The organism is Vibrio sp. HM8-C (assembly GCF_058630515.1).
In genome coordinates this window covers 1-57,134 of the sequence record NZ_JBMMKS010000008.1, presented here as the reverse complement: position 1 = coordinate 57,134, position 57,134 = coordinate 1, and the positions used below count along the sequence as shown (strand labels likewise).

General features: G+C 40.5%; 61 protein-coding genes (1 of these 61 running past the window's edge). 39 read left to right on the top strand and 22 right to left on the bottom strand.

What is annotated here, in order from left to right; all coding sequences use genetic code 11:
* On the top strand, window positions 1-458 hold the end of the coding sequence (locus ACOSVQ_RS11000) for an autoinducer 2-binding periplasmic protein LuxP (RefSeq protein WP_491982610.1). It extends 631 nt beyond the left edge of the window; only the last 458 of its 1,089 coding nucleotides appear in the window; the start codon falls outside the window, past its left edge; the stop codon is at window positions 456-458.
* A 12-nt stretch (window positions 459-470) separates the two neighbouring features.
* The gene (luxQ, locus tag ACOSVQ_RS10995) at window positions 471-3,023 is read left to right on the top strand and encodes a quorum-sensing autoinducer 2 sensor kinase/phosphatase LuxQ (protein ID WP_491982609.1); all 2,553 of its coding nucleotides are present in this window, start codon (window positions 471-473) and stop codon (window positions 3,021-3,023) included.
* A 2-nt stretch (window positions 3,024-3,025) separates the two neighbouring features.
* Here luxQ and ACOSVQ_RS10990 read toward each other — a convergent pair whose 3' ends face one another.
* Both ACOSVQ_RS10990 and ACOSVQ_RS10985 read right to left on the bottom strand, forming a co-directional pair.
* Entirely contained in the window at window positions 3,026-3,694 is a 669-nt protein-coding gene (locus ACOSVQ_RS10990) for a PilZ domain-containing protein (protein ID WP_491982608.1), read from the bottom strand.
* A gap of 136 nt (window positions 3,695-3,830) precedes the next feature.
* Complete coding sequence (locus ACOSVQ_RS10985; protein ID WP_491982607.1) at window positions 3,831-4,355, bottom strand: hypothetical protein; 525 nt, start codon at window positions 4,353-4,355, stop codon at window positions 3,831-3,833.
* A 220-nt stretch (window positions 4,356-4,575) separates the two neighbouring features.
* Here ACOSVQ_RS10985 and ACOSVQ_RS10980 point away from each other — a divergent pair, with 220 nt between their 5' ends.
* From ACOSVQ_RS10980 to modC, 4 genes are read left to right on the top strand one after another with little or no spacing between them, the layout of a single operon-like run.
* A complete protein-coding gene (locus ACOSVQ_RS10980) occupies window positions 4,576-6,057 on the top strand; it encodes a cobyric acid synthase (protein ID WP_491982606.1) in 1,482 nt (493 codons plus the stop codon).
* Between the two features lies 1 nt (window position 6,058).
* On the top strand, window positions 6,059-6,832 hold the full coding sequence (gene modA / locus ACOSVQ_RS10975; protein ID WP_491982605.1) for a molybdate ABC transporter substrate-binding protein: 774 nt from the start codon (window positions 6,059-6,061) through the stop codon (window positions 6,830-6,832).
* 22 nt (window positions 6,833-6,854) lie between these two features.
* On the top strand, window positions 6,855-7,544 hold the full coding sequence (gene modB, locus ACOSVQ_RS10970) for a molybdate ABC transporter permease subunit (protein ID WP_491982714.1): 690 nt from the start codon (window positions 6,855-6,857) through the stop codon (window positions 7,542-7,544).
* A complete protein-coding gene (gene modC, locus ACOSVQ_RS10965) occupies window positions 7,541-8,653 on the top strand; it encodes a molybdenum ABC transporter ATP-binding protein ModC (protein WP_491982604.1) in 1,113 nt (370 codons plus the stop codon). The genes modB and modC overlap by 4 nt, the downstream gene beginning before the upstream one ends.
* Before the next feature lie 37 nt (window positions 8,654-8,690).
* Here the strand turns inward: modC and ACOSVQ_RS10960 are convergent, their stop codons facing one another.
* From ACOSVQ_RS10960 to yccS, 3 genes are all read right to left on the bottom strand, one after another.
* Window positions 8,691-8,978 carry a hypothetical protein gene (locus ACOSVQ_RS10960; RefSeq protein ID WP_491982603.1) on the bottom strand — a complete coding sequence of 96 codons (288 nt, stop codon included), beginning with the start codon at window positions 8,976-8,978 and terminating at the stop codon, window positions 8,691-8,693.
* A 75-nt stretch (window positions 8,979-9,053) separates the two neighbouring features.
* Window positions 9,054-9,215, bottom strand: a complete 162-nt coding sequence (locus tag ACOSVQ_RS10955; protein ID WP_491982602.1) for a hypothetical protein — start codon at window positions 9,213-9,215, stop codon at window positions 9,054-9,056.
* A 210-nt stretch (window positions 9,216-9,425) separates the two neighbouring features.
* Window positions 9,426-11,597, bottom strand: coding sequence for a YccS family putative transporter (yccS, locus tag ACOSVQ_RS10950; RefSeq protein ID WP_491982601.1), 2,172 nt, complete (start codon window positions 11,595-11,597; stop codon window positions 9,426-9,428).
* Between the two features lie 186 nt (window positions 11,598-11,783).
* On the opposite strand from yccS, the gene helD reads away from it, so the two are divergent.
* The gene (gene helD, locus ACOSVQ_RS10945; RefSeq protein WP_491982713.1) at window positions 11,784-13,847 is read left to right on the top strand and encodes a DNA helicase IV; all 2,064 of its coding nucleotides are present in this window, start codon (window positions 11,784-11,786) and stop codon (window positions 13,845-13,847) included.
* Between the two features lie 11 nt (window positions 13,848-13,858).
* A complete protein-coding gene (gene pncA / locus ACOSVQ_RS10940) occupies window positions 13,859-14,476 on the top strand; it encodes a bifunctional nicotinamidase/pyrazinamidase (RefSeq protein ID WP_491982600.1) in 618 nt (205 codons plus the stop codon).
* Window positions 14,477-14,576: 100 nt separating this feature from the next.
* On the opposite strand, the gene ACOSVQ_RS10935 is transcribed toward pncA, so the two are convergent.
* From ACOSVQ_RS10935 to ACOSVQ_RS10925, 3 genes are all read right to left on the bottom strand, one after another.
* Complete coding sequence (locus tag ACOSVQ_RS10935; protein WP_491982599.1) at window positions 14,577-15,032, bottom strand: methylglyoxal synthase; 456 nt, start codon at window positions 15,030-15,032, stop codon at window positions 14,577-14,579.
* A gap of 277 nt (window positions 15,033-15,309) precedes the next feature.
* Entirely contained in the window at window positions 15,310-16,560 is a 1,251-nt protein-coding gene (gene glgC / locus ACOSVQ_RS10930; RefSeq protein WP_491982598.1) for a glucose-1-phosphate adenylyltransferase, read from the bottom strand.
* A gap of 233 nt (window positions 16,561-16,793) precedes the next feature.
* Window positions 16,794-17,318 (bottom strand): hypothetical protein, encoded by a 525-nt coding sequence (locus ACOSVQ_RS10925; protein WP_491982597.1) that lies wholly within the window; start codon window positions 17,316-17,318, stop codon window positions 16,794-16,796.
* Between the two features lie 181 nt (window positions 17,319-17,499).
* Between ACOSVQ_RS10925 and ACOSVQ_RS10920 the strand changes: the two genes are divergently transcribed.
* The 5 genes from ACOSVQ_RS10920 (at window position 17,500) to ACOSVQ_RS10900 (ending at window position 20,401) form a co-directional block, all read left to right on the top strand.
* Window positions 17,500-18,162: an SH3 domain-containing protein gene (locus ACOSVQ_RS10920; protein WP_491982596.1), complete on the top strand. Its 663-nt coding sequence runs from the start codon at window positions 17,500-17,502 to the stop codon at window positions 18,160-18,162.
* A 221-nt stretch (window positions 18,163-18,383) separates the two neighbouring features.
* Window positions 18,384-18,764, top strand: a complete 381-nt coding sequence (locus ACOSVQ_RS10915) for a SpoIIAA family protein (RefSeq protein WP_491982595.1) — start codon at window positions 18,384-18,386, stop codon at window positions 18,762-18,764.
* Window positions 18,765-18,833: 69 nt separating this feature from the next.
* Window positions 18,834-19,265, top strand: a complete 432-nt coding sequence (locus ACOSVQ_RS10910) for a MazG nucleotide pyrophosphohydrolase domain-containing protein (RefSeq protein WP_491982594.1) — start codon at window positions 18,834-18,836, stop codon at window positions 19,263-19,265.
* Window positions 19,266-19,345: 80 nt separating this feature from the next.
* On the top strand, window positions 19,346-19,813 hold the full coding sequence (locus tag ACOSVQ_RS10905; protein WP_491982593.1) for an OsmC family protein: 468 nt from the start codon (window positions 19,346-19,348) through the stop codon (window positions 19,811-19,813).
* 9 nt (window positions 19,814-19,822) lie between these two features.
* On the top strand, window positions 19,823-20,401 hold the full coding sequence (locus tag ACOSVQ_RS10900; protein WP_491982592.1) for a DJ-1/PfpI family protein: 579 nt from the start codon (window positions 19,823-19,825) through the stop codon (window positions 20,399-20,401).
* A 39-nt stretch (window positions 20,402-20,440) separates the two neighbouring features.
* Here the strand turns inward: ACOSVQ_RS10900 and ACOSVQ_RS10895 are convergent, their stop codons facing one another.
* The 3 genes from ACOSVQ_RS10895 to ACOSVQ_RS10885 all read right to left on the bottom strand — a co-directional run bounded on the left by ACOSVQ_RS10895 (window position 20,441) and on the right by ACOSVQ_RS10885 (window position 23,110).
* Entirely contained in the window at window positions 20,441-21,235 is a 795-nt protein-coding gene (locus ACOSVQ_RS10895; RefSeq protein ID WP_491982591.1) for an EAL domain-containing protein, read from the bottom strand.
* Between the two features lie 347 nt (window positions 21,236-21,582).
* Window positions 21,583-22,371, bottom strand: a complete 789-nt coding sequence (locus ACOSVQ_RS10890; RefSeq protein ID WP_491982590.1) for a lipase family protein — start codon at window positions 22,369-22,371, stop codon at window positions 21,583-21,585.
* A gap of 103 nt (window positions 22,372-22,474) precedes the next feature.
* Window positions 22,475-23,110 (bottom strand): hypothetical protein, encoded by a 636-nt coding sequence (locus ACOSVQ_RS10885; protein WP_491982589.1) that lies wholly within the window; start codon window positions 23,108-23,110, stop codon window positions 22,475-22,477.
* 197 nt (window positions 23,111-23,307) lie between these two features.
* Between ACOSVQ_RS10885 and ACOSVQ_RS10880 the strand changes: the two genes are divergently transcribed.
* The 3 genes from ACOSVQ_RS10880 to ACOSVQ_RS10870 all read left to right on the top strand — a co-directional run bounded on the left by ACOSVQ_RS10880 (window position 23,308) and on the right by ACOSVQ_RS10870 (window position 24,833).
* Window positions 23,308-23,556 carry a DUF2164 domain-containing protein gene (locus tag ACOSVQ_RS10880; RefSeq protein WP_491982588.1) on the top strand — a complete coding sequence of 83 codons (249 nt, stop codon included), beginning with the start codon at window positions 23,308-23,310 and terminating at the stop codon, window positions 23,554-23,556.
* A gap of 171 nt (window positions 23,557-23,727) precedes the next feature.
* On the top strand, window positions 23,728-24,264 hold the full coding sequence (locus ACOSVQ_RS10875) for a cytochrome b (protein WP_491982587.1): 537 nt from the start codon (window positions 23,728-23,730) through the stop codon (window positions 24,262-24,264).
* Window positions 24,264-24,833 (top strand): YceI family protein, encoded by a 570-nt coding sequence (locus ACOSVQ_RS10870; protein WP_491982586.1) that lies wholly within the window; start codon window positions 24,264-24,266, stop codon window positions 24,831-24,833. The genes ACOSVQ_RS10875 and ACOSVQ_RS10870 overlap by 1 nt, the downstream gene beginning before the upstream one ends.
* A 76-nt stretch (window positions 24,834-24,909) precedes the next feature.
* Here ACOSVQ_RS10870 and focA read toward each other — a convergent pair whose 3' ends face one another.
* Entirely contained in the window at window positions 24,910-26,361 is a 1,452-nt protein-coding gene (gene focA, locus ACOSVQ_RS10865) for a formate transporter FocA (protein ID WP_491982585.1), read from the bottom strand.
* Between the two features lie 217 nt (window positions 26,362-26,578).
* Between focA and ACOSVQ_RS10860 the strand changes: the two genes are divergently transcribed.
* Entirely contained in the window at window positions 26,579-27,484 is a 906-nt protein-coding gene (locus ACOSVQ_RS10860; protein ID WP_491982584.1) for a LysR substrate-binding domain-containing protein, read from the top strand.
* A gap of 222 nt (window positions 27,485-27,706) precedes the next feature.
* Window positions 27,707-28,201: a DUF1097 domain-containing protein gene (locus ACOSVQ_RS10855; RefSeq protein ID WP_491982583.1), complete on the top strand. Its 495-nt coding sequence runs from the start codon at window positions 27,707-27,709 to the stop codon at window positions 28,199-28,201.
* Between the two features lie 124 nt (window positions 28,202-28,325).
* On the opposite strand, the gene ACOSVQ_RS10850 is transcribed toward ACOSVQ_RS10855, so the two are convergent.
* Window positions 28,326-29,957: an ATP-dependent endonuclease gene (locus ACOSVQ_RS10850; protein ID WP_491982582.1), complete on the bottom strand. Its 1,632-nt coding sequence runs from the start codon at window positions 29,955-29,957 to the stop codon at window positions 28,326-28,328.
* Between the two features lie 249 nt (window positions 29,958-30,206).
* Here ACOSVQ_RS10850 and ACOSVQ_RS10845 point away from each other — a divergent pair, with 249 nt between their 5' ends.
* Entirely contained in the window at window positions 30,207-31,952 is a 1,746-nt protein-coding gene (locus ACOSVQ_RS10845) for a bifunctional metallophosphatase/5'-nucleotidase (protein ID WP_491982581.1), read from the top strand.
* A gap of 855 nt (window positions 31,953-32,807) precedes the next feature.
* Entirely contained in the window at window positions 32,808-32,999 is a 192-nt protein-coding gene (locus ACOSVQ_RS10840) for a hypothetical protein (RefSeq protein ID WP_491982580.1), read from the top strand.
* Between the two features lie 128 nt (window positions 33,000-33,127).
* On the opposite strand, the gene ACOSVQ_RS10835 is transcribed toward ACOSVQ_RS10840, so the two are convergent.
* A complete protein-coding gene (locus ACOSVQ_RS10835) occupies window positions 33,128-33,694 on the bottom strand; it encodes a PhnA domain-containing protein (protein ID WP_491982579.1) in 567 nt (188 codons plus the stop codon).
* Between the two features lie 170 nt (window positions 33,695-33,864).
* On the opposite strand from ACOSVQ_RS10835, the gene ACOSVQ_RS10830 reads away from it, so the two are divergent.
* A complete protein-coding gene (locus ACOSVQ_RS10830) occupies window positions 33,865-34,947 on the top strand; it encodes a metalloprotease (RefSeq protein ID WP_491982578.1) in 1,083 nt (360 codons plus the stop codon).
* A gap of 46 nt (window positions 34,948-34,993) precedes the next feature.
* Here the strand turns inward: ACOSVQ_RS10830 and ACOSVQ_RS10825 are convergent, their stop codons facing one another.
* The gene (locus ACOSVQ_RS10825) at window positions 34,994-35,785 is read right to left on the bottom strand and encodes a M48 family metallopeptidase (protein ID WP_491982577.1); all 792 of its coding nucleotides are present in this window, start codon (window positions 35,783-35,785) and stop codon (window positions 34,994-34,996) included.
* A 93-nt stretch (window positions 35,786-35,878) separates the two neighbouring features.
* Here ACOSVQ_RS10825 and ACOSVQ_RS10820 point away from each other — a divergent pair, with 93 nt between their 5' ends.
* The 5 genes from ACOSVQ_RS10820 (at window position 35,879) to ACOSVQ_RS10800 (ending at window position 40,010) form a co-directional block, all read left to right on the top strand.
* Window positions 35,879-36,331, top strand: a complete 453-nt coding sequence (locus tag ACOSVQ_RS10820; protein WP_491982576.1) for a hotdog fold thioesterase — start codon at window positions 35,879-35,881, stop codon at window positions 36,329-36,331.
* A complete protein-coding gene (locus ACOSVQ_RS10815) occupies window positions 36,332-36,565 on the top strand; it encodes a DUF3389 domain-containing protein (RefSeq protein ID WP_491982575.1) in 234 nt (77 codons plus the stop codon). It begins immediately after the preceding gene.
* An 81-nt stretch (window positions 36,566-36,646) separates the two neighbouring features.
* Window positions 36,647-38,353, top strand: coding sequence for an SgrR family transcriptional regulator (locus ACOSVQ_RS10810; RefSeq protein ID WP_491982574.1), 1,707 nt, complete (start codon window positions 36,647-36,649; stop codon window positions 38,351-38,353).
* A 7-nt stretch (window positions 38,354-38,360) separates the two neighbouring features.
* On the top strand, window positions 38,361-38,612 hold the full coding sequence (locus tag ACOSVQ_RS10805) for a hypothetical protein (RefSeq protein ID WP_491982573.1): 252 nt from the start codon (window positions 38,361-38,363) through the stop codon (window positions 38,610-38,612).
* 510 nt (window positions 38,613-39,122) lie between these two features.
* Entirely contained in the window at window positions 39,123-40,010 is an 888-nt protein-coding gene (locus ACOSVQ_RS10800; protein ID WP_491982572.1) for a LysR family transcriptional regulator, read from the top strand.
* 59 nt (window positions 40,011-40,069) lie between these two features.
* On the opposite strand, the gene ACOSVQ_RS10795 is transcribed toward ACOSVQ_RS10800, so the two are convergent.
* Entirely contained in the window at window positions 40,070-42,754 is a 2,685-nt protein-coding gene (locus ACOSVQ_RS10795) for a bifunctional acetate--CoA ligase family protein/GNAT family N-acetyltransferase (RefSeq protein ID WP_491982571.1), read from the bottom strand.
* 216 nt (window positions 42,755-42,970) lie between these two features.
* Between ACOSVQ_RS10795 and ACOSVQ_RS10790 the strand changes: the two genes are divergently transcribed.
* Entirely contained in the window at window positions 42,971-43,546 is a 576-nt protein-coding gene (locus ACOSVQ_RS10790) for an SPOR domain-containing protein (RefSeq protein WP_491982570.1), read from the top strand.
* A 149-nt stretch (window positions 43,547-43,695) separates the two neighbouring features.
* Window positions 43,696-44,700: a D-alanine--D-alanine ligase gene (locus ACOSVQ_RS10785; RefSeq protein ID WP_491982569.1), complete on the top strand. Its 1,005-nt coding sequence runs from the start codon at window positions 43,696-43,698 to the stop codon at window positions 44,698-44,700.
* Here the strand turns inward: ACOSVQ_RS10785 and ACOSVQ_RS10780 are convergent.
* The gene (locus ACOSVQ_RS10780; protein WP_491982568.1) at window positions 44,684-45,643 is read right to left on the bottom strand and encodes a tyrosine-type recombinase/integrase; all 960 of its coding nucleotides are present in this window, start codon (window positions 45,641-45,643) and stop codon (window positions 44,684-44,686) included. The two genes, ACOSVQ_RS10785 and ACOSVQ_RS10780, sit on opposite strands and share 17 nt — an antisense overlap.
* A gap of 101 nt (window positions 45,644-45,744) precedes the next feature.
* Here ACOSVQ_RS10780 and ACOSVQ_RS10775 point away from each other — a divergent pair, with 101 nt between their 5' ends.
* Window positions 45,745-46,119 (top strand): DUF3319 domain-containing protein, encoded by a 375-nt coding sequence (locus ACOSVQ_RS10775; protein ID WP_491982567.1) that lies wholly within the window; start codon window positions 45,745-45,747, stop codon window positions 46,117-46,119.
* A 1-nt stretch (window position 46,120) separates the two neighbouring features.
* The gene (yciH, locus tag ACOSVQ_RS10770; RefSeq protein WP_491982566.1) at window positions 46,121-46,432 is read left to right on the top strand and encodes a stress response translation initiation inhibitor YciH; all 312 of its coding nucleotides are present in this window, start codon (window positions 46,121-46,123) and stop codon (window positions 46,430-46,432) included.
* Between the two features lie 207 nt (window positions 46,433-46,639).
* Here yciH and ACOSVQ_RS10765 read toward each other — a convergent pair whose 3' ends face one another.
* Window positions 46,640-46,996, bottom strand: coding sequence for a DUF3693 domain-containing protein (locus tag ACOSVQ_RS10765; RefSeq protein ID WP_491982565.1), 357 nt, complete (start codon window positions 46,994-46,996; stop codon window positions 46,640-46,642).
* A gap of 179 nt (window positions 46,997-47,175) precedes the next feature.
* On the opposite strand from ACOSVQ_RS10765, the gene ACOSVQ_RS10760 reads away from it, so the two are divergent.
* The 8 genes from ACOSVQ_RS10760 (at window position 47,176) to ACOSVQ_RS10725 (ending at window position 52,827) form a co-directional block, all read left to right on the top strand.
* Window positions 47,176-47,373 carry a hypothetical protein gene (locus ACOSVQ_RS10760; protein ID WP_112404878.1) on the top strand — a complete coding sequence of 66 codons (198 nt, stop codon included), beginning with the start codon at window positions 47,176-47,178 and terminating at the stop codon, window positions 47,371-47,373.
* The gene (locus ACOSVQ_RS10755; RefSeq protein ID WP_491982564.1) at window positions 47,370-48,653 is read left to right on the top strand and encodes a replication initiation factor domain-containing protein; all 1,284 of its coding nucleotides are present in this window, start codon (window positions 47,370-47,372) and stop codon (window positions 48,651-48,653) included. Before ACOSVQ_RS10760 ends, ACOSVQ_RS10755 begins: the two co-directional genes overlap by 4 nt.
* 6 nt (window positions 48,654-48,659) lie before the next feature.
* A complete protein-coding gene (locus ACOSVQ_RS10750; RefSeq protein ID WP_102943179.1) occupies window positions 48,660-49,034 on the top strand; it encodes a DUF1293 family protein in 375 nt (124 codons plus the stop codon).
* Window positions 49,035-49,038: 4 nt separating this feature from the next.
* Entirely contained in the window at window positions 49,039-49,263 is a 225-nt protein-coding gene (locus tag ACOSVQ_RS10745) for a hypothetical protein (RefSeq protein WP_102943178.1), read from the top strand.
* A gap of 27 nt (window positions 49,264-49,290) precedes the next feature.
* The gene (locus ACOSVQ_RS10740) at window positions 49,291-49,509 is read left to right on the top strand and encodes a hypothetical protein (protein ID WP_491982563.1); all 219 of its coding nucleotides are present in this window, start codon (window positions 49,291-49,293) and stop codon (window positions 49,507-49,509) included.
* Between the two features lie 133 nt (window positions 49,510-49,642).
* Window positions 49,643-51,091 (top strand): hypothetical protein, encoded by a 1,449-nt coding sequence (locus tag ACOSVQ_RS10735; protein ID WP_491982562.1) that lies wholly within the window; start codon window positions 49,643-49,645, stop codon window positions 51,089-51,091.
* A gap of 13 nt (window positions 51,092-51,104) precedes the next feature.
* Window positions 51,105-51,446, top strand: coding sequence for a DUF2523 family protein (locus tag ACOSVQ_RS10730; protein WP_491982561.1), 342 nt, complete (start codon window positions 51,105-51,107; stop codon window positions 51,444-51,446).
* Between the two features lie 4 nt (window positions 51,447-51,450).
* Window positions 51,451-52,827 carry a zonular occludens toxin domain-containing protein gene (locus ACOSVQ_RS10725; protein ID WP_491982560.1) on the top strand — a complete coding sequence of 459 codons (1,377 nt, stop codon included), beginning with the start codon at window positions 51,451-51,453 and terminating at the stop codon, window positions 52,825-52,827.
* 457 nt (window positions 52,828-53,284) lie between these two features.
* Here the strand turns inward: ACOSVQ_RS10725 and ACOSVQ_RS10720 are convergent, their stop codons facing one another.
* Window positions 53,285-53,887 carry a hypothetical protein gene (locus tag ACOSVQ_RS10720; protein WP_491982559.1) on the bottom strand — a complete coding sequence of 201 codons (603 nt, stop codon included), beginning with the start codon at window positions 53,885-53,887 and terminating at the stop codon, window positions 53,285-53,287.
* A gap of 114 nt (window positions 53,888-54,001) precedes the next feature.
* The gene (locus ACOSVQ_RS10715) at window positions 54,002-54,445 is read right to left on the bottom strand and encodes a hypothetical protein (RefSeq protein ID WP_491982558.1); all 444 of its coding nucleotides are present in this window, start codon (window positions 54,443-54,445) and stop codon (window positions 54,002-54,004) included.
* Between the two features lie 359 nt (window positions 54,446-54,804).
* Between ACOSVQ_RS10715 and ACOSVQ_RS10710 the strand changes: the two genes are divergently transcribed.
* Window positions 54,805-56,010, top strand: coding sequence for an EAL and HDOD domain-containing protein (locus tag ACOSVQ_RS10710; protein ID WP_491982557.1), 1,206 nt, complete (start codon window positions 54,805-54,807; stop codon window positions 56,008-56,010).
* 75 nt (window positions 56,011-56,085) lie between these two features.
* Here ACOSVQ_RS10710 and ACOSVQ_RS10705 read toward each other — a convergent pair whose 3' ends face one another.
* Window positions 56,086-56,481 (bottom strand): DUF3653 domain-containing protein, encoded by a 396-nt coding sequence (locus ACOSVQ_RS10705; protein WP_491982556.1) that lies wholly within the window; start codon window positions 56,479-56,481, stop codon window positions 56,086-56,088.
* Window positions 56,482-56,554: 73 nt separating this feature from the next.
* Window positions 56,555-56,938, bottom strand: a complete 384-nt coding sequence (locus ACOSVQ_RS10700) for a DUF3693 domain-containing protein (protein ID WP_491982555.1) — start codon at window positions 56,936-56,938, stop codon at window positions 56,555-56,557.
* Between the last annotated feature and the right edge of the window lie 196 nt (window positions 56,939-57,134).

The window sequence follows — 57,134 nt, the reverse complement described above, 5'->3', positions numbered from 1 at the left end:
CTCGCGGAAATAGCTTTATTCAAGTGATGGAAGAAAGTAACAGTTACAAGCTTTCGTCGTCGTTTTATACCAAAACAACCGAACAAAGTGGTTATGAAGCAACGCTGAACATCATCGAAAAAGACCCTGATATTAAGTTTATCTATGCTTGTTCGACGGATGTCGCTTTAGGTGCAGCCAAAGCCCTTAAAGAGCTAAACCGACAAGATATCGAGATTAACGGTTGGGGAGGAGGCTCTGCGGAACTTGAGGCTATTGCTAAAGGTGATTTAAATCTTACTGTAATGCGTATGAATGATGATACGGGTATCGCAATGGCTGAAGCCATCAAGTGGGACATTGAGCACAAGCCCGTACCACTTGTTTATTCCGGTGATTTAGAGGTGGTAACACAAGATGACTCACCACAATTGATAGAAGAACTAAAACAGCGCGCTTTCCGTTATTCTGACAACTAAGGAAGTTAATCAGTGGTGAGAAGTATCAATCCAATAAAGCAGAAGAAAAAAATCGCATCCTATATAAGTCATGCGATCGTGGTTGCTCTTGGTACTTTGATCATCATGGTGTTGTTTCAGAGTTATCAAATCAGTAGCCGATTGATTGCGCAGGAAGTGATGAGGACTTCAAAACAGACTTCGAGCTTAATTCAAAGTCTGTTTGATTTTCGTCTTGCAACTCTTCAGATCCATCAAGACAGTAGTGCAAAAAATACGACGCTCGTTCAAGCCATACACAGTGGTAAAGAGGAGGAGCTTGACCAGTATTTTTTAACTGTAGACCAACTTGAGCTTTCAAATACGCCGGATATTCGTTTTATCACCAGTCAGAAAGACATGCTCTGGGATGACGGAAACTCTCAGTTTTATGGGATTGAAACCAAAGAGCTGGGTAAGATTGTCCGCAGAGTTTCTATTAGCAGCAACTGGCATTTGATTAAAAGTCCTTCTCTGTTAGGCCCGACCTATTTATTAGTTAGACGCTCTTCAATTGTCGACCCTGCTACTGGCGAGGTTCTGGGTTTTCTCTACGTATCGATCGTACTCAATGATAATTACGCGCTTATCGAGACTATCAAAGATAACAGTAACGCCCAGAACTTAGTGTTAGCTGTAGATGATACTATCTTGTCTTCAACTTTAAACGGCAATGAACTTTATAGCGCTCAAGACATAATAAACAGCGCCACCGGAGAAGCTTTAGACGAGAAAAATATAGTCAGTAAAATCATGCTAGAGGTAGAAGGTGTCCCAACCTATCTTTCGGTATTCTCAGTACAGAGTAACCAGAATGCACTTAAGTTGAGAGATAGCTACTATTTCTGGATTGTTTTCGCACTGATTGCTTTGTTGGGAGTAACTATTGTCACTCGATGGTGGTTACACAGAAGGATCAAACAAGAAATAGATCAATTGATGTCGTACACCCACAAAGTCGCTGTCCAAGGCAAGGAACACTTCTTTCCAGGTTCGGCTATCTATGAGTTTGATCATTTTGGCCGTACTTTGGAAAACACCTTCCAGCGTCTCGCCGAACAAGAGAAACAGTTCGAAGATCTATTTAACTTTTCTCTTTCGCCGATCATTCTTTGGTCAACGGATGGCTATATTATCCGTATGAATCCTGCAGCGCAGAAGGAATTTATCGGTACTAAAGGTGAAAGTAAAAGGTTGTTCAGAGCGTTAGAGAAACAACTTGTGCCGGACATTCAGACTGCAGCTACGGGTGATATTGAAAAAGAAGTAATGACGGAAATCGACAAGAAAGTTTTCCGTTGGAGCATTTCACCAATTGTCATTGAAAACAAAATAGAATCAATCATCACACAAGGGCAAGACGTGACGAGCTTTGCCGAAGCAGAAAAACAAAGTCGAATCGCAAGAAAAGAAGCTGAAGAATCTGCGCGGGTTAGAGCGGATTTCTTAGCGAAGATGAGCCATGAGCTACGAACACCACTTAATGGAATATTGGGCGTATCTCAATTGCTTAAAAGATCAGTAAAGAGCCCTGAGCAGATAGACCAGATTAACGTCCTTTGTAGTAGTGGGGAACACTTGCTTGCCGTTCTAAATGACATTCTCGATTTTTCAAAAATTGAGCAAGGACAATTTCGAATAGCTTATTCCGAATTTCCATTGGTAAACGTCGTGTCTGCGATAGAGCAGATATACAAGCCAATGTGCCAAGACAAGAACCTTGAATTTGAGATTGTTTCAGACATCGAAGATGGAGTCATCGTTAATAGTAATCAGGTTCGTTTAAATCAGATTCTGTACAACATCATCAACAATGCTTTGAAATTTACTTGTGAAGGCAAGATCAGTGTTCGTCTCTCATTACAGTATGGTGACCCAGACCAACTTTACGTGACGGTGAAAGATACTGGAATTGGGATTAAAGAATCCGACCTCAAAATTATATTTGAACCTTTCATGCAAGCAGAGCCAACAACGACTCGAGAATATGGTGGCAGTGGGCTTGGACTTGCAATCGTGCACAGCTTGGTCGAAATGCTTGGTGGCACTATCCAGGTTGAGTCTGAATTTGGCAAAGGCACAGAATTTAGAATATTTTTGCCGCTAGAAGTTGTATCCCGTAAAAACTCATCAGCTTCAACTCAAGATGAATCAAAACGTTTTTCGCTGTTTGATAAATCATTGAAAGTATTGTTAGTTGAGGATAACCATACTAATGCATTCATCGCTAAAGCATTCTGTGAAAAATACGGAATGAATGTTGATTGGGTGAAAGATGGTATGCAGGCAATAGAGAAAGCGAAGTCTGAGACCTACGATATTATTTTGATGGATAATCAATTGCCGTTTTTAGATGGTGTTGATGCGACAAAAGTGCTGAAACATGAAATGCAGATAAGTACACCTGTATTTGCTTGTACTGCCGATGGAATGGAATCAACTCAGCAAGCATTTTTGGCTGCAGGAGCCGAATACGTTATCGTCAAACCTATTAGAGAAGAGAGCCTCTATCAGGCCCTAATTCACTACAAAGACACTTATTGTTAGATTTATATAGAACCTGCATTAAACGCATGTTCAAGCACTTCTTTTCGCATGTTTTCTGACATCTCAATGGTTTCATCAAATTTAATTCCGACAATATGACCTTTAGGCTCTTTGCTGATTTTGACAATGTGACAACTTAAATTGTTAGGTAAAGAAGTAATCAATTCGCAACGAATGTCCACTTTTGTGTCGGTAACTAACTCGTTTTCACCGGTAACAAAAATGCCACAACCAGAAACAGACAGATCAACCATTATTCCTGATATCTCGCTGTTGGAGGTATTAATACTGGCAGGGAGAGATATAGTAAAGCGTTCATGTTCACGAATCGTCTTGGTTGCAAAATGCTTGGGAGGGCGAATAAATAACAGGCTAAAAGGGCGTCTAATTGACTGATATGTTGACGTTTTGAAAGCTATGATATGTCCGAAATCTTTACTACAAATGCCGCGAACTACCGTTTGAACATTAGATAGTTTACGCATTAACAATAGTTCTAGTGCTTTATGTGGTAAATCGAGGATCAAGTACTGTTCAGTTTTGTGTCCGACTAGAGAGGTCGTGAAGTCATAGCTGTCGTTAGGGCCGAATTGAAAACTGACGGACAGTTTCATGCCAATTTGAAGGTATTTTTCGAGTTCAGTGATGTTATTGGAACTTGATGTCGACATATTTATTTTAACCCTGCCGTGTCTTATTGTTATTCAATACGGTATAGGGTTGAGTATATTACAAAAATCTTCGAATTTTAGTCGAATCTAAACTAAATATGACGACATCATTTTAAGAAAGAGATCTCACGCTAGATTAATAATTGAAGCGTACACCCATAGCGATTTGCGGCCCCCAAATACCGGCATTTCGTGCTTCAGCACTTAAAGAGAGCTGATCGGTAGAATGGAAACGTACGCCGCCAATGAATACACCGCTTTCGTCAGCGCGACCGATTTTGGCATGAACTTCTAGCTGATTAGTCAGCCACACGCGGCCACCGACGTTAAGTTCATAAATGAATTCGGAATCATCGCCTTCTTCTTTGGTGTAATTTACGTGGTGAAGTAGCATTTGACCGTAGACATCCATAAATTGGTTAACTGGTCCGTTAAAACCAATACCGCCAGCCATATCCCAGTCCTGATCAAAGCGAGTGTCTGCACGTAGGATGAAATGAGAATTATCTGTAAAGCTAGTACTAAATTCTCCACCAAACGACTCAGGGCTAATTGCAGTTCTGACTTCTAAAAAATTGTAGCTAAAGTTATTTGCCATTGCGGTGTTTGGTATCGCGAAAGCACAACCAATTAAGCTTAAAAGACCTGCTTTTTTAAACATAAGAGTATTCGTCCTGAGTGAATTAAAATGTAAACATACATGATTACTTAGCAAATTACAGGCCATTGTATCTTAACTAAGAGGTGACCAATAAAAATTTTCATGAATGAAAGAATTGAACGGTGTTTATCTGGTCTATTTTACTTCTTTAATGCTGATATTCAGGACATTAGGTTGACTTTGGGTATAGTATGTTTAAAAAAGTAGTACAAGACACAAAATGACTTCAAAAACTAAAACTCTGATGGTTCAAGGCACAACTTCTGACGCAGGCAAAAGTGTATTGGTGGCAGGATTATGCCGAGTGTTGGCAAGGCAAGGTTGCAAAGTTGCGCCGTTTAAACCGCAGAATATGGCACTCAACAGCGCAGTAACATCAGACGGTGGTGAAATAGGCAGAGCGCAAGCGGTGCAAGCACAGGCTTGTGGTATTGGAGCGACGGTGCACATGAACCCGGTACTGCTTAAGCCAAATTCAGACACAGGTGCTCAAGTTATCTTGCAAGGTAGGGCCATATCCAACATGGAGGCTCAGAGCTATCACGATTATAAGAAAGTCGCGATGGATACAGTTCTAGACTCATTTAGCCGATTAAAGAACGATTATGACTACATCGTAGTAGAAGGCGCAGGTAGTCCTGCAGAGGTCAATCTCAGAGAAAATGACATTGCTAATATGGGTTTCGCTGAAGCTGCAGATGTACCTGTCATCATCATTGCTGACATAGATAGAGGTGGTGTTTTTGCCCATCTCTACGGAACGTTGGCACTTCTATCAGAATCTGAGCAGGCAAGAGTAAAAGGATTTGTTATCAATCGCTTTCGTGGTGATATCGCACTTTTGCAATCAGGACTCGATTGGTTAGAAGATAAAACGGGCAAACCAGTCCTAGGTGTCCTTCCTTTTCTGCACGGCTTCGATCTAGAAGCGGAAGACGCGATTACTGCTCAGCAAGTCATAGCTGATCAAACACAATTGAAAGTCGTTGTGCCGGTATTTACGCGAATCAGTAATCACACTGATTTTGATGCCTTACGACTCAATCCCGACATTGATTTACGTTATGTTGGCAAGGGAGAGAGGTTGCAGAATGCTGACCTTATTATATTGCCCGGAAGCAAATCGACTCGAGCAGATTTGGACTATTTGCGTTCACAAGGTTGGGACAAAGACATACAGCGTCACTTGAGACTTGGCGGCAAATTAATGGGAATTTGTGGCGGTTATCAAATGCTAGGTAACTGGATACATGATCCTGATGGGGTAGAAGGTCACTCAGGCAGTTCAAAAGGTCTTGGACTACTAGATATGGAGACCACACTTACCAAGCAAAAGCAGCTGACAAATGTTAAGGGACAAATCAATCTTGATGGACAAATTGCAAGCGTAACGGGTTATGAAATCCACGTCGGAGTGAGTATCACAGAAGCAGATTCAGCCGATATTCCGTTGATCAGTTTAGACAATGGCAACAAAGATGGTTTAGTTAGTGAATGCGGGCAGCTACTTGGAACTTACCTGCATGGAATATTTGATGACTTTGGTGCAGCGAATTTGATTTGTAAATGGGCCGGAGCTGAGAAGTTACAAGACTATGATCATGTGGCTTCAAAAGAACAAGCAATCAATAGAATTGCGGACGCAATAGAAGAGTATGTGAATTTGGAACCCTTATGGGGAAGTGCATTCAAGGTTAGATAAAATGAAAAAAGTTATATCGCTATTAGGAATACTCCTTTGTAGTCATTCAGTTATTGCTAAAGATACCGTTACAATCTACGCAGCATCATCAATGACAAATGCTGTCGATGAGTTAGTTCAAGCATACGAAAAAACTCATGACGCAAAAGTTGTCAGTGTGTTTGGTGGTTCATCTTCACTTGCTCGTCAGATTGAAAGTGGCGCACCTGCTGATGTTTTTCTTTCAGCTAACGAAAAGTGGGTTAGCTACTTAATTGATAAGAAAATGGTTGATGTTAGTAAAGTGTCGTTAATTGCCAGTAACCAGTTAGTTCTTATAAAACCTGCAACTGCAGATATAAAACCATTCGACTTAGCTAATGGTAATGAGTGGAGTGGAGTAATCAAAGACTCACGCATCGCAGTAGGAAACACAGATGCAGTGCCGGTAGGTATCTATTCCAAAGAGGCTCTAACTAACTTAGGCGTGTGGGATAGTGTTAAAGCGAAATTGGCTCAAACAAATAATGTTCGTAATGCGCTTGCGTTAGTTGAACGAGGTGAGTCTGTATTGGGAATTGTGTATAAAACCGATGCATTACTAACTGATAAAGTGACGATATTGACAACCTTTGAACCTTCGTTACACGGCACAATTCATTATCCATTGGTACAACTTAACGACAAATTAAATAGCAAAGATTTGGTGGGATTTGTGCAATCTGAAGAAGCTAAAAATATACTAAATAAATACGGATTCCGTACTGATATGGGAAGCGAAAAATTTGCTCAGTGACTTTTTACCGAGTGATTACTGGCTGAGTGATTATGAGCTAACAGCTCTATTACTCAGTTTGAAGGTGGCCGCATTCGCAGTAATGTGGCTACTCCCTATTGGAGTATTACTTGGCTGGTTGCTGGCTCGTAAAGAGTTTATAGGCAAAAGCACACTAGATAGTATTATTCACCTTCCTCTGGTACTCCCTCCCGTTGTTATAGGCTATTTGTTGTTAATCTCGATGGGTAGGAGAGGCATCATAGGTAATTGGCTATATGAATGGTTTGGTATTTCATTCAGTTTTAGCTGGCGTGGTGCTGTTTTAGCTTGCGTTGTAGTATCACTGCCATTAATGGTTCGTGCTATTCGACTAAGCATAGAAAGTATTGATATAAAACTTGAACAAGCAGCGAAAACACTTGGCGCTTCACCATTAAGAGTGTTTTTTACTATTACTTTGCCATTGACTCTACCTGGAGTGATTACTGGGATCATGCTTGCATTCGCAAGAAGTTTGGGAGAGTTTGGCGCAACCATCAGTTTCGTTTCAAATATTCCTGCTGAAACTCAGACTATCCCACTAGCAATGTTTACATTTTTAGAAACCCCCGGTGAAGAGATGGCAGCTGCACGTCTTTGTATTATTTCAATTGCTGTTGCTCTTTTGTCATTACTCACCTCGGAGTGGGTAAGTCGCAGAGTACGAAGACGCTTAGGAGTAACTCAGTGAATCAAGGCATTATTGTTAACTTCAAGAAGCAGCTTGAAAACGTCGCTTTGAATGTCAATTTTGTTGCGCCTGCTAATGGTATTACGGCTATTTTTGGGCGCTCAGGAGCAGGAAAAACGTCAATCATCAATGCGGTGAGTGGTTTATTAAACCCTGAAAGCGGAGTTATTGCAGTAAACGGTCGTCACTTGTTCAACAGTAGTGAAGGCATCGATACAGCTGTTGAAAAACGTAAGATTGGTTATGTGTTTCAAGAAGCTCGGCTTTTCCCGCATTACACGGTTTCCGGTAACCTAAAGTATGGCGTTAAACAAAATGATTCTGAATACTTTGATTCGATCGTAGATTTATTGTCACTAAAGCCACTATTGTCGCGGTATCCAAGCGCACTTTCAGGTGGTGAAAAACAAAGGGTGGCAATAGGACGAGCATTGCTTTCAAAGCCGGATTTATTGTTAATGGATGAACCTTTGGCTTCTCTCGATCTTCCAAGAAAGCGAGAAGTGATGCCTTTTTTAGAGATGTTATCAAAGAAGGTAAAAGTTCCGATTCTATATGTCTCACACAGCTTGAACGAAATTCTTAGATTGGCAGATCACTTGGTCGTTGTTGATGAAGGCTCTGTTGTAGCGGCAGGGAAAATTGAAGATGTTTGGTCATCGCAGGTGATGAGACCTTGGCAATCTTTCAGTGAACAAAGCACGCTGTTTTCTGCAACGGTGTCTCAACATAATCTGGATTATGGATTAACCCAACTGCACTTTGTTGAAGGATTAACTTTTTGGGTACAGCAAGTAGAGGCTAAAGAGGGCTCTGTTGTCCGTCTTCAAATCAGAGCAAACGATGTTTCAATTGCCTTAGATAAAAATGAAAATACATCAATTCGCAACATTCTACCCGCACGTATTGCGAGTATTGATCATCAGCAATATGGCGAGAGTAAGAAAAGCGTTTCTGTAAAGCTCGATTTAAACGATGGTTGTTTTCTATGGGCGACGATTACCAAATGGGCATTGGATGACCTCGAGTTGAAAGAAGGTATGCAGGTTTACGCTCAAATTAAGGGTGTAAGTGTGTCACAGCGTGATATTGCTATCGCTAATAGTTAATAGAAATGTTTAAGAGAGATTTTAATTTATTGAGAAGCTAGATGTGAATATCGAGCAAACTACCGATCATATCTTGCTCACGTTGAATAACGTTTGCTCCAACGCGGTTATATTGAGACGCTTGCTGAAGTTTGAACATCGGTTCGATGTCGCTTTTAGGCTGGTGTGATTTTTTGTTTTCTATTGCGTTGAATTTCAAAGCGTCGTTATCCCTAAAGTCATTCTTATAGGAAGTTGACTCTTGAATATCTCTTGCCGCTTCATCAGCCATTTTGTATGACTGCTGGACAATAGGATAACCGGATTGTAGAGCTGAAATTGACATACGCTAATCCTTTCTAATGATAAAAGCTTATGCCTTGTTTATTTATTATGCAAGTATGCTTGGCTAAAGGGGTAATTACGAAAACAGCTTTGAAATTAATTCCAATTCTTCTGAAGTTACCACAACGGTTGGTTCGCTTTCTAAAGACTGTGAAATCTCGCCTTGGAGAGCTCGTAGCTGTTGCGGTGTTAACTGCTGAAGTTGTGATTTGTAATTATCAAATTGAACGCTGTTCATTCTAATATCCTGCAATAACCTATTTTCACTTCTAACTAATGTCTTGTGACTCATAAACACTAAACCTTACGTCGTAAGATAAGACTGACGTTAATGTTAGTATTCGTGTAGGTGCTTATGTCCGAGTATTGTCAGGTTATATGTTGAGCAATGTAAAAATACGATATTGGTGCCACCATCATTGATGACACCAATATTATAGGAGCTTAATTATTGCTGTTTGCTAGTCGATGGGACGCGTACCGCGAATTTTGAAGCCAACGAGTGAAGTTCAGGCAACATTCTATAGATGAGATGAAGCTGCTGAAGAACTAAACGTGCTGAACTGCTGTCCTCTTCACGCCATTCGCTTAATCTTTCTTTCAATCCTGAATCGTCGATGTTGATTGCTTCTGTTTCTGTGCAATGGTTATACAGTTGGTTGTACAGGGCATCTAGATGTTGATGAATAACTCTGTGTGACTCTAAAACCAACTGATGAACAGTTTCATCGTCTATACGAGTGCGGTGTGCGCCTAATGCCGAGGTGTAGCTTAACAAAGCATGATTTAAGGTTAGAAAACGGAAACTTTCATCCGTTGCTGCTCGATATTTACCAGGTTCAGCCAGCATATTACTTACAGCCGCCGCCAACGCTGCGTCTTGGTTGTGCGCCTGACGCCTTGCAACGCGGTAGCTCAAATTGTCTTTCTTACCTATTCGATATTGTCCGATAATTTGTCCCAAATATTGCTTATTCGCTTCAACAGCATCCGCCATTACTTTATGCAGACGCTTAGACTGCCAATCAGGAAGAATGTAATAAACGGCAAATACCGCAAGAGCGCAACCAGTTAAAGTATCAGCAAGGCGTGGGAATACAACAGCATACCCTTCACCTAGTTGATTGAAACAAAACAGAACGAGCACAGTAATAAAGCCTGTCGCATAACTATAATTGTTAATGCGGAAGGCAAAGAACATAACTCCGGAAAAGACGATAAAAACCAGTTGGCTTTCCAGAGAGGGAAATAGAGTGAGCAAGGGAACGCCAATCAAAAGGCCGGCAAGTGTGCCGATAATACGCGCTTTAAGTTTCTGGCGTGTTGAGGCGAAATTGGGCTGACAGACAAACAGTGTAGTCAACAGAATCCAATAGCCCCTTTCAATACCTAATCCCTGAATGATGCCATATCCAGCTGTAAGCGCGAGCGACATACGAACAGCATGACGGAATAATAAGGAGTCGGTATTCAGGTTCGACTTAATTCTAATCCATGCAGTTTTCAAAGTATGAGCTTCGGTATCTTGAAGAATGTCATCCTCAGGTTTGGTTGTGTCTGGATTGCTCACATTACATAATTGCTTTTCAACTGTAGCTAAGTTGTTGAATAAGTAACCGAGCTGAGCCAACGAGACTTTCCATTCTTTGTTATTTTGTTCTTGCAGGTAGTTAATCGACAGTTGTAGTTCATCAAGTGCGATGATCGAATCACTATCATGGTTATATGGTAATCCAAGCTGGATCGACTGTGCCACCTGCTGACAAGCTTGCGCTTGTTTCTGCAATAGATGTTTGAAACGAAACAAAACGTCAGAACGTTCAAATTGGCCGGCTAATTCTTGATAACGATAGTGAGTTGAACTGACACGTTCGTGAATGTCTTGCGCGAGAAAATAGATGTTCAAAAATCGATCGCTTGCGCTATCTACGTGCCCGCGTCTGGAGCGTGTTAAAAATACCGCTTTACATTGGTTAAGTGCTGACACCGTCGCTGAGTTTAAATTGGCTTCTTTAATACGATGAGGCTGTGGCAATAAATCCGATACTGGATGAAACAAGTCGGCTTTCGCTTCAAGGTAATTCCCGAGATTTACAAAGACGTTAGCAAGACCTTGTTGCACGGGTTGCATTGGCCATAGAACATGCCAAATCATCGAGAGGAAGTAATACCATGCTGTTCCAGAGAGTAAAAGCAAAGGTTGGAACCAGACATTGGTGCTTTGATGTGCGCCTAACATGGTATAGATGGCGATAAGCAAAGAGCCAAAGGCAATACTCGCATATCGAGTGCCTATTGCACCCAGCATGATAAAACCAAATGTTGAAGTAAATAGACCAATAGCAAAGAGGATTGGTGTTTTAAACAGTAATTCTATTGAAAATGCAGCTAAGGCAAAGCATAGAAACGTTAACGTGATAGCCTTTAAACGACCTGTAAAACTATCGTCACGTTCAGCAAGTGCTGCCGCAATAACACCGAGGATCAACGGTGTAACCCAAGTATTTAGGCTGTAATACCATGTTGGAATGACGACACCAAGCAATGCGATAAAAATGAGCACGCTATAGTTGATGGTTTTATTAGCCCAAAGAACGCGAAGTCGTTTTAACAAATACACGATGATCCATCACTGATTAAAATAAAAATTGAGTGTATCAGACTGAGTTGATAACTTTTTGATCAAATTAAATAAATATTGTCATGCGAGCACAAAGTAAACATCAAACATTATTGACATTATTTTAGCTTCACGCAAAGTGATTAAGGTATGATGGTTGGCAACGAATTCGAAGAGCAAATATCAATGCAGCTGAAAGCAAATAAGACTGCACAGTTTTTTATTTCTAGTGAATACAATCAAGTTGAGCTTGGTGACGAGTGCGTGATTCTTTCATCTTTGATGAGTGAAGAACACATTCCTTTTAATGTTTGGAATGGAAAGGTCAAAATTGAACGTGGAGCTATTTGGGGATCGCTTCAATTTTTCGCACATGAAGAGTATGGCAAACAACGGAGTTGGTTAGTTCAAGGTCTGCCTTGGCCTGAATGCCGAAAGTTTGCTCATAAAGCCGTTGCAATATATCAGAATTGGCATAATCAACAGTGTGCTCAGTTAAGCCAATATTTACCACAGTGGCAGCAAGAGCTGACACGTTTAATTCGTTTACCCTCATTTTTGCCCCATTCACAAACAGATAGTTGGGTCAATCGTGTGTATGATGATCTCACAACAATGGGTATGTCGCTTGAAGAAGCACATAAGCGTCTGCCTGATCACATCGCTAGTTTATCTCCATGGATACTCAATACGTCAGAACAACTGACAGATCGTAATAGCCGTTGGATTGAAAACGAAAGGTTGAACTGGGAAGTTTTGTTTAATCAAGTCGAATCTTCACCGCTCAATTTGTCTCAGCAATACGCAGTATTGCTAAATGATGATCACAACTTAGTGCTAGCTGGTGCAGGCTCGGGTAAAACGAGTGTTTTGACAGCAAGAGTCGCCTACTTGTTGCAAAGCCATTTAGCACAAGCTGAAGATATTTTGCTGGTCGCGTTTGGTAAAGATGCTGCTGGAGAGATGGAGCAGCGATTAAAGAACAAGATTGGCCTTGCTGCTGAAAAAATCCGAGTTAATACCTTTCATCAACTCGGACTAAGTATATTGAATCAAGTTGATGGTAGTAGTGCAGTCATTTCCCCAGTTGCGTTGGACGATAAGCTAAAGAAACCTTGGTGCATTGATTGGCTCAAGCGTCACTGGATGACACCCACGAATTTTAAACGCTGGCAAAAGCACTTAGCTCAATGGCCAATCGCTTATCTGGCGGGAGATGATGAGCTAGGTAGTCATGTCGAGAATCCTAAACTGATTGCTTGGCTGGAAAAGCAACTTGATCAACTTGCATTGTTAGGAATCTCAAAGAAGTCAGTTCAAGAGCGATTAGTTGAACATCCTGATTATCCTCGTTTGAACAGCGAGCTAGCATTGTGCTGGCCATGCTATCAATCTTGGCAGGAGATGCTTAAAGAAAACAATCATATAGATTTCAACATAATGATCAGTAGAGCGACAGATTATGTGACTAAGGGTAAGTTTTCTTCTCCTTGGAAGTTCATCATGATTGATGAGTATCAGGATATTTCTCCACAACGATTGGATCTCATTCAGGCGCTGTGCGAGCAAAATCCAGAACAGTGTAACTTGTTTGCTGTTGGGGATGACTGGCAATCCATATATCAATTTGCAGGGTCTGACGTCGACCTGACTACAGGGTTTGAGTCTCGTATGCCTTATTCAACAGTACATCATTTAGATACTACGTACAGATTCAACGATAAGTTGGGCGAAGTAGCGAATCAATTTGTACAACAGAATCCGCAACAGCGAGAGAAAACTCTTAACAGCGTTAAAACACAGAGTGATAAAGCTGTCGTGTTGTCTCCGAGTACAAGCGTTGAAAAAATTCTAGATGGATTAAACCGTAAATCTTCTGGGATCAAGACTGTTTTGTTGTTAGGCCGAAATCACTATCACAAACCAGAACTGTTACGTGATTGGCAAAATCGCTTCTTGTCATTGAAAATTGAATTTATGACTTGCCATGCTAGCAAAGGAAAAGAGGCCGATTTTGTTATTATTCTTGCTGTTGATGAAGGCCAGTTTCCAGCAAAAGTTAAAGCATTACATCTCGATAATGCTCTAACCGCATCTCAAGACAACTTCGCATTTGCAGAAGAAAGACGATTATTTTATGTTGCAATGACACGTGCACGAGAAAAGGTCTGGATCACTTATACAGGAAGTGGTTCAGTATTTGTGCAGGAGTTATTGAATGGTGATTATCCAGTGACTAAGAAAAGTTAGAAGGATTTTATATGAGCCAAGCATTGTTATTAGTGGATGTTCAAAATGACTTTTCACCTTCAGGTGCTTTACCAGTAAAAGAAGGTGACAAAATTGTACCGGTAATCAATCAACTGATACCGCATTTCGAGCATGTTATCGCAACGAAAGATTGGCATCCCGCTGGTCACTCAAGTTTTGCATCGTCCAATGGGGAGTCGATTGGGGAAGTGATTGTTCTCGACGGAATACCACAAATTATGTGGCCAGATCACTGCATTCAAGGAACTAAAGGTGCTGAATTTATTCCTGGTCTGAATACTGATGCGATTACCCAAGTCATTCATAAAGGCACGAACCCTAAAATTGATAGCTACAGTGGCTTTTATGATAATCAAAGGCTTCAAGCAACTGGATTAGCTGATTATCTAAATACTCAAGGTATTGATGAGGTATTTATCGTTGGCTTAGCTACGGATTACTGCGTGAAATTTACTGCTATTGATTCAGTATCTCTCGGTTTCAAAACATCTGTAGTTCAAGACGCTTGCCGCGGAGTTGAAATGGCGGAAGGGGATGTTGAAAGTGCTTGGAAGCAGATGGAGCAAGCTGGATGTAAGCTTATTCAGTCCAGTGAGGTTGTTGGTTAACGGCACTTTTGAACAGATGGAAAAGAAAATCCCCTTAAATAGGGGATTTTTTATGGTGTCTTTACTGCTACAACTTAAGCTTTGATACATGTTGCTTAAATTATAGGCGCTCAGCGAGGTAGGACTCGTAGTCAGGAATTTCAATATCTACCGGCTTATCAATAAATTCCGAACTAAATAAGAACTTAGCTGTTGCACGGTTAGTCGCAACTGGAATGTTCCATACACCAGCAATTCGAAGTAATGCTTTCACGTCTGGATCGTGTGGAACTGCATTTAAAGGATCCCAGAAGAAGATTAATACGTCGATTTTGCCTTCAGAAATAAGAGCACCTAATTGTTGGTCACCACCCATTGGGCCGCTGATTAAACTTTTAATTGGGAGTCCAGTTTCTTTGTTTAGCATGTTACCAGTTGTACCTGTTGCATACAGGAAGTGACGCTGTAGCTTTTCTTTGTTCTCTTTCACCCAGCGTAGAAGTTCTGGTTTACAGTTGTCATGCGCAACGAGTGCTACGTGTTTAGACGCAGCCATTGTGCGTGTTGTTACTTTCATTTGTTCATTCCCAACAATTAGTTTTGTTAATTAAATAACGAAAAGACCGTGGTTATTCAATCTCTTTTATTAAAAATGTTGTTATGTATTCAATTCAGAACCCTAAAACCATGATACGCGTTTAAATTGGTTAATTTATGACAAGGTTAATAACTATTGAAAGGTCATTACTTGTTTGAAATGAGGTGAGTATAGAGAGGCTTAATTCGTTAAATAAGCTGGCCATCGTTAGATGACTGACCAGCTTAATGCTATGAATATCTAGAATGTATTGCAGTTAAAACTTATAGCTTTCAGGTACAACGACGATGCCTTTTTCAGAAATTTTGAAACGTTTGGCATCTTCAATAGGGTTTAGGCCTATCTGAGTATTCGGCGGGATTTTAACGTGCTTATCAATTATGCAGTTTACTAACTGACAACCTTCGCCCACTTCCACATCATCGAACAAAATACTATCCACAACAGTGGCACTGTCGTTGATGACAACACTGCCTGAAATAATGGAGTGATGTACAGAACCTCCTGAGTTAATCACGCCGTTGGAAATGATCGAATTGATAAAAATCCCTTCATTACCAGTAGCTGAGGACACAGTTCTTGCTGGTGGAAGCTGGGGCTCATAAGTACGAATCGCCCAGTTTTTCTGATAAAGATTCATTGGTGGAACTGGCTCGAGTAAATCCATATTCGCTTCATAAAATGAATCGATTGTACCTACATCACGCCAGTAACAATCGCGATCAACACGACCTTTTTCATTGCAGAATTCATATGCGTAAACACTACGAGTTTCAATGAGTTTAGGAATGATGTCTTTACCAAAATCATGTGTCGATGTTTCTACTTCCGAATCTTCATGCAACGCTTGTTGTAGAACATCCATAGAGAATATATAGATACCCATAGAGACAAGGCTGGAATTAGGGCTATTCGGCATTGATGGTGGATCATTAGGTTTTTCCACAAAAGATGTGATGCGGTTTTCATCATCTACCCCCATAACACCAAACGCGGATGCTTGATCTCTAGGAACTTCCATACAAGCAATCGTTAATTTAGCACCTGTTGCTTTATGCTCCTCAAGCATAGCTGCGTAGTCCATTCTGTAAATGTGATCGCCAGACAGTACAACGACATGTTTGGCGTCGCTGCGTGAAAGTAACCACATGTTATGGAATAGAGCATCTGCTGTACCTTCATACCATTTCCCACCTTTACGCATTTGTGGTGGGACAACTGTAATGAATTCACCAAGTTCAGGATTGAATACAGACCAACCGTCGCGCAGGTGTTTTTGCAGTGAGTGAGATTTGTATTGCGTTAATACGAGTATTCGACGCAATCCGGAATGTAGGCAATTGGTTAAGGTAAAATCAATAATGCGATATTTGCCGCCAAATGGTACAGCGGGTTTGGCCCGATCATCAGTGAGGGGGGATAATCGTGAACCCATACCGCCGGCTAATATTACCGCTAAGGTGTCTTGCATCTTATTTCTCCCTAAATATGTGCAATTCGTATTCACTTTTTAGAGAGTAGTACAAGTTTCGAGCCAAAATTGAAACCTATGTCATGTCTTGAATTATTAATATGAGAAATATCTAATGCACTAAAATGATGCATTGGTACCCATAGATAAGCTATAAAATAGAGCAACAATACGCTTAAAAATAAAGGCAAAATGAAGGAAGAGTTACTTTTAAAATCTGAATAGGAAACGCACTACATTTACAATGTAAATCTTATTGTGAATCAGGCTTAAGGGGATGGAGTAGAGCTAATGTTTTGTAACGATAAAACCTCTCTATCGTAGTAGCGCCTCATAGTCGCTAGTTGTTCTTTTAAATTGATGAGATCTTGAGTCAGTTGTTGGTCCGACTTTACGTAGTGGCCAGCGGCAACTTCATTACTAATCAATCCCTCTCTTTCACATGCTTGCCCGATATCGTTCCAATAACCTAATTGTTCTGAGACTTGATTGGGGATTGTATCTAAGTATTGAATGAGATCATTTACCAACAGGCGAGACTCTAGAGCAGTGTTGATTTGGTTAACTACTTTTTCCTGAAACTGATTAGTATTTTTGTTCCACAGATAGGAAAGCTCTTCATTGGAAAACTCAATATGTAAAAAAATGGCCTGCTGAAAACTCGGTAACCAATCGTTGTATTTGGTGGCGAGCAAATTGTACTTTCTATCTAACGCTTGTTGAGAAACAAGTGCTTTGTTCCATTCTTGTTCATTACATTGGCTAGCATGTACCTGCCAAGATAAAGTTATCAAGGTAATGGTCGTTATAGAAAATAGGCACGCTTTCAAACTTTTCATTGTTTAGGATAAATGTGCTCACTTAATTAATGATATTAATGGCGACTAATTGTTTGCCACAGCTAATATTATTGTAGTTAAAGAAATTGAAGTTTTGAGAATAGTCTCTGCTTAACCATAAGGTATGGCGTAAAAGATGAAAAAACTGCTGATGGTTGTGTTTTTGCTATTGGGTTTAGCTGGCGCTGGTGCTGGCTACTACTTGTTTTACTATAAACCCCAACATGAACTTGCCAACCAAGCTGCGAAAACGGAAGAAAACAAGGATGTCGTTGAAGAATCTAAACCACAAAGTATTGCCGATCTAAAACCAGAAAATATGGAGTTTTACGTCGATGTGGAAAAGCTAGGCATCCGAGAAGCAGCGAATCAGGATGCATTTGTCGAACGCTATTTATACAAAGGTGACAAAGTTCGTCTCTTAGAAAAGAAGAACGGGTGGGGACGAGTTTCAGCTTATTTTGTCTATGAACAAGGTGGACCAGAAATAGCGGAATGGATTTCGATGGAAGGCTTAGTTGAGCAAGCTCCAGTTATTTCACCGGAAGAACGTAAAAAGACGATACAGGGTTATATAGCGGGGTCAGATGATCTTGTTCAGTTTGAAGAAATGTTTCTTAAAACGACAGATAAACTGCTAAATGATGGAAGTTGTACACCTGTTGATTTTGAAGAGCTCGGTGGTTGGGTTAAATCCACCAAGTACGCTGACAAAGATGTATATTTCATTTACTGCGGTGGGATGAAATTAGCAGACAAAATCTATCTAGATGTACGCACGGGTAACGTTTTCTACTAGGTTACCGTAGTTACAAAGATCGTTTTTTAGTTTGTACTCATCTCGTTCCACTCTACATATACTGCTTAAATGAGCGTTAATAGTTATTGATATGATCTTTAGAGTCATTCAAAAGCGATTAGCGCTAGAACCAAATTCAGAAAAGCTATTGTTTTAACTTAAACAGGTAAAACAGAAGCTTTATATCACGAATAGTCCGGTTTAGTGGGCTAGGAGGGACTATGACTAACGATAGACATGGTTTATCTATCGGTCTTGATCGAGTTGAAAATGAATTTTTCATTTCTATAAAGGCTGTAGGTAGGCTTACTCACCAAGATTACGAACACCTCACTCCAATGCTTGAAGCAGCTCTGATTAAAGTGAACCAACCAAAGGTCAAAATCCTATTCGATGTAACCGAACTTGATGGTTGGGAGCTAAGAGCAGCATGGGATGACTTGAAACTAGGACTAAAACACAGTGCAGTTTTCGACAAAATAGCTCTATTCGGTAATCAAGATTGGCAAGAGATGTCGGCCAAGATTGGTGATTGGTTTGTTTCAGGCGAAATTAGATATTTCGAAAGCTACATCGATGCGTTAACGTGGTTGAAAAACTAGAGACGAAAAATTAGTCTAAAGAGAACCTAAAACGAGGAAGGATCCTCAGTCGTCATAGATAGGGAAAGAATGGATAAATTAACGCCAATGACATCGATGTATTTCGAACAGTTACTCAGTATCGCTAGACGTAAAAGCGTCATCGACACAGCTAGTGATTGGTTTGACGGCTCTCAGACTTATCTAAATGAGATGAGAAGTGAACTCGATGAAGTATTAGAAGAGATCCCACTAAACAGACGTTGCTATCTTGAACAGGAGCTAGGGGATTTACTCTGGGATTATCTAAACGTCTTACTGGCTCTAGAGTCTGAATCCGAAATTAAATTGGAAAGCGTATTGGAAAGAGCTTGCAGAAAGTTCGAACAAAGGGTCAGTGGATTGGAAGATGGTATTTCTTGGAGTGATATCAAAGCTAAACAAAAACTTTCGTTAGCTGAGGAACAGCTGCATTGGGAACAGCAAAGCTGCCTCATGCCTTCCTGCAATTTAAGCAAATAAATCAGTACCTAACCTATTAATAGAAAACAGGGATATGTGTGAGCGGTATGCTCAGTTACTACTGTTTAAAAAGGATAACTATGTCTAAACACACTGCTAAAGTGTCTTGGTTTCGCAAGGAAAACGAAGTATTCAGTGATAACAAGTATAGTCGTGAACATGTGTGGGAGTTTGATGGCGGTGTCACTGTGCCAGCATCACCTTCACCAAGTGTTGTCCCTCTACCGTATTCTGTTGAAGCCAACGTTGACCCCGAAGAAGCATTTGTAGCTGCACTTTCTAGTTGCCATATGCTTGTTTTTCTCTCAATTGCAGCAAAAAAGCGATATGTCATCGATGAATATGTTGATAAAGCGGAAGGCTTGTTGGCGATGAATGAAGACAATAAAGAATCGATGACCCAAGTGATTCTACGCCCTAAAGTCACTTTTGTTGGAGAGAACGTACCAAGTGCCGAAGTACTGGAGAAGATGCATCACCACGCTCACGATAACTGCTTTATCGCAAACTCAGTAAAAACTGAAGTTATTACACATATTGTTTACTAAGGGAAAGCAATGAACATAGGGATATACATTTACGATAACGCAGAAGTGTTGGATTTTTCGGGGCCTTTTGAAGTATTCAGTACTGCCAAGAGGTTAGCAAACAAGGATTGGAACGTATTTTTAGTTGCAGAACAGCTTTCCTTAGTTAAGGCGCGTGGCGGTTTTGATGTTCAACCACACTATTCATTCGACAATGCACCAGACATTGATGTAATAGTCATCGTTGGCGGCGTTCATACTGAGGAAGTTAAAAAATCAAAAGTTACGGAATGGATAAACAAGACCTCATCAAATGCAAAGATCGTAGCGTCAGTTTGTACTGGGGCGTTTCTACTGGCAAAAGCGAATGTTGTTACTGATCATTGTGTGACGACGCACTGGGAAGACATTTCAGATCTAAGAAAAGATTTCCCGAGATTAGAAGTTCAGGAAGATGTCCGTTGGGTTCAACAAGGCAATATCGTGACGTCTGCAGGTATTTCTGCAGGGATAGATATGAGCTTATTCCTGATATCAGAGCTAGATTGTACTGAGTTAGCCCAAAAGACAGCTAAACAAATGGATTACGATTGGCAGAAAGTATCTTAAACCACCTATAGGTTAACCCTCTAAAGCTATCTAACAGGGTTAACCACATGCAAGCTGGACTCTTGGCATTACGCGTTCTGGAGTGCCAAGAAAATACCCCTGATACATGTTTAAATTCAGTTCTTTCATTGCTTCGAACTGTTGCTCTGTTTCGATTCCTTCAACCACGGTTTTCGCTTTGGCTTTTTGAGCTACATTGATTGCGTCAAGCAATGGTGCTGTATCGCCACTCATATATTTATTCAACAGAGTGCGGTCAAACTTGATTATGTCAGGCGATATGAGATCAACGCGTTCAGATGTCGAAGCCTGTGACCCGTAATCATCTACAGCGATATGAAATCCATAATTTGACAATGTTTGTGTCGCTTCTTTTAAGAGCTCGTTGTCTTCAGAATGCTGCTCAACGATTTCCATTACAATCTGAGGACGTCTGATATTAAGTTCGTTTATACGAGTTGATAAACGAGTAGAGAAGGTTTCATTTTGTACTAGGAACTGCCCGACCGATGGTAATAGGTTCAAAAATAATCGAATGCTTTTAAAAGGTGAATTAGCAAAATTTCTAACGTGGATCGCTCTGCTCAATAATTCGACATTAATTTGATCAATTAGATTAAATTGATCTGAATGGAAAAATAAATCAGGGCGTATTTGTCGATGCCCATTTGTATATATTCTAACCAATGCCTCAACACCAACAATTCTCTTTTCTCTAGAAAATATCGGCTGGAATACACTACGTAGCGTCATATTTTTATAATGAGCTATATATTGTCCCGTGTTATCGAAACTAATGTGTTTATCGAATTGTTGTCTCTGAGTAAGAATCATAGAATTAGTTAAATCCCAAAAATAATATTTAATTTACGCATCCATACGTCAAATTGTTTTGATTCACGTCATAGTATTGACGATATTAATTTTCTGTCAATCATTAATAACAAGATCATAAACTTAACTCGATCTTATAATGGATCATTTTTATGATCTTTAAGTTTTAAGATCAATTGTAGTTAAGCTAATTTTAGTTAACTATATGAAACGTAATGTTTATATTTCTAATAAAATAAATATATTAGACTAAATTGATGATCTAACTATACGAGGTGAATATGATCTATACAGATTTATTAAAATATTAAACTTTTAGAAAATAGAGATACTTCATGTTTAATTTTTCAACGATCGTCAAAAAAATCTTTATTCCTTATATAGCGACTCATCAGATGATATGAAAATGGTCTAATAGCCCATGAAATTATACTTTTTCCTAATCTAAGAAGTGTCGGTGTATTTTCATACACTCGTTCATTATGCAACCAAAGTAACTTCCCTACATGCCAGTAATAAAATGGTAATGGAGGCAGGAAGGTAACAATATCAAGATCACAACACACTCGGTATGTTTTATGAGCTAGCGAATACCGCCTTCTATATTGGTAACCACCTATCGCTGGTTGACCAAAGGTTACAACTCTTTTAATTGTTTTTGGATATTGTTTTTCTACTAAATCAGCTAGAACGGTACCAATTGCACCACCTGATGAATGTCCTGTGAAAGTCACTTTTTTGTCGAGTTCAATCAAAGGAACAATATAGCTCATTAACCTTTGATAAACGTTCAAACCTAACTTATCAGTGTTATGTCCAGGGCGACTTTCTTGCAACATTAAGTAGGCATAACCAGCGTGAATTGGATAATCAGTACCAAGTGTATTCGGTGTCACTTGCCACATCGCAAGGTTTAATAACCAATCCCAAAGTGAATGAGAGCCCTTTATTACAACGATGACTTCATCACTTTTCTTACTCCACAGAACGCGCATCATCACTTTGCCAAAACGGTTATAAACAATCCGTTGACCGTTTGGATCGAATCCGTAGTTGGTTTGCTTAAATACCCTTGGATATGCCAAATTACACAGCACTGCGTATCTTTCGTATTGGTAGCGTTTTAAGCTTTTCACAGTCTTATTAGTTGTTGGTTTTTAATAACTATGAAATAGGAATATGTAAGAAAAGTGACAGCTGATAAAAATGAAGGCTATTGGAAGGGCCAGTGTACTTACACTAAGCCCATTGCAGAACTGCGTACAGTTGAATGTATTTTCGAACTAATTGCTGATTTTTTGAGTGCTTCAAAGGATGTCCAAACTTGATGTAGCAAGGGCTTATTTGATAGCGCGCTTCTAAAGCTTGAGTTAAAAGTGAGTCACTTTCGTAAAGTGTAATTCCTTGAGCACTGTATTCATCAATTTCATCGGGTAACTGACCCGTCCACCAGTGAAGTAGCTCTCTGCTTTTTTGGCTTTTGCTAATCCAATGATCGGTAAGAAGAATAAGAAAATCATTTGGCTGGATAGCAAAACCGTATTCTTGTTTCCACTGAGAAATATCGCGCATCAGCTTTTCGCGACAGGTTTTACCTGCACTAACTAAGTGATGAGTCAGTATCCAGACTGTGCCCATTTCACTCGTTACTCGAAAATGGTGTGGCATATCTGCGTGGAAAGTGGATTCAATGGAGTCGTAGGCACAGGCATGTCCAAATTCAGTTAACGTACGCGACAACCGACGTGCGAATGCTAGACCTAAATGGTGTTCGCTCATTCCTTTGTTATGAATGGTTGGATAGTGCTTCTCACACAACCTCAAGCAATCGGTTTGAAATTCATTGACGCTTTGTGTGACTAGGTCCAGTAACAATTACTTATTCTCCATAATGTAAGCTCAGTTAGATTATCACAGTTACATTTTCTCACTAGGGGTAAATAACCGTTTTACTTCACCAATTTTTGAAATTTATATTTCTCTAACCGATTCGAATAAATGAAGTAAGAGCAGTAGTAAACAGATGAGTCTTGTTGGTTATAATAAGCTTCGAAATTGTGGGGGAAGTAACGATGAGTGATATTGAATTTACACAACACCAGAAAGAGGGACTAACTGCTGCATTACAAAAATACTGTTCCGATGAGTTAGATATTGAACTGGAACAGTTCGATGCGTGGTTCTTGTTAGAATTTGTTACAAATAAGGTAGGGCCGGTTTTCTACAATAAAGGGCTCTCTGATGCGCAATCTGTCGTCGAAAGAAAGATGCTAGATATTGGTGATGAGCTCTATCAGATTGAAAAAGAAAGTGAATTTTAGGATCGTACCTAAGACTTTACACATGTTTATTGTTCAAAATATTCGAATAAGTTCTTCAATCCGGCTGTATAGCTGCAAGGTAAATATTGGTAAATACTCTGTTAACAGTATGTATCAGGTGATACCGTCCGTTGATTAATGGTATCGAACATAGTTATGAGAGAAGCTGATATGAGTACCCAAGTCACACACTACAACGTTGTATCGCGTTCTATTCACTGGGTTTCTGCAATTGTAATTGCTGGAATGTTTGCCGTCGGTCTATGGATGACCGATTTGTCTTACTACAGCACTTGGTATCAAACTGCGCCTCATTGGCATAAATCGGTAGGATTGCTTCTAGCTGGGCTTTCAGTATTTCGAATAGTATGGAAGTTGGTGACAATGTCACCTTCTATTGAAGGTTCTAAACTTGAACGCATCTTGGCTAAGATTGCTCATTTATTTATTTACTTCGATTTACTTGTTTTATTTGTCTCAGGCTACTTAATCTCGACTGAAGATGGTCGCGGTATTGATGTGTTCAGTTGGTTTACCGTGCCAGGAGCCGGAGCTTTATTTGAAGGGCAAGCAGACTTAGCAGGTTTGATTCATCTGTACGCTGCATGGGCATTGATTTTAGTTGCTGTAGTTCACGCTCTAGCAGCATTGAAACATCACTTTATTAACAAAGATAATACGCTACGCAAAATGATAGGAGTATCGTAATGAAGAAAACGTTATTGGCTGTTGGATTGGCCGCAAGTATGGTTGCATCTTTTGGTGCAAGCGCAGCAGATTACGTAATTGATTCAAAAGGCGCGCACGCTTCAATTAACTTCAAAGTAAGCCACTTAGGTTACAGCTTCATCAAAGGGCGTTTTAACAAGTTTGATGGTGAATTCTCTTTTGATGCAAACAACATCGACGCTGCATCTGTACAAGTAAATGTGGATACAACTAGCCTTGATTCAAACCAAGCAGAGCGTGATAAACACATCCGTAGCGCTGATTTTATTGATGCAGCAAAATTCAGCACAGCAACTTTTAAGAGCACGAAAGTGGTTGATAAAGGTAATGGTAAACTGGATGTAGTAGGTGATTTAACGTTACATGGTCACACTAAGAGCATTACTATTGACGCTGAGTTTATCGGTGCAGGTAAGGATCCATGGGGTGGTCAGAGAGCGGGTTTCGCAGGTACTACTCGTCTAGAGCTTAAAGATTTTGACATTGCAGTGATGGGCCCTGCTAGCTATGTCGATATGGAACTACATATTGAAGGCGTTCAAAAATAATTGAACGGCTGATGAAACGAAGCCCCTGCTTAGCAGGGGCTTTTTCTAGCCAACTTATTGTTATGAAACTTTTTAATTACGCTCGTTCTAGTTGTTTTTCTTCTACAACAGATAAACGTTCACCATAGATGCTACGTAAAGCGAGTAGGACATGTTGACGTTCAACCATTCCAACAAAATGACCGTTATCTAATACTGGGAGTTGGTGCGGTTTTTGAACTTTCATGCTTTTCGCTCTTTCTTCTAAAGACAGAGTACTTAGGCGAGTTGCGATACCCATGCTAGTTGTTGGATAAAGCTGTTCTCTATCTATACAAAGAAACTCAGCCACATCAACAAGCTTGTCATTTATATCTATTGCAATAACGTCTCTGGACATCAAGTCAACAACCTTCTGATCTTTTGCAGGAATATAGTTCTGACACCAAAGCTCCACCATAACGTCATGAGCTGAAAACATACCCACCAGACGGTTATCCATATTGACTACTGCAGCAACGTTAACTCTGTTATCCAATAGTTTATCGATAGCTGTTGGGACAGGCATATCAGCACTTATTCTTAGGGGATTAGGATCCATAATATCTCTCATTGTGATAGTCGTTTTCATAGTCGATTCCTTAACTGACGTTAGTGGTGTTGCTTGTGTAATTGATGAAATTTGGGTGGAAATAAGTTTTGGTCGGCTGTAAATAGACCAGTTTGCTAGGCCTACTAGAACCGCTCCACCAACGATGTTTCCTAACGTCACTGGTATTAGGTTGGCAGTAACGAAGTGACTTATGTTCAGATCCGCATAAACGGATGAGTTGATTCCAACTTGTTGCCAGAAAGAATCGGGCGCAAAGTTTTGGATTACTATTCCTAGTGGCACCATGAACATGTTGGCAACGCAGTGTTCAAAGCCACTCGATACGAACATTGCTACGGGCATAATGGTCATAGCTGCTTTGGTCATTGCGTTTGCTGAGCTGAACGTTAGCCAGATAGCTAAACAAACAAGCAAATTACAAAGCACGCCTAGTGAAAATGCTTGTAAAGTAGTGTGGTGCAGCTTGTGTTGAGCAATGTTCAGGGCATTTAATCCCCATTGCCCTTGATCTAGTTGATATAAGCCGGCTGAAGAAACTAATAGCAGCAAGAACATTGCACCGATAAAGTTACCTAAGTAAACCTTGCCCCACACTGACAACATCTTTCCAAAGCTAATTTGTTTGTTGGCCCAGGATATGCTCGACAAAACAGAACTGGTGAATAGTTCGCCACCACAGATGACAATCAATATGAGCCCCATACTGAACGCTAATCCACCTGCTAGGCGATTAAGTCCCCATTCCGCGTTTTGATTACCAGTCGTGACTGTGATGTAAAACAAAAAAGCTAGGCCAATAAATGCTCCTGCCATAACAGCGAGACTGATGGTCATTCCGCTGGATTTTTGGGCTTTGCTGAGAGCAAATTTCTCAGCTTCCGCCATCATCTCTTTCGGCGAAAAATAATGTTGATTGTAAGACTCAGTAGATGCCATAACTGGTCTCCATATTGATATCCATAGTGATACTCCTTATTACAAAACAACACCTTATGTGCTGCTTGGTACTTAGGTTAGCGCCCTACGTTTCACTAAGTAAAATTGATAATATCAAATGCCCATATCAATTATGTTGATATAGTGGTACTTGTAGGTAGAATGCAACTGTATGCTCATAGAAGAGTTTTATTCGGACGTAAGGAGATAGAGTGCGATGAGATATTCACTGAAACAGTTAGCTGTATTTGATGCTATTGCTGACGCTGGCAGTGTCAGTGTTGCTGCTGATAAATTAGCTTTAACTCAATCGGCGACAAGTATGTCTCTAGCCCAGCTTGAGAAAATGTTGGGGCGTCCACTCTTCGAGCGCCAAGGTAAGCAAATGGCGTTAACCCATTGGGGGATGTGGCTTAGACCTAAAGCAAAACGCCTACTGCAAGACGCGCAACAGATTGAAATGGGCTTTTATGATCAGCAACTAGTCAGTGGTGAGATTTCCATTGGCGCAAGTCAAACACCCGCAGAACATTTAGTTCCCGATCTTATCAGTATTATTGATAATGACTTTCCAGAGATACGCATTGACCTGCAAGTTAAAAGTACTCAAGCCGTTATAGAAGGCGTTTTGGATTACAAATATGATTTGGGAATTATTGAAGGACGAAGCGATGACAACCGTATTCACCAAGAGGAATGGTGTAGAGATCATTTAACAGTGATCGCTTCTGCTCACCATCCCTTCGCCAAACGTACTACAGTAAGTCTCGCTCAGTTAGAACAAGCTAAATGGGTATTACGTGAAAGGGGCTCAGGTACGCGCAAAACATTTGATAGTTCTATACATCATTTAATCGAAGACTTGGACGTATGGCGTGAGTATGAGCACGTACCGGTTTTGCGCACATTAGTCGCTAATGGCCCTTATTTAACTTGTTTGCCTTATTTAGATGTAGAGCGGTTTATCGAAATCGGAAAACTGGTTGCTTTAAACGTACCTGAGCTGAATATGGAAAGAACGCTTTCATTTATATGGCGAGCTGATATGGCTGAAAACCCGTTAGCTGAGTGTATTATGCGAGAGGGTTTTAGGATGATGAAGGGAAGATCACTTTTTCTCTAGAATGTTTTGAGCTGAAGTCAATCTCTACGTAGTCACTGTAGTTTCATTATTACGATTTATGTTGATTTATCGTTTACGTCACTATTATTGTGAATGCACATTAATAGTTACATTATATATGTGATATGGGTCACTATAATGGCTATTCTAAATCATTAGTATCTCATCTCGATTCACTGATACAGCTTTTGCGACAATAGAAGCTGTTTCGCAGAGGGTATGATGAGCACACTTTTAGCTATAGCAATCACTACAGGCATTCTTTCTGGTTTATGGGGATGGGTCGCCGTTTCATTCGGTTTACTCTCTTGGGCTGGATTTTTGGGCTGTACTAGCTACTTCGCTTCACCAAAAGATGGAGTACGAGGTTTACTTGAGAGCTATGCCACTAATATGACGGGCGTATTTTGGGCTATGGTAATCATCAATGGCTCGCAATACATGTCTATCGAAATCCTCGGCTACGTAATTACGGGTGTTGTGTCATTTTTGATGTGTATCCAAGCGAAGAAACAGTGGCTAAGTTACATCCCGGGTACATTCATTGGATGTTGTGCAACTTTTGCAGCCAACGGAGACTGGCAGATCGTTGTTCCATCATTGTTATTGGGTGGGGCGTTTGGCTTCTCAATGAAAGCGAGTGGGCTGTGGCTACACAAACGAGCGCATGAAGAGAAAAAAGCTTCTCAGTCGTTAGTGAGCAAACAAGCTCAGTAACTTAGCCGATGTATCAATATTCCTTATACAAAGATTCAATCGCTATTTAATAGAATTATTAATCAAAATGGGCATACAGCAATGTATGCCCATTTTGTTTATTAACGAGATAGAATTGTGATTGCTATGTATTACCATTAGCCATCGTAATGACCCGTTTAAGTGTCCAGCGTAAAAGAACCGGTATACATTCAACACCGCCAGCTTCGCAATGAGACACAATTGCTAAGGCTAAATCAGGTTTTGCATGCTTTTTAAGAACTCTTGTGACGACCTTCTTCGCTGGAATGGGTTGATCGTGTGGGATCTTAACCATGTCTTTAAAGAAAAACTCAAAGCCATGTGAATAAAGAAAGTGCTCGATATCTTTATCTGGTAGCTCAGTTAATCTGTGTCTTTGCTGATCATGTCCAAGCATATTGATAACCGTTGCTGAATACTTTTTACCAGCTGAGTCGCCATCAGTAACCACATGCCAATCGATACCAAATGATTTGGCGACTTTAATAAGAGATTTGAGGCCAGATTGCGCAAACTCAATAATCTGTACACCTTCAGCTGCAAGGTTGTAGCCACATTGCCGTGCTAGTTCACTGAATAGCCAAACCTCTGTTTCGCCTTCGACTAACAACCAACAACGAGCAAACAGCGCGCCAGTGCGATGAAAACGAATATGAAATCCAATTCGTCTAAGCTCGTCCTGACCAAAGCCTTTTATTGGCATCGAAGTCGCTATAGTTCTATCTGATTTTCTGACCAAACGACGTATAGAATGCATTGGTACTGAACCTAAAAGCTCTCCACTGTTAGTTGTAAGTATCTTTTGCATTGGTAGCAGTTCAAGCAGACTCCAAGCTCTCGCGAGATGAGTAGGGTGTAAACGACCTTCCGGATCTTCTACTATAAGGATCGGTCTTGCGCAGCGGCGTATATCTGCTGGGCCTTTCGCTTGCAAATAGGCATTGAGTAAACCGAGAAAAAGCAGTCTTGTTTGTCTGTCTTTTGTTTCACCAACGATCTGTTTCAAGCTCTTATCGTTAGTCGGAGTGGCGTAAACTAAGCTGTCTCTTTCTAAACGAGGATTCTTTCTACTTTGATTTTTAAACGAGAAATAGTGATCGACCAGCGCATTCATAGCATTGAGGCTACTGCGCATCTCACCTTTATTCACGTGACCGGGAATGGCCATTAAACGACGGCACGTATTGTCTATCCGTTTTTCGACCCGTTCATTTTCATTGTTGGTTTTACCAAATGGTCGTATGAATCGGCGAGAGTCTCGCAAGCGGATAACGGGGTGCAAACTCATCAGCTCGCGAGCGAGCTTTTCACTATGATGGACTGCAATTGGATTGCCTTTCAAATCAAGGAAAGTGTAAGTAGTAGTAATGTCGTATTTAACCCGCGAAGCACTGACGCGATAGATAATCCGATGGGTGCCATCTTCATCTTCACACCAAATAGGTTTCAGTTTTCTATAGCGGCCCGCTCTATGTTCATTCTTGTCTGTTGTAGCAAAACTTAAAACAATTTGAAGATTCTGCGTTTGAGGGTGAGAAATTGAGTAGTCGACGTGGAAGTCTTGTAACTCAAATTGATAAGGTTCGGAACTGGTAGGTAACATAACCGACAATGCATCGAGTAACGAAGATTTACCCCAGGTGTTTTCACCAATCAAAGTCGTCAGTTCATCAAAGGAGAGAGATAAGCGACGAATACCACGAAAGCCAGAAATTTCGATACGTTCTAAAAGCATCGGCCAACTCCTCATGCCTCTTATATTAACGAGGCCATTATCATTTTTCTTTAAGCATAATGTAAAACTGCAATGTAAGCAGATGGTTATCTCACATAAACTTTATTAGTTGCGCCAATGGCTATGAAATAAGGTGTCGCATTGATGTCAAACTTTATAACTTTCTTTTCATTAACGTTTCATTACTATCACGATTCTGTCATGATCTGTGAGCTAGGATTAGAGTGAAAGAAAAGAGAAAAGACAAATATGAAAAATATAAAAGACACGAAGATAGTAACATCCATCACTCTGGCACATATCAACGATACCCATTCTTACTTTGAACCAACGTCATTACAGTTAACTCTAGATATCAATGGTAAGCCTTTAACACCTTTCGTCAGCGCTGGCGGTTTTGCTCGTATTGCAACACGTGTACAGCAGTTACGCGAAGATGCTCAACGCATGGGAAAGGGGTTCATTTTCTTACATGCAGGTGATTGTTTCCAAGGCACACTGTATTTCTCCTTATTTAAAGGTAAAGCCAACGCTGACATGCTCAACGCGATTGGCTTAGATGCCATGGCTCTAGGTAACCATGAACTCGATATGGGAAATGAGCCTGTCGCTATTTTTGCCAAACGTACCAATTTCCCTCTGCTATGCGGTAACTGGGATTTATCTAAGGAACGTGAGGATAAAACACATCGTTTATCAGACAACGAATCTGTCATTTCTTTTAACCCAACATTAGGTTGTGCAAACTGGATTACTAAACAAGTTGAAGGAAGTGAAGTTGCCATATTCGGTTTGTCTCTAGACAAAATGGTGGATATCGCAAACCCTGACAGTGATACGCCGTTTATGAATGCGTTAGAAACTGCAAAGCGTACAGTTGAACAGATTCAGAGATCAGGTATTAACAAAATTATTCTTCTTAGCCACTTAGGTTATGAAGCAGACAAAGAGCTAGCTCGACACGTTGAAGGTATTAGCGTCATTGTTGGCGGTCATAGTCATGTACTTCAAGGTGACTTCAGTTCCTTGGGGCTGGAAACACAAGAAGAATATGGTCAACGCATTAATAATACCTATGTTGTTCAGTCAGGATTATATGCATTAGCGCTTGGTCATTGCCAAATAGATTTCGATGAAGAGGGTAATGTTCTAAAGTTCGAGGGTAGAAATGAACTTTTACTAGGTCGTCGCTTATTTTTAGATGCAAGTATGAGTGAAGCGGGCAGTGACTGCGCGCATTTAGAAGCCTGTGAATACGTAAACAATCATCCAAACGTGGTGGTGTGTAAAAAAGATCCTGAAGTACAGGGGATCTTATTGAATAAATACATTCCACGAGTTAGAGAACTGCAAGCTCAAATGATTGCCGAGGCACAGGATTCGTTAAGGCATGTCCGTGTCCCAGATGAGCATGGGCCAAGTCAATTAGCGCCATTAGTTGCTCAATCTTTTGTTCATGCAATGCGTGAACGAGGCCATGAGGTTCAGTTTGCAATCCATAATGCTGGTGGTGTAAGAACTTCAATCCAACCTGGCAAACTTTCCGTTGCCGATATTGCAGGAAAGCTGTTGCCGTTTGCCGTTCCAATTGGTGTGTATTCTGTAAGGGGCAAGACTATAGCGCTGACTTTGGAAGGGGCGATAAACAATGCAACTAACAATGGTGTTGAGGGGACTGGATCTGGTAGCTACCCATATACGCACAACTTGAGTTTCTGTTACCACGCCGATAAACCGCTTGGTCAACGTATTACGGACTTAAAAATTCGCATCGGTAATGAATGGCAACTCATTGAATCAGAAGCCTTCTATTGTGGTACATCTTCCGCTTATACCATGAAGGGTAAAGAAGGTTATGATGCTATCACCGCTATGCATGGTGAAGGCTATGTTAGTAACGTGTCGATGGCAGATGCATTCATTAGCTTGCTAATGGATCAGCCGGACATTCTTAATAGCCGACCTTTAGAGCAAAGGCATAGTCATCTTTCATAAAATGGCATAATGCTTGCTCATGATGTTTCAGTCTTTTATTTCTCAGTACAAGAGAGGAAAGGGGGAAACATGTGGTTTCAGGATTGGCTTGATACAGCTGTTGTAGTTGGTTGGATAGGTGCGTGGTCCGCTTTGGTGTACCTATTACCACTGGCTGGTTTTTAAAAATTGCCTACTTTTAAAGGCAAGTGGAAGAAGGAGCTATCTTAGGCTCCTTTTTTGATCTCGGTTCGGAAGGTAAACCTTGTAGGAACGCTTTTGCTTTAAGGTTTATAGTTTGAATGCATTCGCATTACTATAATTACCTTCACTGTGTTTTAGTATGCAGGGAATATCGCATAAGTTTATTTACTTAAAACCAAAAACCTCATCCATTATGATGGATATTGGCGAAGCAATGTTGCGTATAGACTAAGAGTTAACAGTCAGTGTATTTGCATCGTGTTACATCTTTTGTGACTAAAGAATAGTGCTTTATTTTTCTTTATAACTAAGTACGACTTTTATATAAACTCAAATAAATGTCATAAAAACAAACAACTATTGATGATCCATTACCTGATGCCTGTGATTGATAAAGTTGAGATGATAATAACAAATTGACGAATAAACATTTGTTAATAAACTGTATATTCTTTTTTTGGTTTTATAAATAGCGCATAGTTATTCAATGAAAATCGATCCTGATGGTTTTTTAGTCATGCTAATCGGTTTGATATTTTAGGGTTTGTAAATGAGTTGTTTCATTAGAATTATTAATCTGAAAATCTAAATTTTGTCATTTCTTAAGCGCCCAAAACGTACTTATCATTACTGCAAATACAGAAAGTTACCGAATTTTTAAGAGAGGCTATCATGGCACAAGCAATGTATATGGGTAGTGTAACAGCGACCACCTCTATGGATAAAAAGACCTATGCGGTTAACTTCAAAGGATTGATAGCTCATTTGATTGATATTTTATTTGTTGATAACAAACCAGCAGCTAGCTACTACAGTGCTGATTTGTCTAGCCACATTCAGCGTGATATTGGTTTGAATCGTTAATCAGATGCGTAAGAACTAAAAAAGCCGAATACTCTACGAGTGTTCGGCTTTTTTTATCTCACTAGAGAGAGCTGTAGCTTGTGAAATTGCTGCATTTAGTCGTTCAGCGATTTCACAAGCATAAATCGTTATTTCTTACGGCAGTATTCAGCAATGATGTACATTGACTGGCCGTTAGCTTTACCAGAAATAAGTTTAGGATCATCAGATAAGCTAATACCGCGTACGACAGTACCTTGTTTAATCACTTGAGATGAACCTTTAATTGGCAGGTCTTTAATAATAGTTACGTCGTCACCTTTTTTAAGCTCTACGCCGTTTACATCGCGTGGTTTTTCAGCGTCATCGTCCATACCGATTGCCGCCCAGTTTGCGATTTCTTCTTCCATGTACATCATGTCTAGAAGATCTTGTGCCCAACCTTCTTTAGCGCTCAGGCGTTTCAGTTGACGCCAAGCAAGAACTTGTACCGGTGGAACTTGGCTCCACATGCTGTCATTTAGACAACGCCAGTGGTTTGCATCTGCTGTTTCTGGATCTTCGATTTGACTTTTACATGTGTCACATAGCATTGCAGAGTGATCAACAGTAACTAGAGTGTGTGGTGCAACCACAAACGGAGTTAGAGAAGTTTCAGCGGAGCAGAGCTCACATTTAGATTCGCAGCGTTCAAGCAAAGTTGCTTCAGTAGACATATTACCCACCTTTGTAAATTTTGTAAGCGCGTATTATCCACGTTATGCACAGGATTTAAAGGGTTATTCATTCAAATCACAAATATCAGCGACATATAACGTATAGTTTTACGTTTATCTTACAAATGGCATAATCACGCTCCAAATTACAATAAGCGTAGATTAAATTTGTGGAACTACTAAGTACGGAATTACTAGGTAAGCCTCTTAGGCTTGAAGGCTCAATGGCTGGTTGGCAGCAATTATTCTGGAACAATACTCTGGTTTCTCAGAGAGAAGCTCAAGCAGACGACTCAAAGACCATTCAACACCACTTCAAATTACAAAGAGGCGAACAAGTTATTGAGTGTCGATTAGAGGTTGATCTTGTATGGCAGCCATTTAGCCTCTCATACCGAGTTTCCGTCGATGAGCTAATTGTTGAACAAAACAGTCGAACTGAAAAAGATATCGAGCGACAAGTTCCTTTTACACCGCCACCTGTTGAGAGGCGTTTTAGCGTAATTGGTATTGTATCTTTAGGAATGAAAGCCCTAAAAAGTGCCAAGCTAATAAAGGTGTTGCTTGCTTCAGCCAGCCTTGCTGCTTATTCGTGGCTGTTTTCGTATCAATTTGCCATAGCTTTAATATTGTGTCTGGTGTTTCATGAATATGGACATGTTAAAGCGATGAAGTATTTTGGAATGCGTACTAAGGGTATCTATCTTGTACCGTTTCTAGGTGGCCTTGCGCTTAGTGATGAGAAGATTAATACACGCTGGCAAGATGTTGTCATCTCTATAATGGGGCCTTGCTTTGGATTCATACTGTCGCTGATTTTGCTAGTGGTCTATTGGATTACAGGAAGTCAGTTATGGGCTGCACTGGCGGTGTTTAACGCGTTCTTAAACCTGTTTAATCTACTGCCTATATTGCCATTAGATGGTGGGCATGTATTAAAGAGTATTACTTTCTCGTTGAACAGCCGTGTCGGCATGCTTATTTGTATCGCCACAATTATTGGCGGCATCGCTCTGAGTTATGCGTTAGGTTTAACCTTATTGGGTTTCCTCTTAGTTATGGGTTCACTAGACCTAGCATTTGAATGGAAGCACAGACATCATAGTCATTTGTTACCTTTGGATCGTTATGGTCAAGTGGTATCGACTGTTTGGTATGTAGGATTATTGGTGGGATTGATTGCCATAATTGTAGGATTTGCAACCACTGGAGATACGCTTCTAAGTTTGCCGCTACATATTCTAGGAACTTAGGTTAGATTTGATAGAAAATGGGGAGCTGTTGCTCCCTTTTACATTTTCAGATTTGGCAGTTTGGACGAGCCGCAGCGCTTGTCGACAATGTACTTATTTTGTTCGTCAGGTCTTGAATACGTGTGCTGTGTGAAGGGTGCGTTGAAAGCAGTTCGGGTGGATTATTGCCACCAGAGGCTTTCGCCATGTTTTTCCATAGGTCTATGCTCTGCTTCGGATCAAATCCAGCTTTTGCCATCAATTCTAAACCTAAGATATCTGCTTCAGATTCCTGAGTTCTACCATAAGGAAGTAATACACCATATTGGACACCTACGCCGAGTGCTGCCATGGTTAGGCCTCGATATTGCGCGTACTCTGAAGCACCGAGCGCTACATCGGTTATTTGTAAACCCGCGTTAGCTATTTGTGATTGAGACAAACGCTCGTTGCTATGATCTGCTAGTACGTGAGCAACTTCATGACCAATTACGGTGGCAAGTTGATCCTGATTGACGGCCACTTTTAATAGACCGGTATATACACCAATTTTGCCGCCGGGAAGGGCAAAAGCGTTGACTTGGTCGCTTTCAAATACAACCACTTCCCATTCTGAGAAGCTTGCTTGTTTAGGGACGTATGCGGTAATAGTGTTCGCAACGCACTGAACATAAGTGTTGGTTTTAGCATCTTTGCTGATAGGAGTATCGGTTTTCATCTGATCGAAAGACTGCGTACCTAAGCTGCTCATGTCTTGATCCGAAAATAGGATCAACTGATTCCTACCTGTCGGAGAAGAGCTACACGCTGCTAAGCTAAGACAACTTAATAGCAAGGAAGCTTTCATTCTGTTATTCATCGTTCGTTCCAAGTCATTAATAATATCGGTATAGTATCATTCCAAATCTGTACTACGACAATAATAAATCTCCAAACCTTTTAGGACGTTACGATGGAAATATGGAAAAAGCCAATTAGCTTAGACATCCTCAATGCAAGCAATAAAAATACCTTGATGGAGCATTTGAACATTGTCTATACCGCATTCAGCGAAAACACAGTTACTGCAACAATGCCAGTATGTCATTTTACACATCAACCATTAGGTATGTTACACGGCGGTGCTTCGGTTGTACTGGCTGAAACACTTGGATCTGTGGCGGCTAATTTTGCAGTGGATGATGAAAGCTATTGTGTAGGTTTGGATATCAATGCTAACCATATTCGCTCGATGCGTTCAGGGTATGTCATTGGAACTGCCGTACCACAGCACATTGGTGTTTCGACTCAAGTATGGCAAATCAATATTACTGACGAACGTGATCGTTTGGTATGTACAAGTCGTTTAACGATTGCAGTAAAGAAAAAGCGTAATGAACGTCAACAAATAAAGACTGAGCAGTAAATGGTTATCGAATTCAAATATGGGAAAATCATCGCTACACAGCATGAGGTGGTGGTTCGTTTGGAAGGAGAGCATCGTGCAATGATGCAAGCTACCACCGACGCTGTTCAGTTAATGGGTAAAGGAGCAAATGTTGTTGTGGTCAATTGCAGTGAAGCAAAATGGTCTATCAAGCTTGATAACGAAGATCAACTAAAGCTGGTCGCTGAAACTATAGGTTGTTCTATTCAATAAAATTTTCATGAACTCACTTGCATGAATAATTAAAAATAGGGAAACTCACTGGTAGTTTGAATCATGTGAGATTTCCTCTTTATGAGCAGCCCCCGCTTAAGAGTCCAGTTCGAAACTTTGTTCGAACACTTCAATGGTCAAGATGCTGATGCCCAGCTTGAAGATGTTGTCGACATTCTTTTTTGCACACGTCGAAACGCGCGAATCGTTCTCAATAAAATGGAAGAGGAAGGCTGGATTGAATGGCATCCTGCAGCGGGGCGAGGAAAGCTATCTAAACTCCTATTTAAACGTAGTAGGGCTGATGTTAGTGAGAATCTTGCAAGACGTTATCTTGATGAGGGTAAGATTGGGCAAGCGCTTTCTGTTCTTGACCATGATGCGAATAAATTAACGCAAGTTATCCAGAGTTATTTAGGCGTACAGCACCAAGAAGGTCTTCAAGTAGTACGTCTTCCATATTACCGTCCGCTTTCAATGCTCAACCCGCTAAAACCAATGCGTAGGTCTGAACAACACATCGCTCGCCAGATCTATAGCGGTTTGACGCGATTTGATGAAGAAGAGCAACTTAAACCTGATCTAGCCCATGCATGGCAATCGATTAATCCTCAACACTGGCGCTTTTATTTGCGACCGGGTGTCCGTTTCCATAATGGCAATTTGCTAACTACTGCGGCTGTGGTTGAAAGCTTGTGGAATCTACGTTTTGTTAACTTGTTCTCTCATATTGAAAAAGTGGAATCGCCGGCAGACTGTATCGTTGATATTCACTTACAAAAACCAGATACCAGATTGCCTCAGTTATTGGCTGAATGTTGCGCAAAAGTGTTACTACCAGAATCAGAACGTAGTGAAACGTTTGATTTAATGCCGATCGGAACTGGGCCATATAAGGTTGTCCTGAATGATGAAAAACGGTTGGTTCTACAAGCCTTCGACAGCTACTTTGGATTTAGATCGTTGTTAGACAGAGTGGAAGTGTGGGTGATTGATGAAGCTCATTCCTCTATGGTGTTCCCGAGTCTTTCTAATCCGGTTAAAAACAAACGGGGATCGTCTACTGAAGATGTTGATTTGGATCCCGGCTGCACTTACTTGCTGCTTAACCGTCGTCATGGTGTAGCGGCAGATGAAACTTGGGCTGAGTACCTGTGTCACAAGCTCAGTGCAATGAATTTATTTAAGCTGATGCCAGAGCAAAATATTGTCGAACTTGGTGTATTACCGGCTCACGGCCTAAAGCCAGGCTGGTATCATCAGGTGCAAATAAGTCACAGTGTCACTCCAAGTGAGCCGAAACGCCTTACAGTGGCATATCACGGACAGCATCCCACATTTCCTATGATTGCGAAGGCGATTGAGCAGCTTTTGAAAGAGGATGGTATAGGTGTCGATTTTATTAAATATGAACTTACGGTAGAAAATGCCAGTGAAGTCGATATTTGGATAAAGCCTATGGGGATTGCAAGCCATAGAGATGATGCGTTAGCTGGTTGGCTGCTTAATGATTCGGATATTGAACATTTGAGTCGTCCTGATGACTTTCGCTTATGGTCTGATTTGATAGACCAATGGCGTGCCGAACCGCTAACTCATTTTCCGGGTAAAGAAATAGGTAAATCATTAGTTGAGTCACGACAGGTGATACCAATGTTCCACTGTTGGTTAGGCGTAAGTAAGGATCAATGTGGTTCGTTGCAAAACGCAAAATGCAACGCGTTAGGCTGGTTTGACTTTAGTCAGGTTTGGGTAAAACCTGAATTTGAGTTGGGTTACAGCGACTAGTAAGCACATGGCTAAACCAAACAAAAAACAACCAGAACAAAGTGTCGATATATTTTGCAGCAAGTGTAGAGCGCAACTTTTTAAGTACAAAAAAGGCGGCAAAGGTTCACTAGTAAAATGTTTTAAAGATCGAATTGTACAAAACTACGTGACAGAACCGTGTAAATGCCCAAACTGTTCTAGCGAATTCGCACGCGAATGTATGATTAGAGGTACTCCAGCCTACAAAATCATCGGCGGTAAGGTAATAATGAAATAGTCAGTTCGGATTAGTTTTTCTCAGCATAAAGAGCAATAAAACTTAACGAAAACTTTAAAATAGTGACTGATATGTACCTAAATTGATCGAGCTCGCTAAATTCGTTAATTTTTGTGTTAATAAGTATCATAAATTTATGGAAGTGTTAGAATTGCGCCGTAAAAATATTTAGGTCAAATCATTTTCAATTTCTTGGAGTTGTCATGGAATTAGCGCTTATCATCACTTTTATCGTCGCGGCTTTAGTCATGGTGAAAAAAGAGATGGCAGAAAACAAATAATTTATCGCATTTACTACACTTTTATTAACTTTTTGAATGCAATAAATTTCTAATATGAAGTCAGCAAATGCTGGCTTCATTTGTTTCTAACGGCTTAAAATAACTTCTGAAGTATAAATTCATAAAAAATATCGCTAGTATCAATGAGTCACTCATATATCAAATCAATAACAGAACTGCTCAGTAGCAGATTGGTTAAGCGATTTACTTTTGGAATAAGGATATTGTCTTGCATAGCCCAATAACACTCGAAGCACTGCATATTCTCGACGCAATAGATAGACGAGGCAGCTTTGCATCTGCAGCGAATGAATTGAACAGAGCTCCTAGCTCTTTGAGTTATCAGATTCAAAAGTTAGAGCAAGACTTAGACATCATGATCTTTGACCGTTCCGGTCATAAAGCCAACTTCACTGAAGCAGGCAAACTCATTCTTGAACGTGGTAGAGCAATCCTTTCTGCAACAGAAAAGTTAGTCAATGACGCCACCTTGCTCGCAAATGGTTGGGAGCTAGACATTACCGTAGCCTTTGATGGCATAATTCCCGTTGCATGTTTTTTCCCTATGGTGGAAGAGCTAGGCAACGTAAGTAAAACTCGGATTAGACTACAAGAAGAAATCTTAGCCGGCTGTTGGGAATCATTAGCTACAGACCGTTCCGACCTATTGGTTTGCCCAAAAGTGGACACCTTGCCGCAGGATGTGAAGTCTGAGGTATTAGGCACTATGTCCATGGTGTGGGTTGCAGCGACTAATCACTATGTTCATAAAAGAAGTGGTGAATTCAACGAAGAGGCGCGACAAAAATATCGAGTGATTGCAATTGCCGATACAGCTCGTGACCAACCAGCAATGAGTGTGAACATTCTTCAGAAACAACCTCGACTCACCGTTACCAATTTCAGTGCAAAATGTCAGGCGCTGGTGGAAGGGCTGGGTATTGGCTCTTTGCCAAAACATGTTGCTGAACCTTTAATAAAAGAAGGCAAGCTCAAAATTATCAGTGGAACTCAAGAGTGGGATATGGAGCTGATTATGGCATGGCGACGTAATAAGATAGGCGAAGCAAAATCTTGGTGTATTCAATATCTTAAGAAAAACTGGAAGCTAGTTTAGATCAAAACTAGGCACAATGATCATAATGATCATAATGATCATTGTGCCTACATCAAATACTAAGGGTTGAGTGGTAGAACCATATCAGCGGTTCCATCTTCAAAATGGACATCTACTTCAAATCCAAGTTTCTGTGCCAAAGTCAGCATGCCGCGATTTGTTGGCATCGTCATTCCAGACATTTGCTTAGTACCTTTGGCTTTACAGTAATCAATAATCCTACTCATCAAAATTTTGCCTAAACCTTTACCTTTAACATCGGTTCGAATGAGTATGGCAAATTCAGCATCTGTGTTCTCTGGGTTGATTAATGCACGTGAAACACCAATGATTTCCTCCTTATTGCCATCATTGGTTACAGCCACGAAGGCCATTTCTCGGTCATAATCAATTTGGGTTAAATTGGCCAATGCTTCATGATTAAATTCCCCCACATCTGAAAAAAATCGTTTGTATAAGTCCTCTTTACTTACTTTCTTAATGAATTCAGCATGATGTGGTTCATCTTCTGGGAGAATAGGACGAACAGTGATTTTATCGCCGTCTTTAGCTATGCACTGCTCGACTAATTCAGTTGGGTATGGGCGTATAGCGAGTCGGCTTTGAGCGTCACCTTTAAATTTCTTTAAAGTTAAGTCAGCATCAAGCACAGTAAATTGGTTTCCATTGACTAATACTGGATGAATATCCAGTTCGTGTACTTGCGGGCATTCAACAACCATTTGAGAGATACGGACGAGAAATTCTGACAAGCCATTAATATCAATTGGCACCGGTAGTTTTTGCAGGCGAATTTTACCACTACGAATGGCTCGTACTATTAGGTAACGTGCTAGTGTAGTGTTGAGCGGCGGGAGTGCTGCTGCTGCATCTGATGCTTCGTTCCATTCAGATCCGCCTTGCCCTAACAAAATCACAGGACCAAACGTGTTGTCGTGTTTTACTTTAATTCGTAGTTCTTCGCCGCCAGCGAGTTTTGCCATCCCTTGAACAAGCAAACCGTGAATATTAGCGGAAGGATAGTGCAACTGTGCACGATCGAAAATAGCGTCTGCGGCGCTCGATACTTCATGCGAATTTCTGAGATTGAGCATTACGCCTTGTACATCAGATTTGTGCGCAATATCCGGCGATCTAAGTTTGACCGCTACGGGATAGCCAATAGTCTCTGCTATATGGACAGCTTCACTTGCATCCATCGCTATCCAAGTCGGTAATAAATTGAAGTTAAAACACTTCAAAAAGTTACCTATTTGATGAGTATCTAAATGCAGTTGATCATTTTCGGCTAAGTGTTCATCGATCCAAACTTTTGCAGCATTGATTTCTGACACATGAACTGCTTCTGCGGTTGTTGGCGTCTCCATTAATTGTTTTTGATTTCGGCGATATTCAACCAAATGCATGAAAGCAACCACAGCGCTTTCCGGTGTTCTGTAAGTTGGAATGCCTGCTTGATTAAATAGTTGTCTAGCTGGCCTTGCTGTTAGTTCTCCAGACCAGTTTGTCAGGATGTTAAAACGCCTAGCTCGTGGATGAGATTTAATAAGGTCAATAATGGCTCGTGCAGTTTGTTCTGACTGTGCAATAGCTGAAGGGCTGTGCATGATCAAAATGGCATCAGCATTATCGCTGTCCAATACTGCTTTTAACGCATTGATATATCGGTTGTGATCCGCATCGCCGACGATATCAATAGGATTTCCATGTGACCAACTCTGTGGCAAACAGCGGTTTAGCGCTTCAACAACCGAGTCCTCAAGCTCTGCCAGACGGCCGCCGTGATCAAGCAGGGTATCTGTCGCCATAATTGCTGGACCACCGCCATTAGTAATAATGGCAAGTCGTTCACCTCTCAAAGGTACTGAGTGAGTTAACGTTTCTACAGCTGCAAAAAGCTCGTGAGTATTGTTTACACGTAACATGCCTGTGCGTCGAATGGCTGAATCGTAGATGATGTCCAATGTATCGTCGCCACCAGTATGCATTTGTGCGGCTTTTTTACCGGCTTTAGTTCGACCACCTTTAAGAACTAGGATGCGCCTATTACGTGATGCAGCACGAGCAGCAGACATGAAGCGCCGTGCATCACTAATGGTATCGACATATAACAAAATTGCATCGGTATGTTTATCGGTACTTAGGCAATCTAGTAAATCTGCGAAATCTATATCTGTTGCATTGCCTAAAGACACAAACGCCGAGAACCCAATTTGTTTATCGTTGGCCCAATCCAAGATAGTGGTACATACAGCCGCTGACTGCGAAATAAATGCGATATTGCCTCTTGTGGCTGTAACCGGCGAGAAAGATCCGTTGAAATTAGCCCAAGGCAAAATGAGCCCTAGGCTGTTCGGGCCTAAAATGCGCATACCATGTTGTTTTGCTATCTCGTTGCATTGTGCTTGTATTTCAAAGCCTTGAGCATCCAACGTGTACATATCAGAAGATAAAATGATGGCATTTGCTACACCTAGTTCAGCTAATTGTTTGACTATCGATATGTTTCTACTGGCATGAGTACAAAGAATTGCAATGTCGGGCACTAAAGGGAGTGAAGCTATGGTCTTATATGCTAATACGCCGCACACGGAAGGATAATAAGGTGTTACTGGCATGATTGCGCCATCAAATCCGCCTTGAAGAAGATTCTTCATAACAATATTGCCTGAGCGGAAAGGGCGAATAGATGCACCAATTACAGCGACTGATTGAGGTTTAAGTAACTGACTTAAATTGTTCATGATTATCACGCCATAAATTGACTGTGTATATATCCTAACCAATTAATGGTAAGTCTGTTTGCGTATTTAGTATCACTGTGATCATCACTGCACGTTTCAACCACGACTTTGTGTCCTAAATCACACGTTATCGTTATATATTAGCGACCTATGCTTGATTATAGGCGCCTCTATCGGCATGATTTAGTTAATTACTATCAGAGCGTTAATAAACCCATGAAAAAAATCTCAATCTTAGGCTTGTCAGCAATGTTAGCTGCGTGCTCTTCTGGTACATATACCACCGATGTAACCTCAGAAAGTCACCGTGAAGATTATAACGTGGCAACAGTTCAACAACCGGTTGTCTCTGATTCAGGTATGGCTTCTGGTATTACTGAACAAAATATTGAGGCTCAAGCGATTCAAACTGCACCACAACCTATGGAAAAGAAAGTGGTTAAAATGAGTCCAAAGCCAGCAACGGTGTCAATCACGCCTCCAACAGCTAAACAAGTCGCAATGAATCCACGTTATGGTTACACCATTCAGGTTGTAGCAGTAGGAAGCCAGAGTAAAGTTGACCAGTTTGCTAGCATGCTACCTAAAGATGGCCAACCAATTTGGGAAAACTATAAAGTTGTGAACGGTACTAAATGGTACACAATCCTTTATGGTGATTACGCGACTCGTCAAGAGGCGGTAAAAGCGATTTCTGAACTTCCAGCAGATTTCCAATCGTTAAAACCGTTCGCAAAAAGCATTGATACAATCAAGAACTCAGAGTTTCCTACGCTTAACAAACTCAATTAAGCTTTGAGATTTTGAGAGAAGGGGCATTATTGCCCCTTTTGCCTGTTATATAAGCAGTTAGACAAACAATTGCTAATCAACGGTGTAAGTTCTCTATGAATTTACTATGATAGACGAGCAATTTACCTAAAGATGTCACGGATATATCAATGACAAAGACAACAATCCTTCTTTTATGCGGCGGCGGCTCATCAGAACACGCAGTTTCTCTTGTTTCTGCGAATTACTTACAGCAGCAATTAGTATTAACCCCTGAATTCGAAGTAGTTCGTGTAGAGATGAAAAAAGACGGCTGGTTCTCAGAACAAAATGAGCTGGTATATCTTGATACCAATTCGGCTACGTTAAATGGCAACGGTGTTGTAAAGAAAGTTGATTTTGTTATTCCTTGTATTCATGGGTATCCAGGTGAGACCGGTGACATTCAATCAATGCTGGAGTTAGCAGGTATCCCATATCTAGGCTGTGCTCCGGAAGCTAGTAGCAATAGCTTTAACAAAATTACCTCTAAATTATGGTATGACGCATTAGGTATCCCTAATACTCCTTATCTGTTCCTCACTGAAAATAACCAAGATTCCTACGAAAAAGCAAAAACTGCGTTTACTAAATGGGGCAAAATCTTTGTTAAAGCTGCTCGCCAAGGATCATCCGTTGGATGTTACAAGGTCACTAAAATTGAAGATGTTTGTGGTGCTGTAGATGCTGCGTTTGGTTTTTCGGAGCAAGTACTGGTTGAAAAAGCAGTTAAACCTCGAGAACTTGAGGTAGCGGCTTATGAAATTGATGGAGAGCTGCACGTATCAAAACCTGGAGAAATTATAGCTCCTGAAGATGCTTTCTATACATATGAAGAAAAATACAGTGCAGACAGTCATTCTACAACCGAAGTTGAAGCGACTAATTTAACGGATGAACAGTTACAAGTTATCCATCAGAGTGCAATAAAAGTATTTAAGCACATGAAACTAAGACACTTATCAAGAATTGATTTCTTTTTAACTTCTGAAGGTGATGTTTTCTTGAATGAAGTAAATACGTTTCCTGGTATGACCCCTATATCTATGTTTCCAAAGATGTTAGAACACAATGGGCATAAGTTTTCAGACTTTCTAGCGCAGTGCGTTAAAAACTCAATTACTCCCAAGGCTTAAAAGAAAAGAACTTAAGTTTCTCTCGCTCTGCTGTTTCCCTATTACCAATATATTGATAGGGCATAGCAGGGCTTAACCATCTACCAAATTCCTGTATCTCCCTCACCTTATAGCCTTGTTGTGACAACTCTTGTACCGCTCCAACTCGAGCTGATTGACCAGAAAACTTTAGCTCAGGTTTATCTAGCAAGACGCCTGCATTGCGCAACACACGAAAAATAGACGAATCATTAAGTATGTTGTCAGCAACATTTCCATGTTTATCAAGTGATCTAAAGACATATTCGCTATTTTTAGGGACTATCTTCAACCATTTGTTTAAGCAAGATGCAGCGTTAGACGAGAGTTGATAACGTGAGTCACCGAAAGTCAGCAACAAGTGTTCATCAAGTGATTCTATTTGGTTGAATGAGAGTTTCTTTAGTTCAGAACGTTTTAGTGCGCATTCGAACATCACATGATAGATTGCCAAATCTCGTATAATCTTTGCAGATTTGCTCTTATTGTATTTCTCATATAGCTCCAATAGATGTTCACTTGTGAAACTTAGTGCTTGGATTTCGTCACCTTTCTTATTCAGACGTAAAGTCATTAAGGATTGTCTAACTTGAGGGTTATTGGTTGGGTCTTTTAGAGATAATAAACGATGAATCAAACTTATTGTGACACTGTAGCGTCTGATTGAACTGTACTTACGTTTCTTTGACTCTGATTCTAAAAATAGGCGAGTAGCCGTTACTGAGGCAGGCAGTGCATTAACATTCTTGCGTTGACAAAAGCTTACGAATAAATTCCAGTCATTTTTAATCGCAAGTAAAGAATTATGAGCGTAAGAGTGTTGTGTTAAGTCATTCATTTGCTCTAGACTTACCAGCTCACTAAACTCTGTAACTTTATGTTTTAAAATAGTTTGATCTGTGACGTAAGTTAGCTTTTTTTTCATCCTGAGGCACTATAACTTATCAATTTGCTAAATAATATACTTGATAACCATGCGTATACAATTATTATTTAGCTAATACATTAATATGAGCAGATTAAAGTATGGCTAATGCAAGTTATCGAGGTTTCACATTACAAACGGCTAAACAATCCGCAGATATTTGGCAGGTTCGAATTAAGAACCATGTTCTAACGGGTAATTTAGCTGCAGTTAAGAAAAGCATTGACTGGTGGTGTGACACGGCATCATTAATTGACCCGAGTGAGTTTGAGTCTGTAGGTAAAACTCGAGAAGTTACAGGCTCTAAAGAAGAAAACTTTAATGGATTTACGTTGAAGAATGATACTGGAGAGCCAAATTCTTGGTATTGTTTCTTTAACGGACGTTTGATTAAAGGTTCTAAATTGGCTTTACAAAAGCATATCGAAGCTCATTTAATCGCAAGACAAAGAGCAGCAGCGCAACAGAGAAAGTAGTATGACTCTAGTATATTCGACCGAAACAGGCCGTATTAAGCAAGAACCAGAGAAAGTAGAAAGACCTAAAGGTGACGGTATTGTCCGAATCCACCGAGAGACAAAAGGTAGAAAAGGAAAAGGCGTTAGCATCGTTAAAGGATTAGATCTCGATGATGCACCTCTTAAGCTTTTGGCGGCAGAGTTAAAGAAAGTCTGTGGGTGTGGTGGTTCAGTCAAATTTGGCGATATTGAAATCCAAGGTGATATGCGAGACAAGATTAAAGATTATCTTGAAAAGAAAGGTATGAAAGTAAAGCTTGCAGGCAGCTAATCAACAAATAAATAATCTAGTAAAGAAAATTTAGTGCATTAGGTTTCTTTACTAGATTAAGTTTCAGTTAAGCATAGGTTAATAATTAGTGGTTAATCATAGATTAACTAACTGATTATTATATATTTTATGTTAAGTAAGTTTATGTAAAACAAAACGAACATGTGGGGTAACGTTAAACAGTATATAGATCCTATACATCAAAATTTAACATAATACATATAATACGTAGTCTCTAATGGGCTCTAATGGGGCGACAATCGCACCGCAAATCATTGATATTGCTGTAAAACCTAGCCCGTTATACTTTTTTGCAATGTTCGTCCAAGCTTGTTGCGCGCGGTAATTTTTCGCTCGGTCTGCTGCCAAATACACCAAAACTTCTTCTTCTGAAATTCCAACAACGTCAGCTAAAAAAAGTGCTTCACTTTCAGTTAGATAACGCTGACCGTTTCTAATTGCGCTTATCTTTTGACGGCTTAGACCTAAATCATGCGCGATTTGCTTATCTTGCACATAATTCTTTGCCGTTTTATACGCATCTAGCAGTTGATTACTGTACATAGGCTTTCCTCCAATCCTGTTAATTGTATACCGACAGTCCACAAAATGCGGTCTTTACAGTCCTGAATTGTGTGGTCTATAGTCCACGTAAATCAGGATTCAGACCACTTCGGGCGTTAGCCCTTGAAGCTTTCGCTTGTTGTGGTCGCCTCAACTTCAACTGTTCAAGGTGGTTGATTATGCCAGCTGAAAAAATCTTTTATGACCTAATGCCAGACCATTCTGTATCTGTGTACATGTTTGGCGATTGGGATTTTTTCAGCTCGTATAACGGTTTGATCTCTTACCTCAATTCTAACGGTATCTATTACAAGTTAATCGACATCACGAACACCACGCTCGATGAACGTCTAGAAATCATGGGGATTCAACCATGAAACGCGCGTGTATGGATTGCGGAACTAACTACGAATCAGTGATGACGTGTTGTTGTCCTGAGTGTGGCTCTGGTGTGATTAACCAAATTTGTATGGACGATGTGGACGTGTTCAAACGCAAATCGTACGTACACAAAACGCCAAAAAATTACCTGTTCCGTACCAAAAATAATCCTGTGGTGTCTGAGTTCGTCAGCCATACCGTTGAGGAATACACTTTCATTGAGGACTACGAACAGTCGCCAGTGACCATTGATTATCTCTGTTTTACGGTCAAGTTAGCCGATTTTCGTCACTGCAAAAAAGAGTCGCCTTATTCGGGTATCCATTTTCCGGTTGAACCTGTTTTCTCTACCCATAAGGCGCAATCGTTCAGTGATATCGAGGCTTACAACCATTATTTCCGCGAGGTGTATTCCGACTACTTACTGGAATGCGTTCGACGCTTCATTCAATACGTGCTCGGGTTCAATTATGGTGCGCCAAGGGGTTACGGCTTCCAGTTCTATCAAGATTCGTTCGTTTTAACGTCTGCCAATGGTGATGACTACTGCGGTCAAGTCGGTATCGGTGGCAACCGCGACACGGTGCATTTTCAAATCCCTGCGCATGGCTGCAAACACTTATTTGCTCAGCGTTCCTGTCGTTTCTTGCATCACTGGCTCGGTAATATTCTGTGCTGTAAACAACTAACTCGCATCGATTTGGCTTTTGACTGTTACGACGATTTACACACTTGTGAAGCGGCTGAACGTGCGGCACTCCTTGGGGCTTTTAAACGCTCTCGCGGTTTCGCGCCAATCATCAAAATTGTCGATGAATATCAAATCGTCGATGGTCGTAAGGTCTTTACCCGTGAAGAACGTAACATCGGCTCGCGTCAGTCCTTAGTTTACTGGCGCATCTATAACAAAAAGCTTGAGCAGAATATCCAAGCGGACAATTTCTCTTGGTATCGCTCGGAAGTCGAATTGAAGAAATGGGATATCGATATTTTGCTTAATCCCGTTGGGGGCTTCGTTGGCTTGAATGCCTATGCTGCCTCGTTGATATCGGAAGATATCACTCCTGTGAAAACACAATCAAAACGCATTAAGCGCGCTTCGTGTGACGTCTTAGCCTCGGCATTTTGGGCGAAGAGACAATACGGACGTTTAATAAACAGCTTGTTGGATTTGTATCAAGGCGATAGTCAAAAGGTCGTTTCAACGTTGGTCAAGGACGACGTTTATCTGCCCTATCCTTCAATGCATCAAAAACTTATCAACGCTTTGGAGTAATTAACTATGGCTAAGAACTCGGTCTTTGTATTAGGTGTGTCGATTTTCTGGAATGAATTTCGCGGTGAATTTGCTCAACTCAATATCTCGCGTCCGCTTCGTCCTCTCGATATTGCTAACGACAAAATCAAAATGAAACGTCGCACCATTGGCGAATCTGGTGAGGTGTCGAAATACGACACACCACTGACGATTGATCTTAATTACGCACTTGAACTCGAACGAACTGGCGCACTCGTACCTCGTCGTGAGTATGAGGTCGAAATCAGTCTGAACATGGACGACCCATTGTCCGGTTCTATTGTCACCAAGTTGATTCCTGTTGACCCTGAAATCAAAAAACACTTTGAAACGTCAATGAATCAAAAGGTCGGAGCGTAATTGTATGAGCCAGTGCGTAGCACTTCTTAACGGTTACCTTGTCACTTCTAACTCTAGTTGTGACTACGCACTGCTTTCTGCTACTGAGCTTGAAGAACTCCAAACAGGTTTGGATGGCAACTTGAATATTGACTCACAGTTGTACACCTCCGTGACAGGTTACTTGTTGTTGTCACTCGTGGGCGGTCACATCTTGGGTCGTATAGTGAAGGGTCTCGGTCGAGGCTGATTATTGTTAATTAATGGAGTAATCCTTATGAAATACATGAACATTCTTAAAAAACACTCTGCAAAAATCGGTGTAGCTGTATCAACGGTTGCGGCTTCTGGTATGGCTCACGCTGTCGATGTCAGTGAGGCGTTAAGCACTGCTGTTTCATCTGGTCAAAGCAACTATAGCATTGTTGTTGTTGGTCTTATCGGCTTGGCGGCTATCGGTTTCGGACTTCGTGCCATTATTGGCGCTATGCGTTAAGACGATGTTCGAGGTTGTTTCTAACGTCACCACTATATTTCTCGCCTTGGCGAATGGTGGAGCGTTTATATACGGCTTTTATACTGGTATTAACGCCTCCTGATGGGGGCGTTTTTTGTTTGAGGCAATGACAATGCGTAGTGCGATTAATACATGTTTGATGATCCTCTTTTTATTGGTTGTCCTTTTCTCGTCATTCTCTCGTGCTGCTGATTGTCCTATTGGTGATACGCCTGTTTTAAAGTTTCCTTTGGGCACGAGTCAGATTTATTCCACCTGTACGAACGGTTGCCGAGCGGAAGATAATTTTAGTAGCTCATCGACTTGGACGTGTAATGAAACGTTGGGTTATTGTACGGCTGCATTTTTCACCACTGGAGAATCCTGTACCGGTGCAGACGATACCGACGGCTCTTGTGATGCTAACGGTGATTGTGAAATTGTTGATAATGGAGGTGGTGATAATGGCGGTGGTGATAATAGTGACGGTTTTTGTCAGCTTGGGGACGCAAATTGTGTTAAACGCATTGCTCAACAAGCAGACAAAATTCTAGTTAGGCAAACCCAAGATAGAGAATATCTTTACACGGCTATTGGCACATATGCTTATCAAACCGAATCCAATATTAAAAAGGCAATTCAAGATTCTAACGCTGATAACCTTTTTTCTACGGAGCTAATTGTTAAAGATGGCTTCGCGGCTCAACTCGAAGAACTCAACAATCTTGCTGCCAGTGTCACCAGTATTAGCGAATTGTCTAAAGCCTCTTCCGATAAACTTAATGGTTTGTATGGAATGAGTAACTATTATTTCCCTCAAATCGTTAGCCAAATCAGTTCGCAAGCCACAACGCTTAACAATTCTGTCCAATCAACCTTGGGGAGTTTGTCCCGACAATTAACCTCTGTTTATGAAGGTGTTTCTTATACTTTAGGCTCTGAAACAAGCCTTACCAATCGTTCAATCAAAGAAAACAATCAAGCAATAACAGCTTTATCTAATCAGTTAAATGATCTTAAAACTGCCGTTGACGGAATTGAGGGCGGCTCTGGTGATAATACGGAGGTGATGTCTGCTATTTCTTCTCTGTCCGGTGATGTGTCGGGATTGTCTGCGGATATCGGTACGCTATCAGGAACGGTTGACGGTTTATCCACTTCATTAGGTGACGGATTTGAGGGTTTAAATACCGAATTACAAGGTATTGGCGAAGGGATTGATTCCATAGTTGGCGCTCTTAATGGTGATGGTCTTTCGACTCGCGGCTCTGAGGGGAAAATTGACTTTACCGGTACGGGTCTTTATGGCGAGGACACCTTAACTGATATGCAATCCGAAATTGAAGCTCTAAAAAAAGAATACTCCGAGCAAATGAAAGCTATGCAAGGTCTGTTTTCGTTTGATTCCTCTCAACTCAATGGTGGTCAATATGTTGAACACCGTTGGAAGTTCCATCTTCAAGGACGTGAATACTCGTTCGGCTCTAGTGTATTCCCTGCTCTATTAGACAATTCAGGCTTAATCGCTGCTGTGCTGCTTTTCCTAGCGGTGCTGTTTGGCATTCGTTTCTTAGCGAATTAACACGGAGGTTTGTATGCAATTTCTGTTAGACATTTTAAATGCGCTTGGTGATGTGGGTCAGACCGTTGTCGAGTTCTTCGAGTTCATCCCAAGCTATTTCCAACAATTCATGGCTTATATTAACGTTTGGTACATCAAAGCCAAACTGACTTGGCTTATCTGGACGATGCAAGTCTATTACACCACCGCGCAATTGTTACTCAAGGAAATCGGGTTTAACTCAGTGGTTGCCACTGCGTTTAATGCCTTACCGGACGAGTTGAGGTACTACGCTTATGCGTTCGGTGTGCCTCACGCGATTGGCGTTTACTTCAACTTTCTATCGACTGGCTTTGTGATGAAAATGCTGAGGTAATGACATGGCGATTACGATAAGAACGGGGGCGAATGGCTCTTACAAATCATCTTATGTTTGTCACTTTGTGATACTCCCTGCCCTTAAAGCTGGGCGTGTGGTCGTGACCAACATTGAAGGGATGCAGCCACTTGAGGAAATCGAAAGGCGTTTGGATATCACCTTTCCTTCTACGGCTCGATTGGTTCGGATATTCAGTCGAGACAAGAACGGGATTGACCTATGGCAACACTTTTTCTCGTGGTGTCCATTAGGCGCACTGATTGTAATTGATGAATGCCAGGACATCTTTTCAAAGAACATCGGCTTTCGTATGGAAAAAGTTTCCGGTCGTCCTCTTTCGGATTTTCTGCCGAACCTGCCCAAAGACTATGAAGCGTTCTTTCACTCTCGATACTTGCCCGTTGATATGACTCAACTCGATGCGTCGGAAGTGGACGACCGAGGGCAAGCGGAATACGACGAACACGGACGGATTATCTATCCGTTTTCGTTCAACGAGGGATTCATGCGTCACCGCAAATACAACTGGGACATTGAGCTACTGTCGCCTGATTGGGGTCAGATTGATACGGCAATCCGCGCCTGTGCTGAACAGTGCTTTTTCCACAAAGGTAATGACGGTATGTTCTGGGCGCGTCGTAAGCCGTATATATACAAACACCCTAAAAATACGGCAACGCCTGTTATCCCAAAAGGAAAAGATCCAAATGTTCTTAGTGTGAAAATCCCGCTTGAGGCGTTCTTGCTTTACAAGTCTACGGCGACAGGGACAGCCAAAGAGTCCGGTGCGGTGAATGTGTTGTATAAGAACCCGAAGTTCTTAGCGACGTTTGTTATTGGTATAGGGTGCATGGGGTACTTTGTTTATGGTTTATCCGGTTTGGTTTTTGGTGCTTCTGAGAAGGATGCGCAACCGTCCTCGTCGGTCAATGAGTCTCAAGTTTCTGGCTCGTCCTCTGGGGTGGCTAAAGGCGGTGCTCAAAGTGGTGGCAATGTATCTAATGGTGGGAATAGCAGTGCGTCTAACGCTCGTGCCGGTGATTCAGTTTCTCTTGCGTCAAACAGGCTTGAACTGATTCGTCAAATGCTTGGATTGTATGAGATTCAGAACCTTTATTATACGGGGCATGTGACGCAACGTAGCGGTAAAGAGTTTCGTTTTATGGTGACATTGGAAGCAAACACGCCCGAAGGAACGTATAGGTTTGATGATACGTTCTTAAGGGCGAACGACATCACTTACGTACATTTCGACGATTGTTTGTTGCGGCTGACTAAGGAGACCGTCCAGTTGAATGTCTTTTGCAAGCCCAAAGAGAAAGACATACCACAAAACACCACCGAACAAGCAGACATCAAACTGGGGTCTATTTTCTAATCTTGGTATGTCATTTGAAATGACATACCTGACAACTATCCCCCTTTAGGGGGATGCAGTGAGCAAGCCTGCGAACGGTGACACCAAGCCACTCGGTAAAGTCCAGCATTTCCACGACACTCAACTGGCGCGGTTAGTATTCTGCGTTGGTTAGGTCAGAAAAAAAACACCTTCCCCCTGCCAAGCCGAAATAAGAGCTTCAACAAGTGCAAGAGCCTAAAGCCTTTTCTCGATGTCTTACCAGCGTTAAACCTCTTGAGTGTCGAAAGAGGTTTTCATCTTTCTTTAATGGGTTTTGTTTTGGGGTTTTGGCGACGGGACGCACAACGACGAGGACTGAGGAGGCGGAGGGACGGAGCAAACCCCCGAGTATGTACTACGGGGGTACTTTCCACATAACTACAAGGTGACAGTAAATGCCAAGCGTTGGGAATCTGTTTTAAATGCCTTGTTATATTCACTTTACCTCGAACCCTGGCAATTCAAAGTCAGCTCTACAAGCCATTCGTCGAGCGGTGTATTCACAATCAAAGTACTCGGGGATTTTATTAGGTGTAGCATAAGGTTCCCCTACAACCTTACGATACAGGTACAAGTTGCAAAGCAGTAAACCAGATAGCGCATAAATTACATTTTCTAGATTAGCCTGATGAAACTCTGAATGACGATGGTGCTTTACTAAGATATAACTATTCCACCAATCGGGAGGATTGGTATTAGACCAGTTTTCCCATGGTTTAATAGATTGTTCTAGGTGAGGTAAAGAAACTTCAGCTTGAAAGAAATCGCTAAGTTGGCGATTAATTAGTTTCTTATACTTTTTCATTTCACCAATTTTGTCACCGCTGTCTGCAAATGGGCTGTCGCTATCCAATTGTCTACACAATAACCTCAATACAGACTCTATTTCCGCACATGCAGTTTGCAACAGTTTGGCTAACTCAAGTGAAAACGTGCTGAAGTTTTTCTCATCAATTTCAATGTAATTCTGAAGATTAATAAAGTCCTTTTCCAAGGAAAGGAAAAATCGCCAGTGATGCATGGCTTTACTTTTATTCAATGAAATCTCCTGTGAATATAATGCCGAGTTAAGTGGTGAACAACGCCACCAAACCTAAGCAATTGTACCTTAAACACAACTGCCAAGCGTTGTGAATCTGAGTTAAACGCTTTGTTATAACTCGTCTTGATAATTGATAACATACCCTTGTTCCTTTACCTTTTTTACTGAGTAGAAAAATAAACGAAAGCCAAAAGCAATAGAAATAACGAACAGAAAGGCAGCAAACCCAGAAAACACTGAGATCAGCAAAGTAACCGAAACTAAGAAAAACAAATAAGCTAACCAAGTAACGTTGTTATATAGCTTTAAGGTCCTAAACTTTGCTAATAGCTTAATATCAAACCCAAAAACCACATTAACAACTAAGAAAACCGAGTTTAGCCCCAGACTTAAAGCAAATGTAATCGTCGACCAATACATGTCTACACTATCACTTAACGCTGAGTAAGAGCTTAGGTATGCGAGAAAAAAAGCAAACGAAAGTGCTGCCATGCCTGAATGAGCCCAGATTTGTATTTTGTGGAAAATTTTACTTTCATTAATTTTTTCGAGCATAAGTACGTTCAACTTAATTCCCTAGAGTTATAACAGCATCTTTTTACTAGAATTATTCTGTACTAGTTTAGAAGACAACACAGAATCAAATGGCATGTTCTATTGTTTTGTTATTATAAAACATGATGTTACGCACAAAATGTAGACAGGCTTGACTTTGTAAAGCATAAGTATAGTGACTACTATCACTCATATTAATCAATATGAATTTACCTAATTACATTTTTACTAGATTAACATCACATATTGTTTTCATTTGATTTGAGCAACCTCATAATATTCAATGCTTATTCTTGGTAATAATTAATCTTCGAGTTAAATCTCATTTAGCGTAAATCTAATGTGAGATGTAAGCAAAAATGTATAGTTATGTTGCAAGACAGCCCATATTCAATAGTGACTTGGAAATAATTGGTTATGAGCTACTGTACCGCGATGGCCCAAACAACGCTTTCCCAAATGGTACAACCAGCGGCATAACACAGAAAATGTTTGTCGAACAACATTTAACCTACCAAAACATTTTACTGAATAAAAAACTTGGTTTTATTAATTTTGATTATGATGATCTAATAAATGAACTACCATTAGATTTCCCTCGTCAAGATTATGTCATTGAAATACTTGAAACTTGTGAACCAGATAAAAATCTTTTTAATTCCTTAAGTGTTTTAAGAAATAGTGGTTACACAATTGCACTTGATGACTTTTGTATTAAAGATATACGATGGAATGCTTTTATTGAGTTGGCTGATATTATAAAAGTCGACATACAAACATACCCACTAAAAAAAGTTAAACATTTAGTTGATGAATTAAAATTACAGGAAAAGAAACTTTTAGCCGAAAAAGTAGAAACACATGCAGAATATATTGAGGCAAAAACCTTTGGTTTTGATTATTTCCAAGGATATTTTCTTTCAAAACCTGAATTAATAAGAAAAAACAAAATTGACGAAGTATTTATCGCAAACATTGAATTACTTAAAGAAGTTAGTAAAGATAGTTTTTCTGTTGATGTTGTCGAAAAAATAATATCAAAAAGTACAACATTAACATTAAGGCTACTTAATTATGTAAACGGTCAGGTGACTGTTCGTTCTACAATAAGTTCAATCGGTCAAGCCGTTAGTTATCTTGGTCGTATTCGACTTAAAAGGTTTGCATCTCATTTACTTATATCATGGTCATCTATAAGCAAGCCTAATGTTGTATTTCAAACCTCGCTAATCCGCGCGTATCTGCTTAAAAATTTTGCAAAAAAACTCTATGGTCGTAATATATCAGACAAAGCCTTTATTACAGGCATGATATCTATGGTGGACGCTATACTTGATATGGATATTATAGATGTTGTATCTAACTTAAATCTTGATGAAGAAATTACCGACGCCATATTGTATCATCAAGGAGAACTAGGAGAATTGTTACTTTTAGTTAAATCTGTTGAGTTGGGAGATTGGGAATATGTGGAAAAATTTCAATTAAAGCATGGTAATATTAGCCCGTCTATTTCACAACAATATATTGAAACTATTGATTATGTAAATAAGGATTTTGAATAATAATGTTACTTTGCCAGTATTTAATAGATGCAGATTTCAACTAAACTGCATCTATTAATATATAGAAACTTGTTATTATTTCCCACCCCTTCTTGTTGTTGACACAATCGCACTAGACAACATTCGTGCATATTTTATCAACTTTGTTGTGGTTTTGATTTCTATCTCGGACTCGATTTCTAACACACTGATAGCAGTAAGAAGTCTCTGTGATGTAACCTGTTGACCATTGGGAAGTATCAAATAGTCACCTCTCATTTGAAACCCTTCCCAATCGGGTTTGTTGTGCAGTTCCCTGCCTTTAATCATGCGCATTAGTCTTTTGCATTCGGGTGGTATGTCCGTTTTCCCACCGTCCCACAATTTGACCTGCCTCACAGTTTTAAAACACAGTTTTGCCGTCTCTTCGACGGTTAAACCGCATATTACTTCCCTGAAAAATAGATTTTTGTGCATCTTGTTGTACTTCATATGATTTCACCTCGTTAAAAGGTGAAATGTAAATGAATGTTACACTAGAGAATTACACTTAAATGCCTGAAATCTAATTAATTTGATTTACCATAAGGCGAAATAATGCGCACTCATTAATGAGTTGTTGCAACACACCTAAACCCATAACAATTCCTCCGTAACCCATTGATAATCTTTGCAATCCTTGCTTATTGTACTTTTTTGCAATGCGCTCCCACATGGCTTTTATGGTCACATTATCATTGCGATCTGCGTGTATTCCCAACAGAGCTAACTCTGGAGGGATTCCTGCATTTTCTGCGAGAAAAACTGCTTCTGAATCAGAGATATAGCGAGTTCCTTTGCGCATTTCACTGATTCTAGACGGTTGCAGGTTTAAATCATGGGCAATTTGCTTGTCTTGTATGTAGTTTTGCGCCTTTTTATAGGCATCTAATAGCTGACTTTGATACATAGCGAGACTCCTTTTTTACCGATATTAGCTTATTTATTACGCAATTGCGCGTCTTGAACATCCGACAAAACGGAATTAGTCTTCCGGTAAATCGTATCTCAAATTGTCTCGATTATAGGCTGGTATTCGATAAATGCTCAAGCACGCTACCAAGATTTACTATGACTTACTGCCCGACTATTCGGTTTCTGTACTC

Excerpts from the sequence above, each read along its gene's own strand:
- ACOSVQ_RS10990 (WP_491982608.1), bottom strand. The coding sequence starts at position 3,694 with ATGTCGACATCAAGTTCCAATAACATCACTGAACTCGAAAAATACCTT.
- ACOSVQ_RS10985 (WP_491982607.1), bottom strand. The coding sequence starts at position 4,355 with ATGTTTAAAAAAGCAGGTCTTTTAAGCTTAATTGGTTGTGCTTTCGCG.
- ACOSVQ_RS10980 (WP_491982606.1), top strand. The coding sequence starts at position 4,576 with ATGACTTCAAAAACTAAAACTCTGATGGTTCAAGGCACAACTTCTGAC.
- modA (WP_491982605.1), top strand. The coding sequence starts at position 6,059 with ATGAAAAAAGTTATATCGCTATTAGGAATACTCCTTTGTAGTCATTCA.
- ACOSVQ_RS10960 (WP_491982603.1), bottom strand. The coding sequence starts at position 8,978 with ATGTCAATTTCAGCTCTACAATCCGGTTATCCTATTGTCCAGCAGTCA.
- ACOSVQ_RS10955 (WP_491982602.1), bottom strand. The coding sequence starts at position 9,215 with ATGAACAGCGTTCAATTTGATAATTACAAATCACAACTTCAGCAGTTA.
- helD (WP_491982713.1), top strand. The coding sequence starts at position 11,784 with ATGCAGCTGAAAGCAAATAAGACTGCACAGTTTTTTATTTCTAGTGAA.
- pncA (WP_491982600.1), top strand. The coding sequence starts at position 13,859 with ATGAGCCAAGCATTGTTATTAGTGGATGTTCAAAATGACTTTTCACCT.
- ACOSVQ_RS10935 (WP_491982599.1), bottom strand. The coding sequence starts at position 15,032 with ATGAAAGTAACAACACGCACAATGGCTGCGTCTAAACACGTAGCACTC.
- ACOSVQ_RS10920 (WP_491982596.1), top strand. The coding sequence starts at position 17,500 with ATGAAAAAACTGCTGATGGTTGTGTTTTTGCTATTGGGTTTAGCTGGC.
- ACOSVQ_RS10915 (WP_491982595.1), top strand. The coding sequence starts at position 18,384 with ATGACTAACGATAGACATGGTTTATCTATCGGTCTTGATCGAGTTGAA.
- ACOSVQ_RS10910 (WP_491982594.1), top strand. The coding sequence starts at position 18,834 with ATGGATAAATTAACGCCAATGACATCGATGTATTTCGAACAGTTACTC.
- ACOSVQ_RS10905 (WP_491982593.1), top strand. The coding sequence starts at position 19,346 with ATGTCTAAACACACTGCTAAAGTGTCTTGGTTTCGCAAGGAAAACGAA.
- ACOSVQ_RS10900 (WP_491982592.1), top strand. The coding sequence starts at position 19,823 with ATGAACATAGGGATATACATTTACGATAACGCAGAAGTGTTGGATTTT.
- ACOSVQ_RS10895 (WP_491982591.1), bottom strand. The coding sequence starts at position 21,235 with ATGATTCTTACTCAGAGACAACAATTCGATAAACACATTAGTTTCGAT.
- ACOSVQ_RS10880 (WP_491982588.1), top strand. The coding sequence starts at position 23,308 with ATGAGTGATATTGAATTTACACAACACCAGAAAGAGGGACTAACTGCT.
- ACOSVQ_RS10875 (WP_491982587.1), top strand. The coding sequence starts at position 23,728 with ATGAGTACCCAAGTCACACACTACAACGTTGTATCGCGTTCTATTCAC.
- ACOSVQ_RS10870 (WP_491982586.1), top strand. The coding sequence starts at position 24,264 with ATGAAGAAAACGTTATTGGCTGTTGGATTGGCCGCAAGTATGGTTGCA.
- focA (WP_491982585.1), bottom strand. The coding sequence starts at position 26,361 with ATGGCATCTACTGAGTCTTACAATCAACATTATTTTTCGCCGAAAGAG.
- ACOSVQ_RS10860 (WP_491982584.1), top strand. The coding sequence starts at position 26,579 with ATGAGATATTCACTGAAACAGTTAGCTGTATTTGATGCTATTGCTGAC.
- ACOSVQ_RS10855 (WP_491982583.1), top strand. The coding sequence starts at position 27,707 with ATGAGCACACTTTTAGCTATAGCAATCACTACAGGCATTCTTTCTGGT.
- ACOSVQ_RS10850 (WP_491982582.1), bottom strand. The coding sequence starts at position 29,957 with ATGCTTTTAGAACGTATCGAAATTTCTGGCTTTCGTGGTATTCGTCGC.
- ACOSVQ_RS10845 (WP_491982581.1), top strand. The coding sequence starts at position 30,207 with ATGAAAAATATAAAAGACACGAAGATAGTAACATCCATCACTCTGGCA.
- ACOSVQ_RS10840 (WP_491982580.1), top strand. The coding sequence starts at position 32,808 with ATGGCACAAGCAATGTATATGGGTAGTGTAACAGCGACCACCTCTATG.
- ACOSVQ_RS10835 (WP_491982579.1), bottom strand. The coding sequence starts at position 33,694 with ATGTCTACTGAAGCAACTTTGCTTGAACGCTGCGAATCTAAATGTGAG.
- ACOSVQ_RS10825 (WP_491982577.1), bottom strand. The coding sequence starts at position 35,785 with ATGAATAACAGAATGAAAGCTTCCTTGCTATTAAGTTGTCTTAGCTTA.
- ACOSVQ_RS10820 (WP_491982576.1), top strand. The coding sequence starts at position 35,879 with ATGGAAATATGGAAAAAGCCAATTAGCTTAGACATCCTCAATGCAAGC.
- ACOSVQ_RS10815 (WP_491982575.1), top strand. The coding sequence starts at position 36,332 with ATGGTTATCGAATTCAAATATGGGAAAATCATCGCTACACAGCATGAG.
- ACOSVQ_RS10810 (WP_491982574.1), top strand. The coding sequence starts at position 36,647 with ATGAGCAGCCCCCGCTTAAGAGTCCAGTTCGAAACTTTGTTCGAACAC.
- ACOSVQ_RS10805 (WP_491982573.1), top strand. The coding sequence starts at position 38,361 with ATGGCTAAACCAAACAAAAAACAACCAGAACAAAGTGTCGATATATTT.
- ACOSVQ_RS10795 (WP_491982571.1), bottom strand. The coding sequence starts at position 42,754 with ATGAACAATTTAAGTCAGTTACTTAAACCTCAATCAGTCGCTGTAATT.
- ACOSVQ_RS10790 (WP_491982570.1), top strand. The coding sequence starts at position 42,971 with ATGAAAAAAATCTCAATCTTAGGCTTGTCAGCAATGTTAGCTGCGTGC.
- ACOSVQ_RS10785 (WP_491982569.1), top strand. The coding sequence starts at position 43,696 with ATGACAAAGACAACAATCCTTCTTTTATGCGGCGGCGGCTCATCAGAA.
- ACOSVQ_RS10780 (WP_491982568.1), bottom strand. The coding sequence starts at position 45,643 with ATGAAAAAAAAGCTAACTTACGTCACAGATCAAACTATTTTAAAACAT.
- ACOSVQ_RS10775 (WP_491982567.1), top strand. The coding sequence starts at position 45,745 with ATGGCTAATGCAAGTTATCGAGGTTTCACATTACAAACGGCTAAACAA.
- yciH (WP_491982566.1), top strand. The coding sequence starts at position 46,121 with ATGACTCTAGTATATTCGACCGAAACAGGCCGTATTAAGCAAGAACCA.
- ACOSVQ_RS10765 (WP_491982565.1), bottom strand. The coding sequence starts at position 46,996 with ATGTACAGTAATCAACTGCTAGATGCGTATAAAACGGCAAAGAATTAT.
- ACOSVQ_RS10760 (WP_112404878.1), top strand. The coding sequence starts at position 47,176 with ATGCCAGCTGAAAAAATCTTTTATGACCTAATGCCAGACCATTCTGTA.
- ACOSVQ_RS10755 (WP_491982564.1), top strand. The coding sequence starts at position 47,370 with ATGAAACGCGCGTGTATGGATTGCGGAACTAACTACGAATCAGTGATG.
- ACOSVQ_RS10750 (WP_102943179.1), top strand. The coding sequence starts at position 48,660 with ATGGCTAAGAACTCGGTCTTTGTATTAGGTGTGTCGATTTTCTGGAAT.
- ACOSVQ_RS10745 (WP_102943178.1), top strand. The coding sequence starts at position 49,039 with ATGAGCCAGTGCGTAGCACTTCTTAACGGTTACCTTGTCACTTCTAAC.
- ACOSVQ_RS10740 (WP_491982563.1), top strand. The coding sequence starts at position 49,291 with ATGAAATACATGAACATTCTTAAAAAACACTCTGCAAAAATCGGTGTA.
- ACOSVQ_RS10735 (WP_491982562.1), top strand. The coding sequence starts at position 49,643 with ATGCGTAGTGCGATTAATACATGTTTGATGATCCTCTTTTTATTGGTT.
- ACOSVQ_RS10730 (WP_491982561.1), top strand. The coding sequence starts at position 51,105 with ATGCAATTTCTGTTAGACATTTTAAATGCGCTTGGTGATGTGGGTCAG.
- ACOSVQ_RS10725 (WP_491982560.1), top strand. The coding sequence starts at position 51,451 with ATGGCGATTACGATAAGAACGGGGGCGAATGGCTCTTACAAATCATCT.
- ACOSVQ_RS10715 (WP_491982558.1), bottom strand. The coding sequence starts at position 54,445 with ATGCTCGAAAAAATTAATGAAAGTAAAATTTTCCACAAAATACAAATC.
- ACOSVQ_RS10710 (WP_491982557.1), top strand. The coding sequence starts at position 54,805 with ATGTATAGTTATGTTGCAAGACAGCCCATATTCAATAGTGACTTGGAA.
- ACOSVQ_RS10705 (WP_491982556.1), bottom strand. The coding sequence starts at position 56,481 with ATGAAGTACAACAAGATGCACAAAAATCTATTTTTCAGGGAAGTAATA.
- ACOSVQ_RS10700 (WP_491982555.1), bottom strand. The coding sequence starts at position 56,938 with ATGTATCAAAGTCAGCTATTAGATGCCTATAAAAAGGCGCAAAACTAC.